35 protein-coding genes, 1 tRNA gene and 2 pseudogenes are annotated in these 41,723 nt (G+C 73.9%); 22 read left to right on the top strand and 16 right to left on the bottom strand.

What is annotated here, in order from left to right; genetic code table 11:
- Positions 1–127: 127 nt before the first annotated feature.
- The gene (locus tag ACZ4VT_RS15960; protein ID WP_467950009.1) at positions 128–553 is read right to left on the bottom strand and encodes an OsmC family protein; all 426 of its coding nucleotides are present in this window, start codon (positions 551–553) and stop codon (positions 128–130) included.
- Between the two features lie 64 nt (positions 554–617).
- Entirely contained in the window at positions 618–1,673 is a 1,056-nt protein-coding gene (gene zapE / locus ACZ4VT_RS15965) for a cell division protein ZapE (RefSeq protein ID WP_467950083.1), read from the bottom strand.
- Between the two features lie 84 nt (positions 1,674–1,757).
- Here zapE and ACZ4VT_RS15970 point away from each other — a divergent pair, with 84 nt between their 5' ends.
- The 9 genes from ACZ4VT_RS15970 (at position 1,758) to ACZ4VT_RS16010 (ending at position 11,374) form a co-directional block, all read left to right on the top strand.
- Positions 1,758–2,540: a pyrimidine reductase family protein gene (locus ACZ4VT_RS15970; protein WP_467950011.1), complete on the top strand. Its 783-nt coding sequence runs from the start codon at positions 1,758–1,760 to the stop codon at positions 2,538–2,540.
- Positions 2,541–2,689: 149 nt separating this feature from the next.
- Positions 2,690–3,157 (top strand): indole-3-glycerol phosphate synthase, encoded by a 468-nt coding sequence (locus tag ACZ4VT_RS15975; protein WP_467950014.1) that lies wholly within the window; start codon positions 2,690–2,692, stop codon positions 3,155–3,157.
- Between the two features lie 53 nt (positions 3,158–3,210).
- Positions 3,211–4,605: a UDP-N-acetylmuramate--L-alanine ligase gene (gene murC, locus ACZ4VT_RS15980; RefSeq protein ID WP_467950016.1), complete on the top strand. Its 1,395-nt coding sequence runs from the start codon at positions 3,211–3,213 to the stop codon at positions 4,603–4,605.
- A 23-nt stretch (positions 4,606–4,628) separates the two neighbouring features.
- Complete coding sequence (msrB, locus tag ACZ4VT_RS15985) at positions 4,629–5,042, top strand: peptide-methionine (R)-S-oxide reductase MsrB (RefSeq protein ID WP_467950018.1); 414 nt, start codon at positions 4,629–4,631, stop codon at positions 5,040–5,042.
- 434 nt (positions 5,043–5,476) lie between these two features.
- Positions 5,477–7,747, top strand: coding sequence for a sensor histidine kinase (locus ACZ4VT_RS15990; RefSeq protein ID WP_467950020.1), 2,271 nt, complete (start codon positions 5,477–5,479; stop codon positions 7,745–7,747).
- Positions 7,744–8,163 carry a roadblock/LC7 domain-containing protein gene (locus tag ACZ4VT_RS15995; protein WP_030713599.1) on the top strand — a complete coding sequence of 140 codons (420 nt, stop codon included), beginning with the start codon at positions 7,744–7,746 and terminating at the stop codon, positions 8,161–8,163. The genes ACZ4VT_RS15990 and ACZ4VT_RS15995 overlap by 4 nt, the downstream gene beginning before the upstream one ends.
- Entirely contained in the window at positions 8,163–8,531 is a 369-nt protein-coding gene (locus tag ACZ4VT_RS16000) for a DUF742 domain-containing protein (RefSeq protein ID WP_467950023.1), read from the top strand. Before ACZ4VT_RS15995 ends, ACZ4VT_RS16000 begins: the two co-directional genes overlap by 1 nt.
- Positions 8,518–9,117, top strand: a complete 600-nt coding sequence (locus tag ACZ4VT_RS16005) for a GTP-binding protein (protein WP_467950025.1) — start codon at positions 8,518–8,520, stop codon at positions 9,115–9,117. The genes ACZ4VT_RS16000 and ACZ4VT_RS16005 overlap by 14 nt, the downstream gene beginning before the upstream one ends.
- Before the next feature lie 196 nt (positions 9,118–9,313).
- Positions 9,314–11,374, top strand: coding sequence for a phosphocholine-specific phospholipase C (locus ACZ4VT_RS16010; RefSeq protein ID WP_467950027.1), 2,061 nt, complete (start codon positions 9,314–9,316; stop codon positions 11,372–11,374).
- Here the strand turns inward: ACZ4VT_RS16010 and ACZ4VT_RS16015 are convergent.
- On the bottom strand, positions 11,361–12,095 hold the full coding sequence (locus ACZ4VT_RS16015) for a hypothetical protein (protein ID WP_467950029.1): 735 nt from the start codon (positions 12,093–12,095) through the stop codon (positions 11,361–11,363). The genes ACZ4VT_RS16010 and ACZ4VT_RS16015 overlap by 14 nt on opposite strands.
- A 71-nt stretch (positions 12,096–12,166) precedes the next feature.
- Between ACZ4VT_RS16015 and ACZ4VT_RS16020 the strand changes: the two genes are divergently transcribed.
- Positions 12,167–12,922, top strand: coding sequence for an alpha/beta fold hydrolase (locus ACZ4VT_RS16020; protein ID WP_467950031.1), 756 nt, complete (start codon positions 12,167–12,169; stop codon positions 12,920–12,922).
- A 73-nt stretch (positions 12,923–12,995) separates the two neighbouring features.
- Here the strand turns inward: ACZ4VT_RS16020 and ACZ4VT_RS16025 are convergent.
- Together ACZ4VT_RS16025 and ACZ4VT_RS16030 are read right to left on the bottom strand one after the other, a co-directional pair.
- Positions 12,996–13,068 (bottom strand) — tRNA-His (locus tag ACZ4VT_RS16025).
- Positions 13,069–13,141: 73 nt separating this feature from the next.
- Entirely contained in the window at positions 13,142–13,960 is an 819-nt protein-coding gene (locus ACZ4VT_RS16030) for a CTP synthase C-terminal region-related (seleno)protein (RefSeq protein WP_467950033.1), read from the bottom strand.
- Between the two features lie 77 nt (positions 13,961–14,037).
- Between ACZ4VT_RS16030 and ACZ4VT_RS16035 the strand changes: the two genes are divergently transcribed.
- Together ACZ4VT_RS16035 and ACZ4VT_RS16040 are read left to right on the top strand one after the other, a co-directional pair.
- Entirely contained in the window at positions 14,038–14,883 is an 846-nt protein-coding gene (locus ACZ4VT_RS16035) for a LysR family transcriptional regulator (RefSeq protein WP_467950085.1), read from the top strand.
- A complete protein-coding gene (locus ACZ4VT_RS16040) occupies positions 14,880–16,019 on the top strand; it encodes a M24 family metallopeptidase (protein ID WP_467950035.1) in 1,140 nt (379 codons plus the stop codon). The genes ACZ4VT_RS16035 and ACZ4VT_RS16040 overlap by 4 nt, the downstream gene beginning before the upstream one ends.
- A gap of 39 nt (positions 16,020–16,058) precedes the next feature.
- Here the strand turns inward: ACZ4VT_RS16040 and treZ are convergent, their stop codons facing one another.
- A complete protein-coding gene (treZ, locus tag ACZ4VT_RS16045; protein WP_467950037.1) occupies positions 16,059–17,816 on the bottom strand; it encodes a malto-oligosyltrehalose trehalohydrolase in 1,758 nt (585 codons plus the stop codon).
- Positions 17,817–17,927: 111 nt separating this feature from the next.
- On the opposite strand from treZ, the gene ACZ4VT_RS16050 reads away from it, so the two are divergent.
- Entirely contained in the window at positions 17,928–18,491 is a 564-nt protein-coding gene (locus ACZ4VT_RS16050; RefSeq protein ID WP_362799464.1) for a DUF1707 and FHA domain-containing protein, read from the top strand.
- Between the two features lie 147 nt (positions 18,492–18,638).
- The gene (locus ACZ4VT_RS16055; protein WP_467950039.1) at positions 18,639–19,124 is read left to right on the top strand and encodes a GNAT family N-acetyltransferase; all 486 of its coding nucleotides are present in this window, start codon (positions 18,639–18,641) and stop codon (positions 19,122–19,124) included.
- Here ACZ4VT_RS16055 and ACZ4VT_RS16060 read toward each other — a convergent pair.
- Together ACZ4VT_RS16060 and lpdA are read right to left on the bottom strand one after the other, a co-directional pair.
- Positions 19,121–20,407, bottom strand: coding sequence for a M14 family zinc carboxypeptidase (locus ACZ4VT_RS16060; protein ID WP_467950087.1), 1,287 nt, complete (start codon positions 20,405–20,407; stop codon positions 19,121–19,123). The genes ACZ4VT_RS16055 and ACZ4VT_RS16060 overlap by 4 nt on opposite strands.
- Positions 20,408–20,622: 215 nt before the next feature.
- Positions 20,623–22,032, bottom strand: a complete 1,410-nt coding sequence (gene lpdA / locus ACZ4VT_RS16065) for a dihydrolipoyl dehydrogenase (protein WP_467950041.1) — start codon at positions 22,030–22,032, stop codon at positions 20,623–20,625.
- A gap of 83 nt (positions 22,033–22,115) precedes the next feature.
- On the opposite strand from lpdA, the gene ACZ4VT_RS16070 reads away from it, so the two are divergent.
- On the top strand, positions 22,116–23,024 hold the full coding sequence (locus ACZ4VT_RS16070; protein ID WP_467950045.1) for a LysR family transcriptional regulator: 909 nt from the start codon (positions 22,116–22,118) through the stop codon (positions 23,022–23,024).
- 50 nt (positions 23,025–23,074) lie between these two features.
- Here ACZ4VT_RS16070 and treY read toward each other — a convergent pair whose 3' ends face one another.
- Positions 23,075–25,345: a malto-oligosyltrehalose synthase gene (treY, locus tag ACZ4VT_RS16075; protein WP_467950049.1), complete on the bottom strand. Its 2,271-nt coding sequence runs from the start codon at positions 25,343–25,345 to the stop codon at positions 23,075–23,077.
- A gap of 82 nt (positions 25,346–25,427) precedes the next feature.
- Between treY and ACZ4VT_RS16080 the strand changes: the two genes are divergently transcribed.
- Entirely contained in the window at positions 25,428–26,711 is a 1,284-nt protein-coding gene (locus tag ACZ4VT_RS16080; protein WP_467950051.1) for an MFS transporter, read from the top strand.
- Here the strand turns inward: ACZ4VT_RS16080 and glgX are convergent.
- Complete coding sequence (glgX, locus tag ACZ4VT_RS16085) at positions 26,696–28,810, bottom strand: glycogen debranching protein GlgX (RefSeq protein WP_467950053.1); 2,115 nt, start codon at positions 28,808–28,810, stop codon at positions 26,696–26,698. The genes ACZ4VT_RS16080 and glgX overlap by 16 nt on opposite strands.
- Before the next feature lie 284 nt (positions 28,811–29,094).
- On the opposite strand from glgX, the gene ACZ4VT_RS16090 reads away from it, so the two are divergent.
- Positions 29,095–30,384: an SAV2148 family HEPN domain-containing protein gene (locus ACZ4VT_RS16090; protein ID WP_467950055.1), complete on the top strand. Its 1,290-nt coding sequence runs from the start codon at positions 29,095–29,097 to the stop codon at positions 30,382–30,384.
- A 175-nt stretch (positions 30,385–30,559) separates the two neighbouring features.
- Entirely contained in the window at positions 30,560–31,276 is a 717-nt protein-coding gene (locus tag ACZ4VT_RS16095; protein ID WP_467950057.1) for an exonuclease domain-containing protein, read from the top strand.
- Between the two features lie 37 nt (positions 31,277–31,313).
- On the opposite strand, the gene ACZ4VT_RS16100 is transcribed toward ACZ4VT_RS16095, so the two are convergent.
- Both ACZ4VT_RS16100 and ACZ4VT_RS16105 read right to left on the bottom strand, forming a co-directional pair.
- Positions 31,314–31,952: a hypothetical protein gene (locus ACZ4VT_RS16100; protein ID WP_467950059.1), complete on the bottom strand. Its 639-nt coding sequence runs from the start codon at positions 31,950–31,952 to the stop codon at positions 31,314–31,316.
- A gap of 20 nt (positions 31,953–31,972) precedes the next feature.
- On the bottom strand, positions 31,973–32,836 hold the full coding sequence (locus ACZ4VT_RS16105) for a phosphotransferase (RefSeq protein WP_467950061.1): 864 nt from the start codon (positions 32,834–32,836) through the stop codon (positions 31,973–31,975).
- A 114-nt stretch (positions 32,837–32,950) separates the two neighbouring features.
- Between ACZ4VT_RS16105 and ACZ4VT_RS16110 the strand changes: the two genes are divergently transcribed.
- The 4 genes and pseudogenes from ACZ4VT_RS16110 to ACZ4VT_RS16125 all read left to right on the top strand — a co-directional run bounded on the left by ACZ4VT_RS16110 (position 32,951) and on the right by ACZ4VT_RS16125 (position 38,936).
- The gene (locus tag ACZ4VT_RS16110) at positions 32,951–35,206 is read left to right on the top strand and encodes an FUSC family protein (RefSeq protein WP_467950063.1); all 2,256 of its coding nucleotides are present in this window, start codon (positions 32,951–32,953) and stop codon (positions 35,204–35,206) included.
- A 6-nt stretch (positions 35,207–35,212) separates the two neighbouring features.
- Positions 35,213–36,459 (top strand): annotated as a pseudogene (mgt, locus tag ACZ4VT_RS16115) (macrolide-inactivating glycosyltransferase).
- Positions 36,460–36,479: 20 nt separating this feature from the next.
- On the top strand, positions 36,480–37,052 hold the full coding sequence (locus ACZ4VT_RS16120; RefSeq protein WP_467950064.1) for a DUF1697 domain-containing protein: 573 nt from the start codon (positions 36,480–36,482) through the stop codon (positions 37,050–37,052).
- 882 nt (positions 37,053–37,934) lie between these two features.
- On the top strand, positions 37,935–38,936 hold the full coding sequence (locus ACZ4VT_RS16125; RefSeq protein ID WP_467950066.1) for a ketopantoate reductase family protein: 1,002 nt from the start codon (positions 37,935–37,937) through the stop codon (positions 38,934–38,936).
- Between the two features lie 139 nt (positions 38,937–39,075).
- On the opposite strand, the gene ACZ4VT_RS16130 is transcribed toward ACZ4VT_RS16125, so the two are convergent.
- From ACZ4VT_RS16130 to ACZ4VT_RS16145, 4 genes and pseudogenes are all read right to left on the bottom strand, one after another.
- Positions 39,076–39,840: a sirohydrochlorin chelatase gene (locus ACZ4VT_RS16130; RefSeq protein WP_362799400.1), complete on the bottom strand. Its 765-nt coding sequence runs from the start codon at positions 39,838–39,840 to the stop codon at positions 39,076–39,078.
- 5 nt (positions 39,841–39,845) lie between these two features.
- Positions 39,846–40,742, bottom strand: a complete 897-nt coding sequence (locus ACZ4VT_RS16135) for an ABC transporter permease (RefSeq protein WP_467950069.1) — start codon at positions 40,740–40,742, stop codon at positions 39,846–39,848.
- Positions 40,729–41,523: an ABC transporter ATP-binding protein gene (locus ACZ4VT_RS16140; RefSeq protein WP_030713685.1), complete on the bottom strand. Its 795-nt coding sequence runs from the start codon at positions 41,521–41,523 to the stop codon at positions 40,729–40,731. The genes ACZ4VT_RS16135 and ACZ4VT_RS16140 overlap by 14 nt, the downstream gene beginning before the upstream one ends.
- A gap of 34 nt (positions 41,524–41,557) precedes the next feature.
- Positions 41,558–41,723 (bottom strand): annotated as a pseudogene (locus ACZ4VT_RS16145) (sulfate ABC transporter substrate-binding protein); the annotation flags it as partial.

Genomic DNA, 41,723 nt, shown 5'->3' on the forward strand with positions numbered 1-41,723 from the left:
GACCGCGCGCCGTCCTTGGACCTGGTAGTTGCGCCCTCACCCCTCTCCCCCCCCCCCCCCCCCCCCCCCCCCCTCCGCCCCCCCCCCCCCCCCCCCCCCCCCCCCCCCCCCGGCGGAGCGGGAGGGATCAGGCGAGCTTGGCGCTCAGGGTGATCGTCGTACCGGTCAGGGCCTGGCTGACCGGGCAGTTCTTCTTGGCGTCCTCGGCCGCGGCGACGAACGCGTCATTGTCGAGGCCGGGGACCTCGCCCTCCACCGTGAGGTGGATGCCGGTGATGCCCTCACCGGGCTGGAAGGTGACGTCGGCCTTGGTCTCCAGCCGCGTGGGAGGGGAGCCGGCGCCCGCGAGGCCGTGGGACAGCGCCATCGAGAAGCAGCTCGAGTGGGCGGCGGCGATCAGCTCCTCGGGGCTGGTCTTGCCGTTCGCGGCCTCGGTGCGGGCGGGCCAGGAGACGTCGTACGAGCCGAGGCCCGAGGAGTCGAGGGTGACGACTCCCTTGCCCTTGAGCAGGTCGCCTTCCCAGACGGTGTGCGCGTGACGCGTGGTGGCCATGGGTGATCCCTTCGCAGAAGTGGAAACGGCCGGACACCGGTGAGGGCGCCCGGCGTTCCCAAACCTACTGGGACACCAGGGGTTTCGCGTCGCGCGCCAGCGCGGTGAGCCGCGATATGGCGCGGAAGTACTTCTTCCGATAGCCGCCGTTCAGCATGTCGTCGCTGAACAGCCGGTCGAAGGGGACCCCGGAGGCCAGGACCGGGATCTCGCGGTCGTACAGCCGGTCGGCCAGTACCACCAGCCGCAGCGCCGTCGACTGGTCGGGCACCGGGCCCACGTCGGTCAGGCAGACGGCCGTGATCCCGTCGGTCAGCGCGCCGTAGCGGCTGGGGTGCACCCGGGCCAGGTGCTCCAGCAGGCCGGGGAAGTCGTCCAGGCTCGCGCCGTCGGTCGCGTACGCGGCCTTGGCGACCTGCTCGTCGGAGAACGGGGCGGGAGCCTCGGGCAGGCCGCGGTGGCGGTAGTCCTGGCCGTCGATCCGCAGCGGCCGGAAGTGCGCCGACAGCCCCTGGATCTCGCGCAGGAAGTCGGCGGAGGCGAAGCGGCCCTCGCCGAGCTTGCCGGGCAGCGTGTTGGAGGTGGCGGCCAGCGCGACGCCCTGCTCGACGAGGCGGCTGAGCAGCGAGGACACCAGGACGGTGTCGCCCGGGTCGTCCAGCTCGAACTCGTCGATGCACAGCAGCCGGTGCCCGCCCAGGGTCTGCACGGTCTGCTGGAAGCCGAGCGCGCCGACCAGGTTGGTCAGTTCCACGAAGGTGCCGAAGGCCTTGAGCGCCGGCTCGGCCGGAGTGGCGTGCCACAGGGACGCGAGCAGGTGGGTCTTGCCGACGCCGTACCCGCCGTCGAGGTAGACCCCGCGCGGGCCGGAGGGGGCCGCGGGCTTCCTGGAGAACCAGCGCCTCTTGCCGGCGCCGCTCGCGTGCGCCCCGCCCAGACCGGCGGCGAAAGCGCTGAGCACGGTGACGGCCTCGGACTGGCTCGGCTGGGTCGGGTCCGGGTTGTACGTGTCGAAGCGGACCGAGTCGAAGCGCGGCGGCGGCACCATCTCGGCCACCAGCCGTTCGGCCGGCACCCGCGGCTCGCGCGCACACAGGGCCTGGGGTCCCGCGTCGGCTATCGGAGGCCGGCCGGAGGTGTAACCGGAGGTGGAGAGTGATGTCGACACAGCCCTTAACTCTACGGGGCGTGGCACACTGCCCGGATGCGACGCCTGTTCCCTGTGACCGATCAGACACCAGCCTCGCCCCAGGACCGGGCCGACCGGGAGTGGTCGCTCGACGAGCTCGCGGACGCCTACGCGTACCCCGCTCTGGGGCCGGACGCACACTGGCTGCGGGCGAACATGGTCTCGACCCTGGACGGGGCGGCCCAGCACGACGGCCGCTCGCAGCCGATCTCCGGCGAGACCGACATGAGGATCTTCGGCACCCTGCGGGCGCTGGCCGATGTGGTGGTCGTCGGGGCGGAAACGGTTCGCCAGGAGGGCTACCGCCCGGCCCGGGCCCGGGAGGCCTTCGCCGCCCGCCGGGCGGCCGCCGGACAGGGCCCGGCCCCCGCGATCGCCGTGGTCACCGCGCGCATGGACCTGGACTTCTCGCTCCCCCTGTTCACCTCCCCGCTGGTGCCCACGCTGGTGGTCACCGGCGCCACCGCGCCCTCCGACCGGGTGGCCGAGGCGGTCAAGGCCGGGGCCGAGGTCGTGGTGGCCGGCGACGGCGCGGCCGTGGACCCGGCCCGCGCGGTACGGGAGCTGGCGGGGCGGGGGCTGCGCCGCCAGCTCACCGAGGGCGGGCCCCGGCTGCTGGGCCAGTTCGTGGCCGCCGACGCCCTGGACGAGCTGTGCCTGACGATCTCGCCGATGCTCGCGGCCGGTGACGCCCAGCGGATCGCAGGGGGACCCTCCGTCACGGTTCCGCACCGGCTCGCGCCCGCCTCCGTGCTGGAAGAGGCCGGGTTCCTCTTCACGAGCTACCGTCGGATCTGACATAGGGGCGGAATTTGGCGTTCCGCTTTGCTTCCGCTGGGCACATAACTGGGCAGACATGTCTGCGCAAGGCCCCGTGCGAAAGCGGGGCAGGATGGTTTCCGCAGGGGCCGGCCAGCCGGCCTCGGCCCATGAAGGAGAGGGCGTCCGTGTTCACGAGCGTATTGATGATCGAGCAGCCGCTGACCACGGTGGACGTGGACTTCGTCACCACCCTGCACGGGGACGACCCGGTCTCCTTCGTCGTCCTCATGCGACCCCGGGGCGATCAGGACCGACTGCTGCGCGCCATCGACGACGTCGCGCTCGGTGAGCTCCCCGAGGCCATCCGCGAGGGTGACGAACCCGAGGGCGACGCCGCCCGCGGCCCGGCGGCGCACGCCCTCGCGCACTCCCTGAACGCTCTGCGGCAGAAGGGTGCCAACGCCACCGGGCAGCTCATCGGGGACCACCCGCTCGACAAGCTGAAGGCCGTCGTGGACGAGACCGGAGCCGACGAGGTGATCGTTCTGACCGCCCCGCACTTCGTGGAGGAGTTCTTCCACCGGGACTGGGCCTCCCGGGCCCGGCACAAGGTCGGCGTTCCGGTGCTCAAGCTCTTCGCGCACAACGAATAGGCTGGGCCCGTCAGAGCTCGACAGCACCACCCCTCGATCCTGGAGCGACCTGAATGAAGCCCGGCCTGCCGACCGCCATGGAACGGCCCCACTTCATCGGCATCGGCGGCGCCGGGATGTCCGGCATCGCGAAGATCCTGGCCCAGCGCGGAGCGCAGGTCGCCGGCAGCGACTCCCGTGACTCCGAGACCGCCCAGGCCCTGCGCGCCCACGGCGCCACGGTCCACATCGGTCACGCGGCCGGCCACCTCGCCGCCGACTCCACCTGCGTGGTCGTCTCCAGCGCCATCCGCGCCGACAACCCGGAGCTCGCCCGCGCCGCCGAGCTCGGCATCCCCGTCGTGCACCGCTCCGACGCCCTCGCCGCCCTGATGGACGGACTGCGCCCGATCGCCGTCGCCGGCACGCACGGCAAGACCACCACCACCTCGATGCTGGCGGTCTCCCTCTCGGCCCTGGGCCTGGACCCCTCCTACGCCATCGGCGGCGACCTGGACGCCCCCGGCTCCAACGCCCACCACGGCGAGGGCGACATCTTCGTGGCCGAGGCGGACGAAAGCGACCGCACCTTCCACAAGTACAGCCCGCAGGTCGCGATCATCCTCAACGCGGAGCTCGACCACCACGCGAACTACGCGTCGATCGAGGAGATCTACGAGTCCTTCGAGACCTTCGTCGGCAAGGTCGTGCCCGGCGGCACCCTCGTCGTCGCCCACGGTCAGGAGGGCGCCGCCGAGATCGCCCGCCGCGTCGCGGGCCGGGAGGGCCTCACCGTCGTCACGTACGGCGAGGAGGAGGACGCCGACGTCCGGATCACCAAGATCACCCCGCGCGGGCTGACCAGCGAGGTCACCGTGATCCTCGACGGCCGGATGCTCACCTTCACCGTCTCGGTCCCCGGCCGCCACTACGCGCACAACGCCGTCGCGGCCCTCGCCGCCGGCGTGGCCCTCGGCATCCCGGCGCACAACCTGGCGAGCGCGCTCGGCAAGTACACCGGCGTCAAGCGCCGCCTCCAGCTCAAGGGCGAGGCCGCCGGCGTCCAGGTCATCGACTCCTACGCGCACCACCCCACCGAGATGACCGCCGACCTGGAGGCCATCCGCGGAGCCGCCGGGGACTCCCGGATCCTGGTCGTCTTCCAGCCGCACCTCTTCTCCCGCACCCAGGAGCTGGGCAAGGAGATGGGCCGGGCGCTGGCCCTGGCCGACGCCTCCGTGGTCCTGGACATCTACCCGGCCCGCGAGGACCCGATCCCCGGCATCACCAGCGAGCTGATCATCGCGGCCGCCCGGTCCGCGGGCGCCGACGTCACCGCCGAACACGACAAGGCGGCCGTCGCCGACGTCATCGCGGGAATGGCCAAGCCCGGCGATCTCGTTCTCACCATGGGCGCGGGAGACGTCACGGACCTCGGTCCGGCCATCCTCGCCCGGCTGTCGAGCTGAAGGTACGAGGGAGCGGGAGAGTCATGTCCTACGAGGTAGAGAAGACGGACGAGCAGTGGCAGGCGGAGCTGACCCCGTCCGAGTACCAGGTGCTGCGCCTCGCGGGCACCGAGCCGGCCTTCCGCGGTGAGTACACCGACACCAAGACGGAGGGCGTCTACTCCTGCCGCGGCTGCGGGGCCGAGCTGTTCCGCTCCTCGGAGAAGTTCGAGTCGCACTGCGGCTGGCCGTCCTTCTTCGACCCGAAGGACACCGACGCGGTCGAGCTGATCGCCGACACCTCGCACGGCATGGTCCGTACCGAGGTCCGCTGCGCGAAGTGCGGCTCCCACCTGGGCCACGTCTTCGAGGGCGAGGGGTACCCCACCCCCACCGACCAGCGGTACTGCATCAACAGCATCTCCCTGCGCCTGAGCCCCTCCTCCGACGAGGGCTGACACCGCGGGACCCGGCGGGCCCCCACCGACCCCGTTCGCGGTGTCGGTGGGGGCCCGCGCGCGTTCCGCGTTCCGGTTGCCGGTCCGCCGGCGGCGGGCGGGCGTTCGCGCGGCTGGCCGGAACGGGTCCGCCCAGGTGTCGAGGACATCGCAGTTCGATTCCGATCCGGTCTCTGGCCTGCGGTGATCCAAAGGCGGTAGCACGGTTGGCCGGTGAAGACACCTATCCGTTTTCTCCATGTGTCTGGTTATGATCGGCACCCTCACATCCCGCCGCGGCCGGACCGGTTGTGGCCGTCCCCTCCCCAGGACCGTGCCGTCCGGCTGCTCGGCAACCCCCGACATCCCCCTGCCGCCCCCGCTCCCGAGGACCGATGTCTCCCATAGAACCCGAAGGCGCACGAGGGCAGTCGACGACGCGTCGGTGGCGCAACGTGCGCCTGCGCACCCTGCTCATCTGGCTGGCGGTCGTCCCCACCCTGGCGATGGGCACTCAGGTCACCGTGACCGCCCAGCGGTTGCTCGCCCAGTCGGAACAGCTGAGGGCCGACGTGGAGGCCGCCGAGCGGGTCGGCGCACCGCTGTACACGCTCATGGTCGACATGCAGGCGGAGCGGACGGCGACCGCCGCCCAGTGGGCGGGCAACGACGGGGCCGAGGGCGAACTGCGCGCCCGCCGCGCGGCCACCGACCTGGCCGCCGCCGAGTTCCGCCGGCTGGCGGACGATCCGTCGAGGTCCTTCGCGGAAGTGACCCGGCAGCTCGACAAACTGCCCGCCTACCGCCAGCGCGCGGACACCCGCAGCGGCGCCGCCGACAGCACGCTGGCCTACTACTCCGAGGTGATCGGCAAGGTCATCCAGGTGTACCAGCAGGAGTTCAGCCACGCGGAGGACGCCGAACTCGCGCAGGCGAGCCGGCCCGTGGTGGCGATGCTCCAGGCCACCGAGATGGTGGCGCGCGAGGACACCGTCCTGGCCCTGGCCGGACCCTCCGGCGAGCTGAGCTTCTTCGGCTACGACCAGTTCGTCAGTTCCCTGGGCGCCCAGCGGTACCTGCACGAGGCGTTGATCGTGCCGCACCTCGCGGAGGGGGACGAGCGGTTCTACGAGCGGGTCGTCGGCTCCGCGGACTGGCAGACGAAGACGCGCATCGAGAACGCGGTCCTCTCCGGGCACAAGGACAGCGTCTCGGGCATCAGGGTGCCCGCCGACGTCGCCGGCTGGTCCTCCGCGCACGCCAACTTCTCCGTGCAGATGACCACGCTCAACATCGACCTGGCGCGCTCGGTGCTCGCCCGCGGCGAGGCCAAGGCCGCGGAGCTGCAGACCGAGGTCGCCTGGCTGATCGGGGGAAGCGGCGGCGGGCTGCTGGCCGTTGTGATCGTGGTCGTGTTCACCACCCGGTCGGTGCTCCGCCGGCTGCACCAGCTGCACGTACGCACGGTGACCGTGGCCGAGGAGACCCTCCCCGACGTCGTCGCCCGGCTCCAGCGCGGACAGAGCGTGGACCCGGCGGCCCTGCCGGCCGTGAGCGGGGACCGGGACGAGGTCGGACGCATCAGCGACGCGTTCGCCCGCGCCGTCGCCGTATCGGTCGACGGACACCGGCAGCTCGCCGCCGAACGCCACGGGTTCGGCCTGTTCGCCTCGGGCATCGCCTCGCGCACCGGAAACCTGGTGAGCCGCCAGCTGACCCTCACCGAGGACCTCCAGGACACCTTCGGCCACGACGAGGCGCTGCTCGCCCAGTTGATGCGGTCCGACCAGCTGACGGTCGGCATGCGGCGCCAGATCGAGAACCTCCTCATCCTGGCGGGCGGCGAGGTCCCCGACCCGCACACCGAGCCCATGCGCGTCGCCGACCTGCTGCGCGAAGCCGCCGCCGAGGTCGAGGACTTCCGGCGCATCGAGCGGCAGGCCCTGGACGAGACCAGCGTGGAACCGAGCGCGATCAGCCAGATCAGCCACCTGCTGGCCGAGCTGCTGGACAACGCCACCCGGTTCTCCCCGCCGAAGGCCAAGGTGGTCATCCGCGCCGAACTGGTCGCGGACGGACTGTCGGTCGAGATCGAGGACCGCGGACCGCGGGTGAGCCCCGAGCGCTACGAGGAGATGAACGGGCGCCTGCACCAGGCACCGCCGTACTCCGTCCTGGCACAGAACGCGCACCGGCTCGGCCTCTTCGTCGTCGGCCACCTCGCCGACCAGCTCGGGGCGACCGTCACCCTGCGCCGCTCGGTGTACGGGGGAACCTGCGCCGTGGTGGTCCTCCCCGGGGAACTGCTGGAGACCGAGGCGGAGACCCCGCGCGAGCCCGCCCAGCGCGAACCCGCACCCCGGGCCCTGGCCGCACCCGAGCCCGCGGTCGAGCCCGGGCCGCAGCCGGTGGCCGAGGCCGAGCCGGCGGCCGAGCCCGAGCCGGTCCTGCTCACGGGCGCCGGCCTGCCCAGCCGCCGTACGAAGACGCCCGCCGCCGCGCCCGCACTCGCGGTCCGGCCGGCTCCGGCGGACGCCCCCGCGCGGCCGGCCCTCCCCGAGCGCGTCCCGCAGACCCACATCGCAGACCAGCTGCGCGCGCCCCGCGCGCCGGAAACACCCGTGCGGCCGGACACCGAAACACCCGAAGAGGTGGCCGACGCCTGGGCGGACTACGAACAGGGGACCCAGACAGTGGAAGAAGAGCTCCGACGGGATCAGCCATGACCATCTCATCGAACACCACCGCATCCAACGACGCCATCTACAGCGTCCTGGACAACAACCTGAGCAGGATCGCGGGCATCCAGGGCGCCGTGCTCCTGTCCAACGACGGCATCCGGCTCAGCGCCTACCTGCTGGACCAGCCGCAGGCCGAGCGCATGGCGGCCGCGGCCTCCGGCATCGCCTCCACGATGAAGGCGATATCGCGGGAGATCGACGGCGGCGGCGTCATCCGCCAGCTCGTCGAGATGGACGACAGGTACCTCTGCATCGTCGGGTGCGGGGAGGGCAGCACGCTCATCGTGGTGACCTCCCGCAAGGCCCGCCTCGGCGAGCTGGGCGGCGAGGCCGTACGCACGGCCCAGGCGCTCGGCGAGTGGCTGGGCACCCCCGACCGCGGTCAGGTGCCGTCCTCGTAATGCCGCAGGACGAGTCGCAGCCCGCGAGCCGCCGCCGTACGCGGCTGTACGCCCTGACCGACGGACGTACGGCCGCTTCGCGGACCGTCCTCACCATGGACACCACCATCACGGCGGCGGTCGCCGAGGAGGGGCTCGGCGGGCTGCCCACCGAGTGGCAGGAGATCCTCGCCATGTGCGCGCCGCCGGGCGGGCGGGCGGTCGCCGAGATAGCGGCGCGGATGCACATCCGGCTCACCCCGATGACGGTGCTCCTCGGGGAACTCGCCGACCGCGGGCTGATCGACCACCGGCCGCCCCTGGCGGCCACCGACACCACCGACGTCAACCTGCTCATGAGAATCAGGGACAACCTTGCCCGGATATGACACGCCCGCCTCCGGGGAACCCGACCCGGTCAAGATCCTCGTCGCCGGCGGGTTCGGGGTCGGCAAAACGACCCTGGTGCAGACGATCTCCGAGATCGAGCCGCTGCGTACGGAGGAGCGGCTGACGGCCGCGGGCGCCGGGGTCGACGACCTCGGCGGCATCGAGTCCAAGACGGTCACCACGGTGGCGATGGACTTCGGCCGGATCACCCTCACCGACGCCGGGGTCGTCCTGTACCTCTTCGGCACGCCCGGCCAGGAACGCTTCTGGTTCATGTGGGACGACCTGCTGAACGGGGCCCTCGGGGCGATCGTGCTGGTCGACACGCGGCGCCTGGACCGCAGCTTCCCGGCCGTCGACTTCTTCGAGAGCCGCGGCCTGCCGTTCGTGGTCGGCGCGAACTGCTTCCACGGCGAACAGCCTTACACCGCCGAGGAGATCGCGGCGGCCCTGCACCTGCGCGATCCGCGGACACCCGTCCTCATGCTCGACGCCCGTTCCCGGGAGGACGTCCGCGCCTCCCTGCTCGCGCTGCTCGACCGGCTCATCGTCAAGGCCCGGACACCGGCGGCCGCCGGCGGCTGAAGGGGGGCCGAGGGGCTGTTGTGTTGCGGGGAGTTCCCCTACCCTCCCACCAGCGCGGCCGCGGCGGGCGGAGGAACGCCGTCCGTTCTCCAGGTGTACGGCACCGCGTCACGAGGGGATCCCCGGCCGGTACCCCGGGGCCGCTGTCCTTGGGGCGCCCCTCGACTCCCCCCTCACCCGCAGAGGTCGTCACGCCATGGCAGAACTCAACCGTCGCAGGTTCCTGCAGATAGCCGGCGGCACCGCTGCCCTCACGATGCTGAACGACAGCATCGCGCGGGCCGCCGCCATCCCGGCGCAGGGCACCACCGGCACGATCCAGGACATCGAGCACGTCGTCGTCCTGATGCAGGAGAACCGGTCCTTCGACCACTACTTCGGCGCGATGAAGGGCGTCCGGGGCTTCGGCGACCCGCGCCCCGTCCTCCAGGACAACGGCAAGTCCGTCTTCTTCCAGTCCAACGGGACCAAGGACGTCCTGCCGTTCAACCCGCAGGTCGCGGACCTCGGGATGCAGTTCCTGGAGGGGCTGAACCACGACTGGGCCGGCGGCCACCAGGCGCACAACAACGGCAAGTACGACAAGTGGATCCCGGCGAAGACGGCCACCACCATGTCGTACATGACCCGGAACGACATCCCGTTCCACTACGCCCTCGCCGACGCCTTCACGGTGTGCGACGCCTACCACTGCTCCTTCATCGGCGCCACGGACCCGAACCGCTACTACATGTGGACGGGTTACACGGGCAACGACGGAGTGGGCGGCGGCCCGGTCCTCGGCAACCAGGAGGCCGGGTACGGCTGGAAGACGTACCCCGAGCGCCTGGAGTCCGCCGGGGTCTCCTGGAGGGTCTACCAGGACGTCGGCGACGGCCTGAACGCGGCCGGCTCCTGGGGCTGGATCAACGACGCCTTCCGCGGCAACTACGGCGACAACTCGCTGCTGTACTTCAACACCTACCGGGGCGCCCAGCCCGGCAGCGCCCTGTACGAGAAGGCGCGCACCGGCACGAACGTCAAGGCGGGCGACGGCTACTTCGACCGGCTGCGCGCGGACGTGGTGAACGGCACCCTGCCCTCCGTCTCCTGGATCGCCGCCCCCGAGGCCTTCAGCGAGCACGCCAACTGGCCGACGAACTTCGGTGCCTGGTACATCTCGCAGGTACTGGACGCGCTGACGGCGAACCCGGCGGTGTGGGCGAAGACCGCCCTCTTCATCACCTACGACGAGAACGACGGCTTCTTCGACCACGTGGTGCCGCCGTACCCGCCCGCCTCCTCGGCCTGGGGCCTGTCCACGGCCGACGTGTCCAAGGACCTGTACGCCGGTGGCGGCGGCTACGCGGCCGGACCGTACGGCCTCGGCCCGCGCGTGCCGATGATCGTGGTCTCCCCGTGGAGCAAGGGCGGTTACGTCTGCTCCGAGACCTTCGACCACACCTCCGTGATCCGCTTCATGGAGAAGCGCTTCGGCGTGCAGGAGCCCAACATCTCCCCGTGGCGCCGCGCCGTCTGCGGTGACCTGACCTCGGCCTTCGACTTCACCCGCGCCGACGCCGCGCCCGCCGCCCTGCCCTCCACTGCCGGGTACGTCCCGCCGGACAAGAACCGTCACCCGTCCTACCACCCGACCCCGCCGGCCACGGGCACCCTGCCCAAGCAGGAGGCCGGCTCCAAGCCGACCCGCGCCCTGGGCTACAGCCCGTACGTGGACGGCGCCCGCACCCTCTCCACGGGCAAGTTCACCCTCACCTTCTCCTCCGGCCCCACCCTCGGTGCCCACTTCCACAGCACCTCGGGCAACCGTACGGACGGCCCCTGGCCCTACACGGTCGAGGCGGGCAAGACCCTCTCGGACACGTGGTCCACGAGCAGCTCCACCGGCAACCAGATCAACCTGACGGTGTGGGGCCCCAACGGCTTCCTGCGCACCTGGAAGGGCCCGGCGAAGAAGGCCGGCCCCGAGGTCACGGCCCGCCACGTCGCCGGCACCGGCGACCTGGCCCTGACCCTCACCAACTCCGGTACGGCGGCCGTCAACCTCACGGTGACCAACGCCTACGGCGGCGCCGCGCAGGTCATCAGGGTCCCGGCCGGCGGAACCGCCGCGCACACGGTGGCCCTCGGCGCCACGGGCCGCTGGTACGACGTGAACGTCGTCTCCGACGCCGACGCCACCTTCCTCCGCCGCTTCGCGGGCCACGTGGAGACGGGCGCCCCGGGCGTCTCCGACCCGGCGATCAAGACCGTCTGACGCGGTCCTCCGGCGTGCGCAGCAGCCGCCGTTCCAGGACCGGGAGGTCCTCGGGGCGGTGGCTGCGGGCGTACCGGAGCAGCAGGTCGCGGGCGGTGTCAGGGACCCGCCGCCGCTTCGGGTGCCGGGTGGTGAACTCCTCGCCCGCGAAGAACCGCACGGCGCCCTCCAGCCCGGTGCGGTCCGTCTCGCGCACCGCCCAGGCGAGTTCCTCCGTGGACCTCCCGGCCAGCAGCAGGACGGGTGCCCGTTCCGCGAGGAGCCACGCCGCGTCGCGCGGCTCCTTCCGTACGGCGCCCAGCCAGCCGAACACCACGCGGGGCGGCACCCCGAGCGGCGCAGGCGGCTCCTCCCCGCCCGCAGACAGCACCCGGGCGAACTCCCGCAGCCCCTCGGGCGCCGCGGCCGCCCACCGGTCCCGGTGCCGGGCCGGGAGGCCGGCGGGGTCCAGCGGATCGAACAGCGGCCGGAGCGGACCGGTCGGCGCGGCGGATCCGATGCGCTCACCGCCGGCCTCGTACAGCGAGAGCCCGCCGGCCCCGTGGCACATGCACTCGAAGCCGTCGTGCGCTTCGCGCCGCGGCCACAGGGCGACCACCTCCGCGATCTCGGCGCGGTCGAGGACCTCGTACGCCTCCGGGTGGTGCGGGTGATGCGGGTGGTCGGTGCCGGTCCGGGAGACCGTGACGGCGATGCGCACCGTGCGCGATGTCGGCTTCACGGTGTGATCGTAGGCCCGATGGGCAGAACGTACGGGTCCGTTTCGTCGCCCCCGTCACCGAGGGAGAACGCATGGCCATCGCCCACCGCAGGATCGGTACCGGACCCGTTCGCGTCATCGTGCTGCACGACTGGTTCGGCACCTCCGCCAACTGGGGCTCCGTGCTGGACCACCTGGACCCCGAGGGGTTCTCGTACGCCTTCCCCGACTACCGGGGCTACGGCGACAGGCGGGACGTGACGGGCCGTCACACCCTCGGCGAGATCGCCGACGACGTCCTCGAACTCGCCGACCAGCTCGGCTGGGACACCTTCTCCCTGCTCGGCCACTCCATGGGCGGCAAGGCCGCCCAGCAGGTCCTCGTGCGCGCCCCCGAACGGATCGAGAAGCTCGTCGGGATCAATCCGGTGCCGGCCGCCCCGTACGAGATGGACGACGCCACCCGCATCCTCTTCTTCGGCGCCGCGGAGAGCCCCGAGAACCGGCGCGCCATCCTCGACCTCGTCACCGGCAACCGGGCGAGCCGGCGCTGGATCGACCGGATGGTCGCCCACTCCCTGGAAATCTCCCGCCCGGAGGCCTTCGCCGACTATCTCGCGAGCTGGCAGTCCCTGGACCTGTCCGACGCCGTCAAGGGCAACACGGTGCCGGTGCTCGTCCTGGTCGGCGAGTACGACCTCGCGCTCACCGCCGACGTGATGCGCGCCACCTGGCAGGTCTGGTACCCGAACTGCCGCATCCGCACCCTTCCCGGCGCCGGGCACTACCCGCCGCACGAGACCCCCGTGGCCTTCGTCACCGAGGTCGAGGCCTACCTGCGCGACTAGCCGCGGCCGCACGCCGGCCACCGAACGCAAAAATCCCCGGGGTACGAGGAGACCTCGTACCCCGGGGGATCAGGGTGAGTGACGGGACTTGAACCCGCGGCCACCTGGACCACAACCAGGTGCTCTACCAACTGAGCTACACCCACCACGAAGGGCGGCGGACCACCCGTCGACGTGCATGCACAGCATAGCCGATCTGCGGGGTGGTCCCGCGACGGGTTATCCGGCCGAGCGGCTGGTGGCCGGCATGGCGGCGAGCCGGGACGCGACCCCGTCCCGGCGGCCGGCGGCGTGCGCGACGGCCGCCGCCGCGAGGGCCCGGACGATCGGGTGCGGCCGCGACCCGTCCCCGTGCAGTTCCGGCTGGAACAGCGTGGCCAGGAAGAACGGGTGCCCGGGCAGCTCGGCGATGCGGGCCCGGCCTTCCTCGTCGTGCCCCGACAGTCGCAGCCCGCGGGCGGTGAGCGCCGGCAGGTGCCGGGGCACGGGTCCGTAGGTGCAGTGGTAGCGCTCCATCGACCGCTCCGCGCCGAGCGCGGCCTCGGCGAGCGAGCCGGGCTCGGCCCGTACGAGGCCCTCGTGCCCGACGAGCGAACAGGCGAGCGGCGCGATCAGCGGGTCCGCCGCCCCCGGGTCGTTCTCGGCGTGCGCCACGGAGGTCAGCCCGCAGACCGTCCGGGCGTACTCCAGCAGGGTGTGCTGGAAGCCGCCGCAGGTCCCGAGGAAGGGGATGCCCTCCTCGCGGGCCACCCGGATCGCGGCCAGCGCCCCGGCCTCGCTCGCGTACGGGCTGCCGGGCAGCACCCACACGGCGTCGAAGCGGGCCAGTGTCCCGGCGGCCGCCTCGGCCTCGGCGTCGCCGGTCGGGATCCAGTAGGCGTCGAGCACGAGCCCGTCGCGGGAGGCCAGGGCGTCGAGGAGGAGGGGGATGCGGGTGTGGGACTTCACGTGCGGGGAGCGGTCGCCGACGAGCGCGATCCGCGCCGCCGGTGTGGTCTGCGGAGTCTGCGGGGTCTGTGCGGTCTGTGCGGTGGTCATGTGGATCATCCTGCGGCCGACTCCCCGTTCAGTGCCAACGATTGTTCCTGCATCCTCCATCAGTGATCCTGATGACCATGGACCCGCACCTGCTCCGCACCTTCGTCGCCGTGGCCCGGCTCGCCTCCTTCTCCGCCGCCGCACGCGAGCTCGGCTACACCCAGTCCGCCGTCTCCCAGCACATCGCCGCCCTCGAAGGGGACCTCCGGGCCGAGCTGCTCACCCGCCGGCCCGTCGCGCCGACCGCGGCCGGGACACGGTTGCTGGAACACGCCGGACCGCTGCTCCTGCGACTCGACGCCGCCCGCGCCGACGTGCTCCGGCTGACCGCCGCCCCGCCCGGCCGGGTCACCCTCGCCGCCTCCCCGCTCGCCGTCGGGCCCCGGCTGCTCGCGGCCCTGCCCGCCACCGGGGTCACCCTGCGGGTGCTGCCCCCTGCCGAGGTGCCCGCGGCCGTCGCCACCGGAGGCTGCGACCTCGGCCTCGTCGACGGCCCGGCCGCGCCCAGCGACCCGCTGCGGCTGCCCGACGTGGCCCCCCTCACCGTGACCGGCGTGGCCGAGGAGGAACTGGCCGTGCTGCTGCCCGCCGGGCACCCCTTCGCCGGGCGGGCCGCCGTCCGGCTGGACGACCTCGCCGACGCCCGCTGGCTCGACGCCCCCGGCGTGGGGCTGCCGCCCACCGCCGCCCGCGCCTCCGTCCGCTACGACGGCACCGACCTGCACGCCCTCTGCGCCCTCGCCGCGGCCGGGCACGGCCTCGCGCTGCTTCCGCGCCGGGTCGCCGAGGCCGCCGGCGCGGGGGTCGCCGTACCGCTGTCCACCCCGCGCCTGGTGCACCGTACGGAACTCCTCACGCCCGGCACCCCGACCGGCGCGGCCGCTGCCCTCGCCGCCCGGCTCACGGCAGGATCACCCGTATGACACGTGACGCCGCATTCAAGGACCCGGAACCCTTCACGGCCGACGACTACGCCGCCCGGATGGCCGCCGCCGCGCGGACCGCCGCCGACGCCGGACTGGCCGGCCTGCTGATCGCCCCCGGGCCCGACCTCACCCACCTCACCGGATACCGGCCCACCGCCGAGACCGAGCGGCTGACCCTGCTCGTGCTGGCCGCCGGACAGGACCCGGTGCTCGTCGTCCCCGCACTGGAGGCCCCCGACGCGGCCAAGGCCGCGGGCGCCGCCGTGCTGACCCTGCGGGACTGGGCCGACGGGAAGAACCCGTACGCCGTGACCGCCCCGCTGCTGGATCCGGCCGGCCGGTTCGGGGTGAGCGACAACACCTGGGCGCTCCACCTCCTCGGCCTCCAGCGGGAGTTGCCGCGGACCTCGCACGCGCCGCTCACCGACTGTCTGCCCATGCTGCGCGCCGTGAAGGACGAACGGGAACTGGAGCGCCTCGCCGCGGCGGGGGCCGCCGCCGACGCCGCGTACGCGCAGATCCTCCACCTGCCCTTCGCCGACCGCCGGGAGACGGACGTCGCCGCCGACCTGGCCGCCCTGCTGCGCGCCCACGGCCACTCCCAGGTCGACTTCACCGTCGTCGGCTCCGGCCCCAACGGGGCCAACCCGCACCACGAGGCCGGCGACCGGGTCATCCGCCGCGGTGACATGGTGGTCCTCGACTTCGGCGGCCTGCGGTTCGGCTACGGCTCCGACATCTCCCGCACCGTGCACGTGGGCGAACCCACCGCCGAGGAGCAGCGGGTCCACGACATCGTCCGCGAGGCCCAGCAGGCGGGCGTGGCGGCGGTCCGCCCCGGGGTCTCCTGCCAGGAGGTGGACCGGGCGGCCCGCGCGGTGATCACCGAGTTCGGGTACGGGGACCGCTTCATCCACCGCACCGGCCACGGCATCGGCGTCACCACCCACGAGCCCCCGTACATGGTCGAGGGCGAGGAACAGCCCCTGGTCCCCGGCATGTGCTTCTCCGTGGAGCCGGGCGTCTACCTGCCCGGCCGGTTCGGCGTCCGCATCGAGGACATCGTGACCGTCACCGAGGAGGGCGGGCGGCGGCTCAACAACGCCCCGCGCGAGCTGGCGGTCGTCGAGTAGCCCGCGCGGCGGGCCGCCGCGACCGTGGCGACCGCGGCCTCACGGACCGAGCACGACCGCCGATTCGCCGGGTACGTGGATCCGGCCGTCGGGGCCCGGGTGTCCGAGGGGCTCCCAGGACGCCAGCACCCGCACCCCGTTGCGGCCCAGCGCGATCGTCACCGGCTCCGGGGAGAGGTTCACGGCCACCCGTACGTCCCCCCGCCGGAAGGTGATCCAGCGGCGCTCCTCGTCGTGGGCTACCCGGACCGACGCCAGGTCCGGGTCGCGCAGGTCCGGATGGCCGCGGCGGAGCGCGACCAGGGTGCGGTACCAGTCCAGCAGGCGGGCGTGGGCGTCCTGTTCGGGTTCCGACCAGTCCAGGCAGGAGCGGTCACGGGTCGCCGGGTCCTGCGGGTCGGGGATCTCTTCGGCCTTCCAGCCGTGCGCCGCGAACTCCCGGCGCCTGCCGGTCCGTACGGCCTCCGCCAGCTCCGGGTCGGGGTGGTCGGTGAAGTACTGCCAGGGGGTGCGCGCCCCCCACTCCTCGCCCATGAACAGCATCGGTACGAACGGGCCGGTCAGCGCCAGCGTCGCGGCGCACGCCAGCAGCCCGGGGGAGAGGGAGGCCGAGAGCCGGTCACCGAGGGCCCGGTTGCCGATCTGGTCGTGGGTCTGGGTGTAGCCGAGGAAGCGGTGCGCCGGGGTCCGGCGGCGGTCCACCGGGCGGCCGTGGGTGCGGCCGCGGAAGGAGGACCAGGTCCCGTCGTGGAAGAAGGCCCGGGTCAGGGTCTTGGCGAGGGCGGCCAGCGGGGCCTCGGCGAAGTCGCCGTAGTACGCCTGCGATTCACCGGTCAGCGCACAGTGCAGGGCGTGGTGGAAGTCGTCGTTCCACTGGGCGTGCAGGCCCAGCCCGCCGGCCGCGCGCGGGGTGGTGGTGCGCGGGTCGCACTGGTCGGACTCGGCGATCAGGAACAGCGGCCGGCCGGTGTCCGCGGCCAGCCCGTCGACGGCCCCGGACAGTTCCTCCAGGAAGGTCAGCGCCCGCCCGTCGGCCAGCGCGTGCACGGCGTCGAGCCGCAGTCCGTCGATCCCGTAGTCGCGCAGCCAGGCCAGCGCGCTGCCGACGAGGTACGCGCGCACCTCGTCGGAGCCCGGCATGTCCAGGTTCACCGCCGCGCCCCACGGGGTGTGGTGGGCGTCGGTGAAGTACGGGCCGAAGGCGGGCAGGTGGTTGCCGGACGGGCCGAGGTGGTTGTGGACCACGTCCAGCACCACGCCCAGCCCCGCGGCGTGGGCCGCCGCCACGAACCGGACCAGCCCGGCCGGGCCGCCGTACGGCTCGTGCACCGACCAGGGCGCGACCCCGTCGTAGCCCCAGCCGTGCCGGCCGGGGAAGGAGCAGACCGGCATCAGCTCCACGTGCGTGACGCCGAGGGCGGTGAGGTGTCCGAGGCGGGCGGCGGCCGCGTCGAAGGTGCCCTCGGGCGTGAAGGTGCCGATGTGCAGCTCGTACAGGACCGCGTCCTGGAGCCGGGTGTCCGGTGGCGGGACCGGCGGGGCCACGGCCTGCACCAGCGCCTCGAAGTCGACCACCGCGGACAGGCCGTCGGGGCCGTCCGGCAGCCGGCGGCCGCGCGGATCGGGCCGCGGGACCGTGTCGCCGTCCAGCAGGAACCCGTAACGGCTCCCCTCGCCGGCCGGGGCCTCCGCGGTCCACCAGCCGGCCCGTTCCGGATCACGCTGCATCGCGTACGTGGCGTCGTCGAGTCGCATGGCGACATGACCTGTCAGCGGTGCCCACACCTCGAAGTGCAACGGACGGTCCCCTCGTCAGCGGCGGTGGCCGGCATGCGTATCCTGCCCATCATTCCGGGCGTGGCGGGGGAGTTCTGGACACTCCGGCCCCGACGGGCCGACAATCACCCTGTGACGTCGAGTTTCGAGATCCCCGCCTTCCCCGCGCCGCGGCTGTCCGACGCGGAGCGCGACAGGGCGCTGGGCCAGCTCAGAGAGGGCGCTGCCCTCGGCAAGCTGTCCCACGACACCTTCCTGCGCAGGATGGAACTCGCCCTGGTCGCCCGCCGTTCCGAGGACCTCGCCGTCCTCACGGCCGACCTCCAGGCAAGGGAAGCCGCCGAAGGCCCGTGGACGCGTCGGCTGTTCGGCTGGGTCGGCCGGGCCTCGGCCGTGTCCGTCGGCATCCGGCACGCCTGGGCCGCCGAGAAACTGCCCAAGCTGCTGCTGCCGCATCCGAGCGCGGCCGTCCTGCGGATCGGCCGCGACCCCGGCAACGGACTGCGGCTCAGCCACGAGACCGTCTCCCGGGCGCACGCGGAACTGAGCCTGCGCGACGGGCTGTGGGTGCTCAAGGACCTCGGGTCCACCAACGGGACCTCGGTCAACGGACGCCGGGTGACCGGCTCCGCGGTGGTCCGCGCCGGGGACCAGATCAGCTTCGGGAAGATGACCTTCCGGCTCTCGGCGAGCTGACCTCAGGACCGGGTTCGGGCCCACGTCCACCCAAACCGGCGGCGGATGGTTCCCGTCGCCCCCGCGCCCGGTCCACCGGGCGGTTCAGAGGTTGTCCGCCGGGACCCGCCCGTCCGGCCGGGGGAGCCACCGCGCAGGATGACGGGCATGGAACACACGCCTGTCATCCGCCGCGCACGCGTCGGGGACCTCCCCCGCCTGACCCAGCTCGTCCACGAGCACATCGCGTACGAGAAGTCGGCGCCGCGGCCGCCGGGCCTCGCCGAGCGGCTCGGCCCGCAGCTCTTCGCCGAGGACGCCCGGCTGTGGGTGCTGCTCGCCGAGACCCCGGACGGCGCGGTCGCCGGATACGCCGCCTGCTCCGCCGAGTTCGCCTTCTGGGACGCCCGGCACTACCTGCACATGGACTGCCTCTACCTCGCGCAGGAGGCCCGCGGCCACGGGCTCGGCGCCGCCCTGATGGACGGGGTTCGGGACCTGGCCCGCGAGCTCGGCCTCGACCAGGTCCAGTGGCAGACCCCCGACTGGAACGAGGGCGCGATCCGCTTCTACGACAGACTCGGCGCCACCGGCTTCCCGAAGCGCCGGTACGCCCTGTCCGTGGAGCCCGTGGAGCCCGTGGAGAATGCCTAGGGGGAGCGGTCGGCCGCCAGGAGGCGCTCGTAGGTGGCCAGGACCGTCCGGGACTGGTGTTCCACCTGGGTGGCCACCGGGACCCAGCGGGCCCCGAAACGGGCCGCGAAGTCCTCGCACCACCCCGTGACCAGCCGGTCCAGCCCGGGCGCCGCCGGATGCCCCTGCGCGCGCAGCACCCGCAGCAGCATCGCGGCGGCGCGCAGCGACAGCCGGCGCCCGAAGGCGTCGATGCTGGCGATGTACGCCGCGGTGGCCTCCGTGGGAGCCCCGTCGCCCGTCCACTCGTCGGAGATCCGGGGGATCAGCGCGAGCGTCCAGTCCACGGCGCGCAGCAGCGGAGCCGTGGCCCGGTCCTCGTACGGCGGCGGGCCCGACCGGATCCGGTCCCGTACCCCGGAGACGAGCGCGGCGTCCGCCGTGAGCCGCCCGGCGAGCATCCGCAGGGCGCCGCGCGGGTCGGGGTGCGGGGCCGGATCGTCCACCAGGTCGGAGGCCCACATGGGGACTTCGACGATCGCGGTGGTGCCGGCGTACCGGTGGGCGTGGTACCAGGTGCTGAGCCGCGTGTCCTCCGGGTGGAAGGAGCCGGCGGCCTCGCTCCCCGGCTGCGGGATCACGAAGATCCCCGGACCGGGGGAGGGCCAGCCGGCGGCGTCCGAGGCCCCGTTCTCCACCGGGATGTGCAGCTCGGCGGCCGATTTGGCGAACGGCTCGGCGAGGCCGGGTATGTCCCGGGTGAGCTGGACCCAGGAGCCGCCGAGATCGGTGGCGTGCAGCGAGACCTGGAGCACGGGCCGCAGCTCGTCGATGAGCGCGGTCAGGGCCAGGGTCTCGGGCGGCAGCCGGTCCGGGGGCAGTAAAGACGGCGCCCACTCGGGCTGTTCGGGGCCGGGCGGCCGGAAGAAGCTCCGGTGGTAGTCCAGCAGCGAGTACGGGCGGGGTGTGCGGTGCAGGTCCGCGCCGTCCGGGTCGGCGCAGAGCAGGAAGTGCCAGCCGCAGCCGGCCCGCGGCGCGGGCTCGTGCAGGACGCGCCGGGCGAGCGAGAGGGCGGTGGCACCGCCGACGGGCTCGTTGGCGTGCGCCCCGGCGACGACGAGGACGTTGCGGGTGCGGGTGTTCGGGCCGACGGCCGCCACGGACAGGACCCAGAGCGGCTGCCCGGCCCGGGAGGTGCCGGCCTGGCGGAGCCGGACCTCGCCGGGGTGTTCGTCCGCCAGTGCGCGGGCGGCCAGCCCGAGTTCGTGCGGAGTGGGGTAGCGCATGTCACGGAGGAGAGTCACAAGGGATGCCATGCCCGCCGGGCTGGGCCCGTACCCGCGCGGGGCCCGGGTGCGGCGCCGCTGCCGGAGTGCTCTGCCCCCGCCCCCTCGCGCCTCGAATGCCGGCGGGGCTGAACGATCGCCTCAAACGCCGGCGGGGCTGGATTTCAGCCCCGCCGGCGTTTGAGGCGTGGGGCGTGGGGGGGGTCCGGGGCGCAGCCCCCAGGGGCCCGGGCCTACTGCTGGTGCAGGCCGCGGCCCGCCAGGGACAGGAAGGCCTCGCCGACGGCCTCCGAGAGCGTCGGGTGGGCATGGATGTGGCGGGCCACGTCGGACGGCTCGGCGTCCCAGCCCACGATCAGCTGGCTCTCCGCGATCATCTCCGACACGTGCGGCCCGACCAGGTGTACGCCGAGCACCCGCCCGTGCCGCTCCGCGACCACCTTCACCGTGCCGCCCTGCCCGTGCACCATGCCCTTCGCCACGGCGGTCAGCGGCATCGTGTTCACCACCACGTCGTACGCCGCCTCGCGCGCCTGTGCTTCCGTCAGCCCGACGGCGGCGGTCTGCGGCGCCGAGTACGTCACCCGTGGCACCGCCGCGTAGTCCACCGGTGCGCTCGCCACCCCGGCCAGCGTCTCGGCGACGAGCAGGCCCTCCGCGAAGGAGGCGTGGGCCAGCCCGAGCGAGGGCGGCGGCAGCAGGTCGCCCACCACGTGGATGCCCGGGACGGCGGTCTCCAGCCGGGACCAGTCGGCCGGCGCCACGAACCCCCGCTCGTCGGTGGCCAGTCCGGCCGCCGCGAGGTCCAGCCCGTCGGTGACCGGGACCCGCCCGACCGCCACCAGCAGCCGCTCCGCCGTCAGCTCGCGCACCTCCCCGCGCGCGGTGCGCACCGTGGCCCTGACGATCCGGTCCGCCACGGTGGCCCCCTCCAGCCGGGCCCCGGTCTGCACGTCGACGCCGCGCTTCTTCAGGCCCCGTGCCAGGTGCCGGGACACGTCCGCGTCCTCCAGCGGCACCAGCCGGTCCGCCGCCTCGACCAGGGTCACGTCGGCGCCCATGGAACGGTGGAAGGACGCGTACTCCACGCCGATCGCCCCGCCGCCCAGCACCAGGACCGAAGCCGGCAGCCCGGGGGCGAACAGGGCGTCGTCGCTGGTCACCACCGTGGCCCCGTCGGGCTCCAGCCCCGGCAGGACCCGCGGCCGGGAGCCGGTGGCCAGCACGATCCCGCGGGTCGCGGTGAACTCCCGCCCGTCCTCGGTCCGGATGGAGCGCGGGCCGGTCAACCGCGCGCCGCTGCGCACCACGCGCACCGCGGCGTGCTCCAAGTGCCCTTCCACCCCCTTGTGGTTGCGGGAGACGATGTCGTCCCGCGTGGCGGTCAGCGCCGGCCAGTCGACCGACTCCACGCTCGCCCGGACCCCCCAGCGCTCGCGCGCCTCGGCTATGCCGTCGACGAGTTCGGCGGCGTGCAGCATGGCCTTGCTGGGGATGCAGCCGCGGTGCAGGCAGGTCCCGCCGACCTTGTCGCGTTCCGCGAGCAGGACGGTCAGGCCGAGGGCCGAGGCGCGCAGGGCGGTGCTGTAGCCGCCGGTGCCGCCGCCGATCACGATCACGTCCACGATGCTGTCGTTGGTCATGGGCCCAGCCTGGACCGGCCGTTGTGACACGTCCAAGGAAATGATCTTCTGGGTCCCATGCACGCTCTTTATGCTTCCGGCTCATGAGCCTGCGCCAGATGGAGTACTTCCTCGCCGTCGTGGAGGAGTCCTCCTTCACCCGCGCCGCGGACGCCCTGCACGTCACCCAGCCCGCCCTGTCCCACCAGGTCAAGGCCCTGGAGCGGTCCGTCGGCGGCGCCCTGCTGGAGCGCCTGCCGCGCGGGGTCCGGCTCACCCCCATGGGCCGTGCCTTCCTCCCGCACGCGCAGCTCGCCGTCCGCAGCGCCCGCCAGGCCGAGCGGGCGGCCCGCGCCGCCGCCGGCGTGGCGGGCGGCGAACTGCACATCGCCACCGTGCACGCCCTGGCCGTCGGCCTGCTCCCGGCCATCGCCGCCCGCTGGCGGGCGCTGCACCCGGGGGTGTCGCTGGTGCTGCGGGAGTACGGCTCCACCGACGCGCTGGAGGAGCAGCTGGAGCGGGGCGTCGCCGACCTCGCGGTGGGCCCGGAGCCCGCGCAGTGGAGGGGGCCGCTGCTGCGGATCGGGCGGGAGGAGCTGGTCATCGTCGTCCCCTTCGACGATCCGCTGGCCGGGCGGGGAGCCGTCCGCCTCGCCGAGCTCGCCGACCGGGACTGGATCCGCTGTGCGATGGAACCGCTGTCCGACGGCGTCCTCGTACTGGACCGGGCGTGCGGCGCGGTCGGCTTCACCCCGCGCACGGTGCTGCGGACGGAGCACACCTCGACGGCCGTACGGATGGCGGCGGCCGGGGTGGGCGTCGTCATGGCCCCGGCCCACATGGTCCGGGGCGCCGTCGGCGAGGACTGCGTGCTGCTCTCCCTCGATCCGCCGTGGCACCGGTCCCTGGCGGTCTTCTCCAGGGTCCCGCTGACCGGTGCGGCCGGGGCCTTCGCGGAGCTGTTCGGGGCCCGCGCTCCGGCGGTTCCGGCCGCGGGCGCACGGCCGGACTGAGCGGCACCCGTGTCGGCACCCGCGGGGTCCCGGCCGGCATCCGCGACGGCTCACCGGCGGAGCCAGACACCCACCGGGCGGCCGTCCAGCAGATCGGCCGTGTCGACCGAACCACTGTGCCATCGGCGGGAGTTCGCATCTCGGTGCGGTGGGAGAACGGGCGTCCACGCGCCGGGCGGCAGGGGCAGCAGGGTGCCGCGCCAGCCGCCGTCCGCGGCCAGCCGGTGGGACAGCCGGGTGGCCGCCACCAGCAGACCGGGGGCCCGGGTGAACGCCACCAGATGGCCGGCCGCCGGGCCCCGGGCCGGGACGGGCGCGTAGCCACGGAAGAGCTCCGGCCGGTCCCGGCGCAGCCGCAGCAGGGTGGCCGTCAGGGCCAGCTTCTCCTCGGCCGGGTCCCGCGGGGCGGCCCCCGTGTCCAGCCGCGCCAGTTCCCGGTGGGGGAAGCGGGCCGGGCGCCGGTTGTCGGGGTCGACGAGGGCCCGGTACTCGGTCTCGGCGCCCTGGTAGACCTCCGGGACCCCGGGCATCGCCAGGTGCAGCAGCGTCATGCCGAGGAGGTTGGCGCGGGCCGCCTCCGTCAGCTCCACGGGGAGGTCCAGGGGAGCCCGGACGTATCCCGGCACCCCGGCCTCGTAGCCCTCGTCCGGCTCCGTCCAGCTGGTGCGCAGGGCGGCCTCGCGGACCGCCTTGAGCAGCGCCTCGGACAGCCGGGGCACGGCGTCGGGGACCGGGCCGAGCCCGAGTGCGGTCTGCCGGGCCACCCAGGCCAGGTGCGGGTCGGGTCCCTCGGGCCGGCCCATCAGTTCCGGTGCCTGCGACAGGGCCGCGATCCGGGCCCGGACGTCCGCGCTGCGTTTGGTGTCGTGCGTGGACAGCACCGTCCCGGCCGCGGGCCACTCCCGGGCCTGGGCGGCGCAGTAGGCGTGGAACTCGGCTGCCGACACCGGGGGTTGACCGGGCTCCCCGCCGACCTCCGTCGCCGACAGCAGCGGCGCGTACCGGTAGAAGGCCCGGTCCTCCAGGGACTTGGCGCGCAGCGCCGCCGAGGTCTGCGCGAAGCGGGCCGCGAAGGCCGGGTCCCGCAACAGCAGTTCCCGTACGCCGGCCACCGCGCCCGGACCGGCCACCGCGGCCGCCTGCTCCAGGGCCTGCGGCGGCAGCTCCGGATCGCCGGGGTAGGGCCGGTAGACGGGAAAGGCGATCAGCAACTCCCGTACCGCCTCGGCCAGTTCGCCGCCGCACTGGCGCTCCAGCGCCCGGAGTTCGGCGGCCAGGTCACCGGTCAGCACCTCCCGCGCGCACGCCCGCGCCGCCTCCGGCCAACGCGGCAGCCCGGTGGACCGCCCGTACCGGGCCGCCAGCTCCTCGGCCCCCGCCGGGTCGGTGAACACCCCGTCCACCCGGTGCAGCGCGTCGTACCCGGTGGTGCCCGCCACCGGCCACGCGGGCGGCAGCCGCTCGTGGCGGGCGAGGATCTTCTCGACGACCACCCAGCAGCCGTCCCCGGCCGCCGCGCGCAGCCGCCGCAGGTACTCCTCCGGGTCCGCCAGGCCGTCCACGTGGTCGATCCGCAGCCCCTGCACGACCCCGTCGCGGAGCAGCTCCAGCACCTTCGCGTGGGTGGCGGTGAACACCTCGGGGTCCTCCACGCGGACCCCGATCAGTTCCGAAATGGTGAAGAACCGGCGGTAGTTGAGCGCGGTCCGGGCCTCCCGCCACCAGGCCGGCCGGTACCACTGCGCGGCGAGCAGCTCGGGCAGCGCCAGCCCCTCGGTGCCCGCCCGCAGCGGGAACTCCTGCTCGCCGTAGCGCAGCACGGCGCCGTCGGCCGTCAGTTCGCAGGACTCCGCCGGCCCGGCGAGCACCGGCAGCAGCACCTGCCCGCCCCCGGCCTCCCAGTCGATGTCGAACCAGCGGGCGTACGGCGATCCGGGCCCGTCCCGCAGCACCTCCCACAGGGGCTGGTTCAGCCGCAGCGGCGTCGGCACCGCCATGTGGTTGGGCACGATGTCGAGGACCAGGCCCAGCCCGTGCGCCCGGGCGGCCCGGGCCAGGGCGCGCAGGCCCGGCTCGCCGCCGAGCTCGGCCCGCACGCGGGAGTGGTCGGTGACGTCGTACCCGTGCGCGGAGCCGGGTACCGCCTCCAGTACGGGGGAGAGGTGCAGGTGCGACACGCCGAGCGCGGCGAGGTACGGTACGGCTGCCTCGGCCGCCGCGAAGGGGAACTCCGGACGCAGCTGGAGACGGTAGGTCGACGCCGGGGTGACAGGTGCCGGAACATTAGATTCCGATTCGGTGACCGGTTGCGGCTGGCTCATGAGAACGTACGTACCCAACCTGCCGGATTCCGTGCCATGACCCAATGCATCCGAGTGACTGCACCGGGTTAATGTCGATCAAGTGGTTGGAACCGTCAACACCTATCGAAAAGTCATCGCCCTGACCGGGCCCCTACTCCCGCTCGTCTCTTTCCTCGCCCGACTGCCCGTCGCGATGTCCCAGTTCGGCAGCTTCCTGCTGGTCGCCCAGACCAGCGGCTCCCTCGCCGCCGCCGGCGTGGTCGGAGGCACCCTCTCCCTCGGCCAGGTCCTCTTCGGACCCGTCCTCGGCTGGCTCGCCGACCGGCACGGTCAGCGGCCCGTCGTCCTGGCCGCCGCCGCCGTCAACGCGGTGGCCACCGCCGCCCTGGTCGCGGGCGCCCTCACCCACCTGGCCACCGTGCCGCTCGCCGCGATCGGCGCCGTCACCGGCGCCTCCGTACCGCTGATCGGGCCGCTCGCCCGCACCCGCTCCGTGGCCCTGGCCCACCGGGCCGGGGCCGACGAGAGCGTCGTGGGCGCCGTCCACGCCCTCGAAGGCACCCTGGACGAGGTCTCCTTCGTCTTCGGACCCGCCCTCGTCGGGATGGCCGCGCTCCTCGCGCACCCGGCGGTCGCCCTCGGCGGCGCGGCGGGCCTCGTCGCCGTCTTCGGCACCGTCTACGCCCTGCACCCGACCGCCGCCGTCACGGCCGGGTCCCCGGCGCGCGGACGCGGTACGGGCAGCCGGGTCCGGCCGCCCGGAGTGGTCTACGCCGTACGCGGCTCCCTCGCCCTCCAGGGCGCGATGTTCGGCGCCTGCCAGGCCGGCATCACCGCACTGACCATCCGGCTGGGCGTCCCCGACCAGGCCGCCGTCGTCTACGCCGCGATGGGCGTCGTCAGCGCGGCCGTCGGCCTGTCGCTCGGGGCGCTGCCCGCCCGCTTCGGACTGCGGCTGCGCTGGCGGGTGGCGACCGGAGCGGCCCTGGTGCTCTCGGCGCCCCTGCTGGTCACCGACAGCCTGTGGCCCCTGTACGCCGTCGTCACCGTGCTCGGGGCGGCCTACGCGCCCCACCTGATCACCGCCTTCGCCCTCACCGAGCGGGCCGTGGAACCGGCCCGGCTCTCCACGTCCATGGCCTTCGCCGCCAGCTGCCTGGTGGCCGGGCAGGCCACCGCGCTCGTCGTCTGCGGGCGCCTCGCCGAGCGGTACGGCCCCACCGGGGCCTTCGCCGTCGCCGTCGGGGCCGCCGCGCTCTGCCTGACCCTCGCCCTCGTCACCCGGGTGCCCGCCGCCCGCGCGCACACCGCCGCCTTCGGCCCCGGCCCGCGGACCGCCTCGCCGGTGTCCGGCGAGAACGGCGCCGCCTACGCCGGACGCTGAAGCACCACCAGACACCGACCCGTCAGCGTCACCCGGTCACCGGCCGCGTACTGCGGCCCGGTACCGGGTGGCAGCACGTCCGCCCGGGCCGTGTCCACCACCAGGTGCCACTGCGCGCCGTGCCCCGCCGGAATCGTGAAGTCCTGCGGTTCCGCGCCCGAGTTGAACATCAGCAGGAACGAGTCGTCGGTGATCCGCTCCCCCCGGGTGCCCGGCTCGGAGATGGCCTCCCCGTTGAGGAAGACGGTCAGCGCCCGTGCGTGCTGCGCCTGCCAGTCCCGCGCCCGCATCACCTCGCCGTGCGGGGTGAACCAGGCGATGTCGGAGAGTTCGTCGTGCGTGCCCTCCACCGGCCGGCCGTGGAAGAACCGGCGCCGCCGGAAGACCGGGTGGTCCCGGCGCAGCCACACCATCCGCCGGGTGAACTCCAGCAGCGACGGCGGCGGTTTGCCCGGCTCCGGCCAGCGCACCCACGACAACTCGTTGTCCTGGCAGTACGCGTTGTTGTTGCCGCCCTGGCTGCGGCCGAACTCGTCGCCGTGGCTGAGCATGGGCACGCCCTGCGACAGCATCAGCGTGGCCGTGAAGTTGCGCATCTGGCGCTCGCGCAGCTCCAGCACCTCCGGATCCTCGGTCGGCCCCTCCACCCCGCAGTTCCAGGACCGGTTGTGGGTCTCGCCGTCCCGATTGCCCTCCCGGTTGGCCTCGTTGTGCTTCTCGTTGTACGAGACCAGGTCGTTCAGGGTGAAACCGTCGTGGCAGGTGGTGAAGTTGATCGAGGCCAGCGGGCGCCGCCCGTCGTCCTGGTACAGGTCCGAGGAGCCGGTCAGCCGCCCGGCGAACTCCGCGAGCGTGCGTGGCTGCCCGCGCCACAGGTCCCTTACGGTGTCCCGGTACTTGCCGTTCCACTCCGTCCACAACGGCGGGAAGTTGCCGACCTGGTAGCCGCCCTCGCCCAGGTCCCAGGGCTCCGCGATCAGCTTCACCTGGCTGACCACCGGATCCTGCTGGACCAGGTCGAAGAACGAGGACAGCCGGTCCACCTCGTGGAACTGGCGGGCCAGCGTCGCCGCCAGGTCGAAGCGGAAGCCGTCCACGTGCATCTCGGTGACCCAGTAGCGCAGCGAGTCCATGATCAGCTGAAGCACGTGCGGGGAGCGCATCAGCAGCGAGTTGCCCGTGCCGGTGGTGTCCATGTAGTGCCGTGGATCGTCCGCCAGCCGGTAGTACGAGGCGTTGTCGAGCCCGCGGAAGGACAGCGTCGGGCCCAGGTGGTTGCCCTCCGCGGTGTGGTTGTAGACCACGTCGAGGATCACCTCGATCCCCGCCTCGTGCAGGGCCCGGACCGCCGACTTGAACTCCAGCACCTGCTGGCCGCGGTCACCCGAGGCGTAGCCGTTGTGCGGGGCGAAGAAGCCGATCGTGTTGTAGCCCCAGTAATTGCTCAGCCCGTCGTTGACCAGCCGGTGGTCGTTGACGAACTGGTGGACCGGCATCAGCTCCAGCGCCGTCACGCCGAGCTTGGCGAGGTGGCCGATGACCGCGGGGTGCGCGAGCGCCCCGTACGTGCCGCGCAGCTCCTCGGGCAGGTCCGGATGGCGCATCGTCAGGCCTTTGACGTGGGCCTCGTACAGCACGGTGTGGTGGTACTCGTGCCGCGGCGGCCGGTCGTTGGCCCAGTCGAAGTACGGGTTCACCACGACCGAGCTCATCGTGTGCGGGGCGGAGTCCAGGTCGTTGCGCGAGTCGGGCCGGCCGAAGTGGTAGCCGTACACCGCCTCGCCCCACGTCACGCCGCCGCTGATGGCCCGCGCGTACGGGTCCAGCAGCAGTTTGGCCGCGTTGCAGCGCCGCCCGCGCTCGGGCTCGTACGGGCCGTGGACGCGGAATCCGTAACGCTGACCCGGCATGACGCCGGGCAGGTACGCGTGGCGGACGAAGGCGTCCGTCTCGCGCAGTTCCACGGCGGACTCCGAACCGTCGTCGTGGAGGAGGCACAGCTCGATCCGTCGGGCGGCCTCGGAGTAGACCGCGAAGTTGGTGCCGGCGCCGTCGTAAGTGGCGCCGAGCGGATACGCCTGTCCCGGCCAGACCTGCATAGATAACGACTCTTCCCGCGTTGTCGGATGTCCCGGCTGATCCGGCGTGGACCACGTCACTGTTCCGATCTTCCCCGAAAGAGGCCGCCCACGCGCGGACTTGCGAGGGGTCCTACCGGGTGACCCGCAGAGCTGATAGGCGGGTCAGCGGACTGTCTGCGCATCCGATAATGGGTCAACGGGCGACCGGTGGAGGGACCATCGGGCTGCACCGGGCCGCGCGCGCGGAGTACCCTTCCGTGATCACTGGAGACGGGCGTCCAGACGCAGAAGGCGGTGCACGGGTGAGCTCGGGAGGTCTGGAGCTGCCCCCTGGTGACAGCAGTCACGAGGGTGGCCCGGCGGACGCCCCAGGAGGTGTCCCCGGCGGGGCACCGGCGGGGATCGCGGCCGGAGCCGTCTCCCTGGCGGGCGGACCGGCGGAGGCCGGGAGCGCCGGGGGTCCCGGATCCGCCGGCGCCGAACTCGACTGGGGCGCGGAGGCCTGGAGCGAGGTCCGCACCCGGGCCCAGCGGGCCGGCCGCGCGTACATCTGGCTGAACCTCATCGAGCAGCGGCTGCGCTCGGTGGTCGGGGCGGTGCTCCGGCCGATCTACGAGCCGGTGCACGGCGGGGACGACTGGGTGGTCGCGGCCGCCGGGCCCGCCGGGCAGGAGTGGGTGCAGCGGGCCGTGGCCGTCCGCGAGGTCAGCCGGCGCAAGGGCTACCTGCTCGACTCGGCCGACGACAACGTGCTGAGCTTCCTGACCCTGCCCCAGCTGCGGGAGCTGATGGTCCAGCACTGGCCGTGCTTCGAACCGTACTTCGACGACCGGCGCGAGATCGAGCTGGCCCTGGACGAGCTGGAGGTCACCCGCAACGTCGTCTCCCGCAACCGGGCGCTGTCACGGCCCGTACTGGAACAGGCGGAACGGGCCTCCGCGCGGCTGCTGGAGGTCCTCGGCGGCGGCGCCGGCAGCCCCTCGGCGGACCGGCTGCCCATCGACGCCGTCGAGGACCTGGTGGGCGACCGCTACGCGGACGTCATCTCGGTCCACCCGGACCGGGTGCGCCTGCAGCGGCAGCTCCCGGCGGAGGACCTCTTCGGCGGCGCGCGGCGGCTCGACGCCATCGGCATAGGGCTCAACCTGCTGGTCCAGAACTTCTCCGGCCGAAGACTCGTCCGGCTCACGGAGGCCGGCTGCCGGGTGCGGCTGCTGTTCCTGAACCCGGCGAGCAGCGCGGTCAAGCGGCGCGAGCGGGAGCTGGGGCTGCGCAAGGGCGAGCTGAGCCGCTCGGTGGAGATGAACATCCTGCACGTCCGCCGGGTCCGGGCGGGCCTGCGGGACCCCTCGCGCTTCGAGATCCACGTCTTCGACGAGACCCCGCGCTTCACCGCCTACCTGGTGGAGGGGAACTCCTCGGGCATCGCGGTGGTCCAGTCGTACCTGCGGCGGGCGCGCGGGATGGAATCGCCCGTCCTGGTCCTGCGGGGCGGCGGGCGCGGCGTCCCGAAGGACGCGGACCACGGGCTGTTCACGACGTACCGGGAGGAGTTCGAGTCGATGTGGGAGGACTCCCGCCCCGTGTCGTGAGGGCGCAGGACACCCCCTTGAGGGGGGTGTCGTCGGGCTTGTCAGTGCCCCGTGGCAGGCTGAAAGCCGTTGACCGAAGGTGTACGGGGGAGGGGCACGGCATGGGGGTTCTGGAGAGGACCGGCGCGGAGCCGGGGGAACCGGGGGAACCGGGGGAATCGCGGGGGTCCCTGCGATGAGCTGGATCAGCGGGCCGATGGTCGCCTTCGACCTGGAGACGACCGGGACCGACATCGAAGCCGACCGCATCGTCACCGCCGCGGTCGTGGCCATGGAGCCGGACGGCCGGGTCGCCCGGACCCGCACGTGGCTGCTCGACCCCGGCGTGGCCATCCCGGAGCAGGCGTCGGCGATCCACGGCATCTCCACGGAGCACGCCCGCACCGAGGGAGTGCCGGCGGCCCCGGCGATCGCGGAGATCACCCAGACCCTCGCCGACGGGCTGCGCTCCGGCACCCCGCTGGTGGTGATGAACGCCCGCTACGACCTGTCCCTGCTGGACCGCGAGTGCCGCCGGCACGGGATCGCCTCGCTGGCCGACCGGCTGCGGGGCAGGCCCGCGCCCGTCATCGACCCCTTGGTCCTCGACAAGCACGCGGACCGGTACCGGAAGGGCAGGCGGACCCTGCAGGCCCTCTGCGAGCACTACGGCGTGACGCTCGACGACGCGCACAACGCGGCCGCCGACGCCCTCGCGGCGGCGCGCGCGGCACGCCGGGTGGGCGCGAAGCACGCCTCCATAGGCGCGATCGAGCTGGCGGACCTCCACGACCTCCAGATCCGCGCGGCCGCCCAGCAGGCCGAGTCGCTCCAGAGCTACCTCCGCCGCACCTCGGACCCCGAGGCGACAGTCGAGCCGGCCTGGCCGGTGGTCCCGCGCAGGGAGAGCTAGCGCGAAACGGCACCGGGCATGAGGAGCGCGGACCCGTTCAGGCGGGCACGTCCGGCCAGGAGTCGGAGTACTCGATGTGGATCTCCCGCATGCGGGTGTCGCCGGGGTGGAGGCGGGCGCAGTAGTGGCCGCGGCGCGTGGCGTCGCGGACGTGCGCCGGGCCGTGCCGGGCGACCTCGCGGAAGTGGCCGGCGCTCTCGCGGAACACCTTCGCGCTGCCCGTCATGAACAGCGTCTCGGCATGGACGTGCTGGTGGAAGCGGTCGCGGTTCTCGGCGTGGTGCAGGGCCTCGTGGTCGATCTCCGGTTCCGACGCGGGCGCGCTGACGCTCCGGCGGCGGCCCGGGCCGAGCCGGCCCCGCAGTTCCTTCCAGCGTGACGGCGCGAACTGGAGCGAGTGGTGCAGCAGGACGAGGTCGAGCGGCCGTGGTCCCGGCTCCGGGGAGCCGGCGCCGGTGGGGCGCAGCGGCACGTGGATCAGCGACCGCGGCGAAGTGGCGGCCAGGCTCCACAGCCCGGCCAGGAGCCGCGCGGCCTCCTGGTCGACGCAGGCGTTCAGGTACGGGCCTTCGTCCAGCAGCAGCGCCCGCCGCGGCGGGCGCGCCGGGCGGACGACCTGGAACTCCTGCGGACCGAGGCGGGCCTGATGGACGGTGACGGGTATCTGCACGTGCATGGTCACTTGTTATCCGGGTCCTAGAACGAATGCCAGCGCGTTTCGGCGTCGCCGTTCCTGAGGGAGGTCACGCGGCGGCGGAACTCCGCCAGTGCCCTCGGGTTGGCCGGGGCGTGCTGGGAGACCCAGGCGCAGCTCGCCGTCTCGCGGGCCCCGCGCAGGACCGCGCAGCCCGGCCAGTCGCGGACGTCCCACCCGTACGCCGCCACGAACGCCCCGTACTCCTCGGCGGGCATGCCGTACCGGTCGCGCGAGAGGGCCATGACCACCAGGTCGTGCTCGCGCAGATCGGCCGAGACGGTCTCCAGGTCGACCAGGGCCGGGCCTTCCGGGCCCACATGGACGTTGCGGGGCAGGGCGTCGCCGTGGACCGGGCCCGGCGGGAGGCGCGGGGTCAGGGCCGCCACCTCGCCGGCGTAGGCGTCCCGGCGGGCCCGCAGGTACGCCGCGTCGGCAGGGTCGATCGCGTCCCCCGCCAGCCGCAGCCAGCGCTCCACCCCGCCCAGCAGGTCCCGCGCGGGCAGGGCGAATGGCGGCGCGGGCAGGGCGTGGACGGCGCGCAGCAGCACCGCCAGGTCCTCGGGGCCCGCGGGCCGGACCGCGTCCGGGAGCCGGTGCCACACGGTCAGCGGATGCCCGTCCACGAGCCGCGGCTCCGGCTCGGCCGCGCGGACCGCCGGGACCCCGGCCGCCGCGAACCAGCCGGCCACCGCGAGCTCCCGCCGGGCCCGGTCCAGCAGCGCCGCCTCCCGGCCCACCTTCACCACGAGGTCGCCGACGGCGAAGACGGCGTTCTCGCCGAACGCGAGGAGGGCCGGCTCCCGGGTCGCCCCGCGCGCGAGGCCCGCCGCCGTCAGTACCCGCCTGGCCCGCGCTTCGTCCATGCCCTTGGTTCCCGCTTCCTGTCGTTGCCGCACCGGCCCGTCCGAGTTCTACCACCGCCCGCCGCCGCCCCCCCGTGGGTGGTGGCTTCGGGAGGGCGGCCCGATGCTGGAGGCATGGGCGCCGACCGTGACGCAGGCGCCGCCCGCGGCCCCGGCGGCGTGGCGCGGCGCGCCCTGCGCACCACGCTCGCCGCGTGTGCCGGGTTCTTCCTGTTCCTGTACGGGCTGGACCTGTCCGTCGCGGCGACGTACGCCCTCTTCGCGGCCGTGTCGATGGCGGCCCTCTCGCACATCCCCGGCACCGGCCCCCAGCGGGCGGTCGTCATCGCCCGCACCGCGCCGCTGACCTGGGTGCTGGTCACGATCGGCACGTACCTCGCGGTGCGCACCTGGAGCGCCGTGGCCGGCATGCTGGTCATCGGCTTCTGCCTCGCCTTCGTGGCCGTGGCCGGGCCCCGGGCGTCGGGCGCCGCGCCCGGACTGCAGCTGCTCTACATCCTCCCGTGCTTCCCGCCCTACGCCCCCGACACCCTCGGCGAGCGCCTGCTGGGGACGACCGTCGGTCTCGCGCTGCTGATCCTCGCCGAGCTCTTCGTCCTGCCCGAGCCGCGCGGCACCTCCTACCGGTCGCTGGCCGCCGCGGCCGCCGACAGCGCCGCCCGCTGCGCCGACGAGCTGCGCCGTGCCCCCTACACGCTGTCCGCCGCCGGGGCGGAGGCGGCCCGGGCGGCCGGTGAGGCGCTGCGGCCCTTCCGGGTCCCCGAGGCCGAGCGGCCCGCCGGGCCGGGGCTGCGGGACCGCGGTCTCGCGCACGCGGGCCTGGCCGCCCGTACGCTCCTGAACCGCTTGGTGAACCTGCCCGCGCCGCCCCCGGACCGTCCGCCGCCGGAGCAGGCGCCCGGGGTGCCCGCCGCGGTCGGCGCCGCCGCCGCCGAGAGCGCGGCCCTGCTGCGCGGCACCGGCAGGTCCGTCGACGCGGCCGGCGCCCTGCGGCACGTACGGGCGGAGGCCGTGGCGGTGGACGAGCGGCCGGCGAGCGAGGCGCTGGGCGTGCGCAGGGCGGCGCTGCTGGAGGTGGCGGACGCAGCCGTCGCCTTCACGACGGCGGCCGAACTCGCGGTACGGGGCCTGCGCGCGCGGCTGCCGGCCGAGACCGACGCGGGCCGCTTCTGGTACGCCGGCCGGCACGCGCCCCGCCTGTGGTGGCACCGGCTGGCCGCGCACGCCGGGCCGCGGTCCGTGCACTTCCAGAACGCGGTACGGCTCAGCCTCGCGCTCGCGGCCGCCCGCACGATCGCGGGCATCGACTCCCTGCCCCACGGCTTCTGGGCGATGCTCGCCGTGCTCAGCCTGACCCGGACCACGGTCTCCCAGACCCGGGCGACCGTACGCGTGGCACTCACCGGCACGCTCCTGGGCGCCCTCACGGCCGGCGTCCTGCTGGCCCTCATCGGCGTGCACAGCACCGTCTACGCGGTCGCCCTGCCGTTCGTCATGTTCGTGGCCTTCCGGGTCGGGCCGGTACGTGGCGTGGGCTGGGCCCAGGGCATGTTCACCCTCGTGGTGTCCTTCGTCTTCGCCCAGCTGGCGCCGGTGACCTGGCAGCTGGCCGAGGTCCGGATCCTCGACGTGGTCATCGGCAGCCTGATCGGCATCGTGTTCGGGCTGCTCGCCTGGCCGCGGGGGGCGCAGGTGGAACTGCACCGGGCGGTCGCCCAGCTGCTGGCGGAGGCGGCCGACACGGTCGGGAGCACCGCGGCCGCCGTGGCGGTGGGCGGGCCGGGACGGCCCCCGGACGACACGGCGCTGCAGCGCGCGCTGCTGCTGGCGGAGTCCGCGTTCTCGCAGCGCCTGAGCGAGCCCCGCGCGCCGGTCGGTGCCCCCGCGGACTGGCAGGCGGCCCTGATGACGGGCCACCACGTGTTGTGGGGCTCGCGGCGCCTGCTCGCCCGAGGCGGCCCACCCCTGGAACCGGCCCAGCAGAAACGCCTCCGCGACCGGGCGACGCGGGTGGCCACCCGCCTGCGCGCCGCCTCGGCCCTGACGGCGAACACGTCCGCACCACCGCACACGGACCGTCCACCGGACACGGACCTGCCGGTGGGCGCGGACCTGCCGGCGGACACGCGGCAGCCGGTGCGGGTGGACCCCCCGGCGGCCCACGCCCCGCCGGCGGCCCACGCCCCGCCGGCGGACGGACTGCCCGCGCCGGGTCCGGAGCCTCCCGACGGAGCGGGGGACGGGGTCGCCCTGCCGCGGTTCTACGCCGGCCTGGCCTGGCTCGACTCGCTGACCACCGACGTCGAGCGCGTCATCGCGCCCACCGGCGGTTCCCGCGGTTTCGGCGGGCCGGACGGGGCGGCGCCCTGAAATTGATTGCACGAGACGTCTCGTCTCGTTATGGTCGAGTCATGACCTCCGCCAAGCCCGCCGCCGGCGCCGCGCACATCGCCATGTTCTCCATCGCCGCCCACGGCCACGTGAACCCGAGCATCGAAGTGATCCGCGAGCTCGTCGCCCGCGGCCACCGCGTCAGCTACGCCATCCCCGCCGCCTTCGCCGAGAAGATCGCGGAGACCGGCGCCACACCCGTGATCTACACCTCCACCCTCCCCACCGACGACGAGCCGGAGGCCTGGGGCACCGAGCTCATCGAGAACCTGGAGCCCTTCCTGAACGACGCCGTCCAGGCACTCCCGCAGCTCGCCGCCGCCTTCGAGGGCGACGAGCCGGACCTCGTCCTGCACGACATCACCTCTTACCCGGCACCCGTGCTCGCCCACCGGTGGGGCGTCCCCGCCGTCTCCCTCTCCCCGAACCTCGTCGCCTGGGAGGGGTACGAGCAGGAGGTGGCCGAGCCGATGTTCGCCGAGCTGAAGGCCTCCGAGCGGGGCCGGGCGTACTACGCCCGATTCGCCGCCTGGCTCACCGAGAACGGTCTCGGGGACGACGTCGACCGCTTCCAGGGCCGGCCGCGCCGCGGCCTCGTGCTGATTCCCCGCGCGCTCCAGCCCCACGCCGACCGCGTCGACGAGTCCGCGTACAGCTTCGTCGGCGCCTGCCAGGGCGAGCGCGCGACCCAGGGCAGCTGGCACAGGCCGGCCACCGCCGAGGGCAAGAAGGTCGTGCTGGTCTCGCTCGGCTCCGCCTTCACCAAGCAGCCCGCCTTCTACCGCGCCTGCATCGACGCCTTCGCGGACCTGCCCGACTGGCACGTCGTCCTCCAGATCGGCAAGTTCACCGACGAGGCCGACCTCGGCGGGATCCCCGCCAACGTCGAGGTCCACCGCTGGGTACCCCAGCTGGACATCCTGCGCCAGGCCGACGCCTTCATCACCCACGCGGGCGCCGGCGGCAGCCAGGAAGGGCTCGCCACCGCCACCCCGATGGTCGCCGTTCCGCAGGCCGTCGACCAGTTCGGCAACGCCGACATGCTGGTCTCGCTCGGCGTGGCCCGGCACGTACCGATGGCGGACGCCGACGCCGCCACCCTCCGGGAGGCGGTCCTCGCCCTCGTCGCCGACCCCGAGGTCGCCGCCCGAGCAGAGGCCGTGCGCGCCGGGATGGCCGCCGAGGGGGGCACGCGGCAGGCCGCCGACCTCATCGAGTCCGAACTGTCATAGCCACCGCCTAGGGTGCCGCCATGACGAAGAAGGCCACGACCACGAAGTACGCGGCGCTGCTGCGCGGCATCAACGTCGGCGGGAGCAAGAAGGTCCCGATGGCGGAGCTGCGCTCCGTGCTGGAGGAGCTCGGCCACGGCGACGTACAGACGTACTTGCAGAGCGGCAACGCCGTCTTCAGCAGCGCGGAGAGGGACCCGGCGGCGCTCGCCCGGGAGCTGGAGACGGCCATCGAGGCCCGGTTCGGCTTCCGGGTGGCGTGCCTGGTGGTGGACGGGGCGTACCTGCGCGCCGTCGCCGACGCCTGCCCCTTCCCGGCCGCGGAGCTGGAGGGCAGGCAGCTCCACGCGACCTTCTTCTCCGAACAGCCGGGCGCGGAGCGCTTCGCCGGGCTCGACCAGGCCTCCTACCTCCCGGAGGAGTACCGGCTCGGCGACCGCGTCCTCTACCTCTACGCCCCCGACGGCCTGGGCCGCTCCAAACTGGCCGAAGCCCTCGCCAAGCCCGCCGTCGTCAAGGGCATCGACGTGACCACCCGCAACTGGAACACCGTCGCCAAGCTCGTCGGACTGACCGGCGGGGGACAGGGGTGATCTGATCCGAACCCGCCTCGGCACGAGGGGTGTTCGGTGTCAATGGAATGGGGAAACAGGGGAGCTGGGCGCACGGTGACCGGGCACCAGTCTGCGGAGGACGACGGCACACCGCGGGGCACCCGTACCGGACGGACCCGGCGGATGGCCGAGCCGGCCGCCGGGGTGTCGGCCGCCACGGCTCTCGCGGCCCTGGTGCTCGGCCTGTTCGGACTGGTCGGTGCGGGCGGCTCCACCCGTACGCCGGACCGGGCGGGAGGCAGCACCTCCACGCCGCCCGCGGAAACCCCCCTCGGCGACCGCGACCGCGACGCCGACACCGACACCGACACCGACGCCGACACCGACACCGACACCGACACCGACACCGACACCGGAGCCGACGGGTTCGGCCGGCCTGGGCGCCACCCCGACCCCCACGCCCACTCCCACGCCGGCCCTGAGCCCCCCTTCGCCGCTCCCGCCCGGCTGGCGGCGGACCGACGCCGCGGCCCTCACCACCTCCCTGGCGCTGCCCGAAGGCTGGAACCTCAAGGAGGACGACGCGCAGCGGGCCAACTGGATCTCCCCCGACGGCCGCTACGTGCTCGGCGTGAAGCGCGACAGCACCCACGGCAGCACCGCCCAGGCCGCCTCCACCGGCCGGCTCGCCTGGTACCGCCAGAGCGCCCCATCCACAAGGTATGACCTCACCGCCGACTCCCGCACCCTGGACCAGCGCGGCCGGAACGCCGTCCGGCTGGACCTGGACTTCCGCTGGGAGGGTGAGCGAACCCCCTCCCACCGCATCGAACTCTTCGTCGCGGGCGCAAAGGCCGATCCGCCCCACGCGACGAGGGCCCCGGCGGTAGCGGAGGGCGCCGGATGTGCCAGGCTCGTCGCATGCGTTACATCATCATCGGCGCGGGCGCCGTGGGCGCCACCATCGGCGGACGGCTCGCGGAAGCGGGCGGCGAGGTCGTCCTCGTCGCGCGCGGCGCGCACGCGGAGGCCCTGCGGGCCGACGGGCTGCGGCTCACCACGGCCGACGGGGAGCGGGTTCACCGGCTGCCCGTGGTCACCGGACCGGACGAGCTGGGCGAACTGCGCCCCGACGACGTGCTGTTGCTGGCGGTGAAGACCCAGCACGCGATCGCCGCGCTCGACGCGTGGGGCGACGCGGAGGTCGCGGGCGGTGGTACGGCGGCGCAGCGGCTGCCCGTGCTGTGCGCGCAGAACGGCGTGGAGAGCGAGCGGCTGGCCCTACGGCGCTTCGCGCGCGTGTACGGGATGTGCGTATGGCTGCCTTCGACCTTCCTGGAGCCGGGCGTGGTCTCGGCCCTGTGCGCGCCGCTGACCGGCATCCTGCACGTGGGCCGGGCGGCGGGCGGCGCGGACGCGCTGTGCCGGGCCGTCGCGCAGGACCTCGGGAAGGCCGGCTTCGAGGCGCCGGTGGTCGAGGACGTGATGCGGTGGAAGTACGCGAAGCTGCTGGGGAACCTCGGCAACGCCGTCCAGGCGACGACCGGCCCGGATCCGGACCCGGCGAAGGCGGCGCTGCTGCTGCGGGCCGTGCGCGAGGCGAAGGCGGTCTTCCGGGCGGCGGGCATCGCGTACGCCTCGGACGCGGAGCAGTCGCTGGCACGGGACGGCAAGGTGAACCAGGCGCCGGGAGTCCGGGGCGGATCGTCCTGGCAGAGCCTGGCCCGCGGGACGGGCTCGGTGGAAGCGGACTATCTCAACGGGGAGATCTCCCTGCTGGGCCGGCTGCACGGGGTCCCGACCCCGGTCAACGACGTGCTGCGGCACGCGGCGAACATCTTCGCCCGCGAGGGCCTCCCGCCGGGCGCGATGTCCATCGAGGACCTCACGGCCCTGGCGGACGAGGCCGCGGCCCGCGCGTAGTCACCCGGCTGCGGCGCCGCCGCCGGGGCGCTGCCCTGGGCCCCGCGCCTCAAGCGCCGGCGAGGCTGCAATTGCCCTGCGGGCGGGCGGGCGGACGGCAACAGCCACATCCAGCCTCGCCGGCGTTTGGCCGCCGCGGCTACGCCGTCAGGGCCGGGAGCCTCGTGGGAGCGGCGGCGGCCGAGGCGTCGTAGCGGCGCAGCAGGAGGCGGGCCAGTTCCGGGGCCGCGCCCAGGACGTCGGCCAGGACGTCCGCGCCCGCGGCTTCGGCGCCCGCCGCGATGCGGTCCGGGAGCCGTCCGGGGGCGATGACGTACGGCGCCACCGCCACCCGGGCGAAGCCCTCGGCGCGCAGGGCCCGTACGGCGTCCTCCGTACGGGGGAGAGCAGCGGAGGCGAACGCAGGCCGCACGGCGCACCAACCGGTGTGCCGCCACTCCCGCGCGGTTTCAGCGATCGCTGCGATCGCCTCCGGGTCCGTGGAGCCGGCGGACGCGAGCACCACCGCGGTGGTGGCGCGGTCCGCCGGGGTGAGGCCGGCTTCGGCGAGCCGGCGGTCGAGGGCGGAGAGGAGGAGCGGGGACGGGCCGAGGACATCGGCCACCCGCACCGAGAGCCCTGGCAGGCGGGCCGTGGACTCGGCCAGCGCCGCCGGGATGTCGGACTTCGCGTGGAAGGCCCGGGTGAGGAGGAGGGGGAGGGCGACGACCTCCCGGACGCCCGACAGGTAGAGCGAGGACAGGGCCTGGCCCACCGACGGGGTGTTGAAGTCCAGGAAGGCCGTCTCCACCCGCAGCCCGGGCCGCAGCGTCCGGGCCCGCGCGACCAGGGCGTGCACGGTCGCCGCGTGCCGCGGGTCGCGGCTGCCGTGGGCGATGACCAGGAGTGCGGGTGCGTGGGACATCGGGATCAGCTCTTGACCAGCAGGCCGCGGCTGCGCAGCACCCACCGCTCGACCGGGCTGAAGATCAGCAGGTCGATGGCGATGCCGACCACCAGGATCAGGATGATCGCGAGGAACACGCCGGGCAGGTCGATGTTGTTGCGGCCGTTCTCCAGGAGCTGGCCCAGGCCGAGACCCAGGTCGGGCGAGGAGGCGATGATCTCGGCGGCCATCAGCGAGCGCCAGGAGAAGGCCCAGCCCTGCTTGAGGCCCGCCAGGTAGCCCGGCAGCGCGGCCGGCATCACGATGTGCCGGGCCCCGCGCAGGCCGGTGGCGCCCAGGGTGCGGCCCGCCCGCAGGTAGAGCGGCGGGATCTGGTCGATGCCCGAGACCAGGCCGTTGGCGATGGACGGGACGGCGCCCAGCAGGATGACCGTGTACATCATCGCGTCGTTGAGGCCGAACCACAGGACGGCCGGCGGCACCCAGGCCACCGACGGCAGCGACTGCAGGCCCTGGAGGATCGGGCCGATCGCGGCGCGCACGAACTTCACCCGGGCGACCAGCAGGCCGAGCGGGGTGCCGATGGCCAGGGCCAGCAGGAAGCCGAGCAGGCCGCGGGAGACGCTGGTCCAGACGACTTCCAGCAGGGTGCCCTGGACCCACAGGTGGGACAGGCTGTCCCACACCGCGGACAGCGGCGGCAGCTTGGTCTCCTCGGTGACCTTCGTCGCGACGAGGACCTGCCAGACCACGAGCACGAGGCTCACGGCGAGGAGGGGCGGGAGGATCTTCTTGACGAGGACCTCGCGGACCGGGGTGCGGTGGGTCTGGACCGCGTCGAGCGCGTCGAGCCCCGCTTCCAGGCCGGCCAGGTCGTCGTTCTTGCCCGTGGCCTTCAGAGTGGTGTCAGTGCTGGCCATGGCGGCGGATCTCCCCACGCAGGTGTTCAGTGATCTCGAGGGACAGTTCCGCGACGTCCGCGTCCTCGATGCGGCGCGGCTGCGGGATGTCCACGGTCCACTCCTTCGCGACCCGGCCGGGTCGGGAGGAGAGCAGGACCACGCGCTGGGCGAGGCGGACGGCCTCGCGCACGTTGTGGGTGACGAAGAGGACGGAGAGGTTCGTCTCGGCCCAGATGCGGGTGAGCTCACCGTGCAGCACGTCCCGCGTGATGGCGTCGAGCGCGGCGAACGGCTCGTCCATCAGCAGCAGCTGGCTGTCCTGGGCGAGCGCCCGGGCCAGGGCCACGCGCTGGCGCATGCCGCCGGACAGCTCGTGCACGCGCTTGCCGTACGAGCCGCCGAGGCGGACCAGCTCCAGCAGGCGCTCGGCCTCCGGCTTGCGGTCGGCCTTGGCCACCCCGCGCAGGCGCAGGGCCAGTTCGATGTTCTTGCCCGCGGTCAGCCACGGGAAGAGGGCGTGCTCCTGGAACATCAGGGCCGGACGGCCGCCGGGGGTCTCGATGGACCCCGCGGACGGCTTGTCGAGTCCCGCGACCAGGTTCAGGAGCGTGGACTTTCCACACCCCGAGGCCCCCAGGATGGTGACGAACTCTCCGGGAGCGACATCGAGGCTGATGTCGTCCAGGACGAGCTGCGATCCGGCCGGGCCGGAGAAGGACTTCGAGACGTGCTCGATACGGGCAGCGTGGGTCTGCTCCGCTACGGAGCCCTCGGCAGCCTTGGCAAGCGTGGTGGCCATGGTCGTCACCTCCTGGGATTGCTGGATTACGGGGTTACTTGGCGCCGAGGCCGGCGTCGGAGACCTCGGGCTTGCCGGCGGCCTTGAGGACCTTGTTCAGGAGCCTCAGGTCGTAGATGCCGGCCAGGTCGGGCTGCTCGATGAGCTTGGCCTTGACGGCCCAGTCCGACTGGGTCTTCAGCGTCGCGGCCAGCGGGTCG

Source organism: Streptomyces sp. NPDC029164, assembly GCF_055563995.1.

What these genes read in the sequence shown, in the direction of transcription:
- ACZ4VT_RS15960 (WP_467950009.1), bottom strand. Translation starts at nt 553, where the DNA reads ATGGCCACCACGCGTCACGCGCACACCGTCTGGGAAGGCGACCTGCTC.
- ACZ4VT_RS15970 (WP_467950011.1), top strand. Translation starts at nt 1,758, where the DNA reads ATGCGACGCCTGTTCCCTGTGACCGATCAGACACCAGCCTCGCCCCAG.
- murC (WP_467950016.1), top strand. Translation starts at nt 3,211, where the DNA reads ATGAAGCCCGGCCTGCCGACCGCCATGGAACGGCCCCACTTCATCGGC.
- msrB (WP_467950018.1), top strand. Translation starts at nt 4,629, where the DNA reads ATGTCCTACGAGGTAGAGAAGACGGACGAGCAGTGGCAGGCGGAGCTG.
- ACZ4VT_RS15995 (WP_030713599.1), top strand. Translation starts at nt 7,744, where the DNA reads ATGACCATCTCATCGAACACCACCGCATCCAACGACGCCATCTACAGC.
- ACZ4VT_RS16000 (WP_467950023.1), top strand. Translation starts at nt 8,163, where the DNA reads ATGCCGCAGGACGAGTCGCAGCCCGCGAGCCGCCGCCGTACGCGGCTG.
- ACZ4VT_RS16010 (WP_467950027.1), top strand. Translation starts at nt 9,314, where the DNA reads ATGGCAGAACTCAACCGTCGCAGGTTCCTGCAGATAGCCGGCGGCACC.
- ACZ4VT_RS16020 (WP_467950031.1), top strand. Translation starts at nt 12,167, where the DNA reads ATGGCCATCGCCCACCGCAGGATCGGTACCGGACCCGTTCGCGTCATC.
- ACZ4VT_RS16030 (WP_467950033.1), bottom strand. Translation starts at nt 13,960, where the DNA reads ATGACCACCGCACAGACCGCACAGACCCCGCAGACTCCGCAGACCACA.
- ACZ4VT_RS16035 (WP_467950085.1), top strand. Translation starts at nt 14,038, where the DNA reads ATGGACCCGCACCTGCTCCGCACCTTCGTCGCCGTGGCCCGGCTCGCC.
- ACZ4VT_RS16040 (WP_467950035.1), top strand. Translation starts at nt 14,880, where the DNA reads ATGACACGTGACGCCGCATTCAAGGACCCGGAACCCTTCACGGCCGAC.
- ACZ4VT_RS16055 (WP_467950039.1), top strand. Translation starts at nt 18,639, where the DNA reads ATGGAACACACGCCTGTCATCCGCCGCGCACGCGTCGGGGACCTCCCC.
- lpdA (WP_467950041.1), bottom strand. Translation starts at nt 22,032, where the DNA reads ATGACCAACGACAGCATCGTGGACGTGATCGTGATCGGCGGCGGCACC.
- ACZ4VT_RS16070 (WP_467950045.1), top strand. Translation starts at nt 22,116, where the DNA reads ATGAGCCTGCGCCAGATGGAGTACTTCCTCGCCGTCGTGGAGGAGTCC.
- treY (WP_467950049.1), bottom strand. Translation starts at nt 25,345, where the DNA reads ATGAGCCAGCCGCAACCGGTCACCGAATCGGAATCTAATGTTCCGGCA.
- glgX (WP_467950053.1), bottom strand. Translation starts at nt 28,810, where the DNA reads ATGCAGGTCTGGCCGGGACAGGCGTATCCGCTCGGCGCCACTTACGAC.
- ACZ4VT_RS16095 (WP_467950057.1), top strand. Translation starts at nt 30,560, where the DNA reads ATGAGCTGGATCAGCGGGCCGATGGTCGCCTTCGACCTGGAGACGACC.
- ACZ4VT_RS16100 (WP_467950059.1), bottom strand. Translation starts at nt 31,952, where the DNA reads ATGCACGTGCAGATACCCGTCACCGTCCATCAGGCCCGCCTCGGTCCG.
- ACZ4VT_RS16105 (WP_467950061.1), bottom strand. Translation starts at nt 32,836, where the DNA reads ATGGACGAAGCGCGGGCCAGGCGGGTACTGACGGCGGCGGGCCTCGCG.
- ACZ4VT_RS16110 (WP_467950063.1), top strand. Translation starts at nt 32,951, where the DNA reads ATGGGCGCCGACCGTGACGCAGGCGCCGCCCGCGGCCCCGGCGGCGTG.
- ACZ4VT_RS16120 (WP_467950064.1), top strand. Translation starts at nt 36,480, where the DNA reads ATGACGAAGAAGGCCACGACCACGAAGTACGCGGCGCTGCTGCGCGGC.
- ACZ4VT_RS16125 (WP_467950066.1), top strand. Translation starts at nt 37,935, where the DNA reads ATGCGTTACATCATCATCGGCGCGGGCGCCGTGGGCGCCACCATCGGC.
- ACZ4VT_RS16130 (WP_362799400.1), bottom strand. Translation starts at nt 39,840, where the DNA reads ATGTCCCACGCACCCGCACTCCTGGTCATCGCCCACGGCAGCCGCGAC.
- ACZ4VT_RS16135 (WP_467950069.1), bottom strand. Translation starts at nt 40,742, where the DNA reads ATGGCCAGCACTGACACCACTCTGAAGGCCACGGGCAAGAACGACGAC.
- ACZ4VT_RS16140 (WP_030713685.1), bottom strand. Translation starts at nt 41,523, where the DNA reads ATGGCCACCACGCTTGCCAAGGCTGCCGAGGGCTCCGTAGCGGAGCAG.